At 52.0% G+C, this 57,219-nt stretch carries 60 protein-coding genes (1 of these 60 only partly in view); 19 read left to right on the top strand and 41 right to left on the bottom strand.

What is annotated here, in order from left to right:
* The 9 genes from BEB54_RS12100 to fkpA form a co-directional block, all read right to left on the bottom strand.
* Positions 1-287, bottom strand: a 287-nt coding sequence (locus BEB54_RS12100; RefSeq protein ID WP_000031683.1) for a GTP-binding protein, incomplete at its 3' end; no start/stop codon positions are given.
* 70 nt (positions 288-357) lie between these two features.
* Complete coding sequence (gene fusA / locus BEB54_RS12105; protein WP_000124703.1) at positions 358-2,472, bottom strand: elongation factor G; 2,115 nt, start codon at positions 2,470-2,472, stop codon at positions 358-360.
* 96 nt (positions 2,473-2,568) lie between these two features.
* Positions 2,569-3,039 carry a 30S ribosomal protein S7 gene (gene rpsG / locus BEB54_RS12110; protein WP_001138043.1) on the bottom strand — a complete coding sequence of 157 codons (471 nt, stop codon included), beginning with the start codon at positions 3,037-3,039 and terminating at the stop codon, positions 2,569-2,571.
* 96 nt (positions 3,040-3,135) lie between these two features.
* Complete coding sequence (rpsL, locus tag BEB54_RS12115; RefSeq protein ID WP_000246815.1) at positions 3,136-3,510, bottom strand: 30S ribosomal protein S12; 375 nt, start codon at positions 3,508-3,510, stop codon at positions 3,136-3,138.
* Between the two features lie 125 nt (positions 3,511-3,635).
* Entirely contained in the window at positions 3,636-3,923 is a 288-nt protein-coding gene (gene tusB / locus BEB54_RS12120) for a sulfurtransferase complex subunit TusB (protein WP_000903377.1), read from the bottom strand.
* A 7-nt stretch (positions 3,924-3,930) separates the two neighbouring features.
* Positions 3,931-4,290 carry a sulfurtransferase complex subunit TusC gene (gene tusC, locus BEB54_RS12125; RefSeq protein ID WP_000820714.1) on the bottom strand — a complete coding sequence of 120 codons (360 nt, stop codon included), beginning with the start codon at positions 4,288-4,290 and terminating at the stop codon, positions 3,931-3,933.
* Positions 4,290-4,676, bottom strand: coding sequence for a sulfurtransferase complex subunit TusD (gene tusD, locus BEB54_RS12130; protein WP_001209691.1), 387 nt, complete (start codon positions 4,674-4,676; stop codon positions 4,290-4,292). The genes tusC and tusD overlap by 1 nt, the downstream gene beginning before the upstream one ends.
* Positions 4,676-5,398 (bottom strand): helix-turn-helix transcriptional regulator, encoded by a 723-nt coding sequence (locus BEB54_RS12135; protein WP_000091466.1) that lies wholly within the window; start codon positions 5,396-5,398, stop codon positions 4,676-4,678. The genes tusD and BEB54_RS12135 overlap by 1 nt, the downstream gene beginning before the upstream one ends.
* A 166-nt stretch (positions 5,399-5,564) precedes the next feature.
* Entirely contained in the window at positions 5,565-6,377 is an 813-nt protein-coding gene (gene fkpA / locus BEB54_RS12140; protein ID WP_000838261.1) for an FKBP-type peptidyl-prolyl cis-trans isomerase, read from the bottom strand.
* Between the two features lie 220 nt (positions 6,378-6,597).
* Between fkpA and BEB54_RS12145 the strand changes: the two genes are divergently transcribed.
* Positions 6,598-6,816 (top strand): protein SlyX, encoded by a 219-nt coding sequence (locus BEB54_RS12145; protein WP_001153615.1) that lies wholly within the window; start codon positions 6,598-6,600, stop codon positions 6,814-6,816.
* 48 nt (positions 6,817-6,864) lie between these two features.
* Here the strand turns inward: BEB54_RS12145 and slyD are convergent, their stop codons facing one another.
* From slyD to kefG, 4 genes are all read right to left on the bottom strand, one after another.
* Entirely contained in the window at positions 6,865-7,455 is a 591-nt protein-coding gene (gene slyD, locus BEB54_RS12150) for a peptidylprolyl isomerase (protein ID WP_000861334.1), read from the bottom strand.
* A gap of 94 nt (positions 7,456-7,549) precedes the next feature.
* On the bottom strand, positions 7,550-7,750 hold the full coding sequence (locus BEB54_RS12155) for a YheV family putative zinc ribbon protein (protein WP_001007730.1): 201 nt from the start codon (positions 7,748-7,750) through the stop codon (positions 7,550-7,552).
* Between the two features lie 9 nt (positions 7,751-7,759).
* The gene (gene kefB, locus BEB54_RS12160) at positions 7,760-9,565 is read right to left on the bottom strand and encodes a glutathione-regulated potassium-efflux system protein KefB (RefSeq protein ID WP_105282205.1); all 1,806 of its coding nucleotides are present in this window, start codon (positions 9,563-9,565) and stop codon (positions 7,760-7,762) included.
* The gene (gene kefG / locus BEB54_RS12165) at positions 9,565-10,116 is read right to left on the bottom strand and encodes a glutathione-regulated potassium-efflux system ancillary protein KefG (RefSeq protein WP_123059735.1); all 552 of its coding nucleotides are present in this window, start codon (positions 10,114-10,116) and stop codon (positions 9,565-9,567) included. Before kefG ends, kefB begins: the two co-directional genes overlap by 1 nt.
* Before the next feature lie 130 nt (positions 10,117-10,246).
* Between kefG and BEB54_RS12175 the strand changes: the two genes are divergently transcribed.
* The 4 genes from BEB54_RS12175 to BEB54_RS12190 are packed head-to-tail and all read left to right on the top strand — an operon-like array spanning position 10,247 to position 14,317.
* Positions 10,247-12,160: an ABC transporter ATP-binding protein gene (locus BEB54_RS12175; protein WP_039020595.1), complete on the top strand. Its 1,914-nt coding sequence runs from the start codon at positions 10,247-10,249 to the stop codon at positions 12,158-12,160.
* Positions 12,160-13,182, top strand: coding sequence for a hydrolase (locus BEB54_RS12180; protein ID WP_039020596.1), 1,023 nt, complete (start codon positions 12,160-12,162; stop codon positions 13,180-13,182). Before BEB54_RS12175 ends, BEB54_RS12180 begins: the two co-directional genes overlap by 1 nt.
* Entirely contained in the window at positions 13,176-13,394 is a 219-nt protein-coding gene (locus BEB54_RS12185) for a YheU family protein (protein WP_000907089.1), read from the top strand. The genes BEB54_RS12180 and BEB54_RS12185 overlap by 7 nt, the downstream gene beginning before the upstream one ends.
* 53 nt (positions 13,395-13,447) lie before the next feature.
* Positions 13,448-14,317, top strand: a complete 870-nt coding sequence (locus BEB54_RS12190; RefSeq protein ID WP_032185285.1) for a phosphoribulokinase — start codon at positions 13,448-13,450, stop codon at positions 14,315-14,317.
* 54 nt (positions 14,318-14,371) lie between these two features.
* Here BEB54_RS12190 and BEB54_RS12195 read toward each other — a convergent pair whose 3' ends face one another.
* Positions 14,372-14,776: an OsmC family protein gene (locus tag BEB54_RS12195; RefSeq protein WP_001148911.1), complete on the bottom strand. Its 405-nt coding sequence runs from the start codon at positions 14,774-14,776 to the stop codon at positions 14,372-14,374.
* A gap of 302 nt (positions 14,777-15,078) precedes the next feature.
* On the opposite strand from BEB54_RS12195, the gene crp reads away from it, so the two are divergent.
* Together crp and BEB54_RS12210 are read left to right on the top strand one after the other, a co-directional pair.
* Positions 15,079-15,711 (top strand): cAMP-activated global transcriptional regulator CRP, encoded by a 633-nt coding sequence (crp, locus tag BEB54_RS12205; RefSeq protein ID WP_000242755.1) that lies wholly within the window; start codon positions 15,079-15,081, stop codon positions 15,709-15,711.
* 50 nt (positions 15,712-15,761) lie between these two features.
* Positions 15,762-17,852 (top strand): YccS/YhfK family putative transporter, encoded by a 2,091-nt coding sequence (locus BEB54_RS12210; protein ID WP_039020597.1) that lies wholly within the window; start codon positions 15,762-15,764, stop codon positions 17,850-17,852.
* 77 nt (positions 17,853-17,929) lie between these two features.
* Here the strand turns inward: BEB54_RS12210 and argD are convergent, their stop codons facing one another.
* From argD to ppiA, 5 genes are all read right to left on the bottom strand, one after another.
* On the bottom strand, positions 17,930-19,150 hold the full coding sequence (gene argD, locus BEB54_RS12215) for a bifunctional acetylornithine/succinyldiaminopimelate transaminase (protein ID WP_039020598.1): 1,221 nt from the start codon (positions 19,148-19,150) through the stop codon (positions 17,930-17,932).
* A gap of 85 nt (positions 19,151-19,235) precedes the next feature.
* Positions 19,236-19,799 carry an aminodeoxychorismate synthase component 2 gene (gene pabA / locus BEB54_RS12220; RefSeq protein ID WP_000601871.1) on the bottom strand — a complete coding sequence of 188 codons (564 nt, stop codon included), beginning with the start codon at positions 19,797-19,799 and terminating at the stop codon, positions 19,236-19,238.
* 31 nt (positions 19,800-19,830) lie between these two features.
* Complete coding sequence (locus BEB54_RS12225; protein WP_039020599.1) at positions 19,831-20,433, bottom strand: putative adenosine monophosphate-protein transferase Fic; 603 nt, start codon at positions 20,431-20,433, stop codon at positions 19,831-19,833.
* Positions 20,423-20,590, bottom strand: a complete 168-nt coding sequence (locus tag BEB54_RS12230; protein ID WP_000736860.1) for a YhfG family protein — start codon at positions 20,588-20,590, stop codon at positions 20,423-20,425. The genes BEB54_RS12225 and BEB54_RS12230 overlap by 11 nt, the downstream gene beginning before the upstream one ends.
* A gap of 104 nt (positions 20,591-20,694) precedes the next feature.
* Positions 20,695-21,267 (bottom strand): peptidylprolyl isomerase A, encoded by a 573-nt coding sequence (gene ppiA / locus BEB54_RS12235; protein ID WP_000477225.1) that lies wholly within the window; start codon positions 21,265-21,267, stop codon positions 20,695-20,697.
* 270 nt (positions 21,268-21,537) lie between these two features.
* On the opposite strand from ppiA, the gene tsgA reads away from it, so the two are divergent.
* The 6 genes from tsgA to BEB54_RS12265 all read left to right on the top strand — a co-directional run bounded on the left by tsgA (position 21,538) and on the right by BEB54_RS12265 (position 28,586).
* Positions 21,538-22,719 carry an MFS transporter TsgA gene (gene tsgA, locus BEB54_RS12240; RefSeq protein ID WP_039020600.1) on the top strand — a complete coding sequence of 394 codons (1,182 nt, stop codon included), beginning with the start codon at positions 21,538-21,540 and terminating at the stop codon, positions 22,717-22,719.
* A gap of 261 nt (positions 22,720-22,980) precedes the next feature.
* Positions 22,981-25,524: an NADPH-nitrite reductase large subunit gene (nirB, locus tag BEB54_RS12245; RefSeq protein WP_000049213.1), complete on the top strand. Its 2,544-nt coding sequence runs from the start codon at positions 22,981-22,983 to the stop codon at positions 25,522-25,524.
* Positions 25,521-25,847, top strand: coding sequence for a nitrite reductase small subunit NirD (gene nirD, locus BEB54_RS12250; RefSeq protein WP_000084764.1), 327 nt, complete (start codon positions 25,521-25,523; stop codon positions 25,845-25,847). Before nirB ends, nirD begins: the two co-directional genes overlap by 4 nt.
* A gap of 126 nt (positions 25,848-25,973) precedes the next feature.
* Positions 25,974-26,780: a nitrite transporter NirC gene (nirC, locus tag BEB54_RS12255; protein WP_000493563.1), complete on the top strand. Its 807-nt coding sequence runs from the start codon at positions 25,974-25,976 to the stop codon at positions 26,778-26,780.
* 18 nt (positions 26,781-26,798) lie between these two features.
* Positions 26,799-28,172, top strand: coding sequence for a siroheme synthase CysG (cysG, locus tag BEB54_RS12260; protein WP_039020601.1), 1,374 nt, complete (start codon positions 26,799-26,801; stop codon positions 28,170-28,172).
* 246 nt (positions 28,173-28,418) lie between these two features.
* Positions 28,419-28,586: a YhfL family protein gene (locus BEB54_RS12265; protein WP_001031834.1), complete on the top strand. Its 168-nt coding sequence runs from the start codon at positions 28,419-28,421 to the stop codon at positions 28,584-28,586.
* Positions 28,587-28,690: 104 nt separating this feature from the next.
* Here BEB54_RS12265 and BEB54_RS12270 read toward each other — a convergent pair whose 3' ends face one another.
* From BEB54_RS12270 to hofM, 20 genes are all read right to left on the bottom strand, one after another.
* Positions 28,691-29,776: an aminotransferase class I/II-fold pyridoxal phosphate-dependent enzyme gene (locus BEB54_RS12270; RefSeq protein WP_039020602.1), complete on the bottom strand. Its 1,086-nt coding sequence runs from the start codon at positions 29,774-29,776 to the stop codon at positions 28,691-28,693.
* A gap of 11 nt (positions 29,777-29,787) precedes the next feature.
* Positions 29,788-31,092 (bottom strand): YhfT family protein, encoded by a 1,305-nt coding sequence (locus BEB54_RS12275; protein ID WP_000366882.1) that lies wholly within the window; start codon positions 31,090-31,092, stop codon positions 29,788-29,790.
* 11 nt (positions 31,093-31,103) lie between these two features.
* The gene (locus BEB54_RS12280; RefSeq protein ID WP_000719728.1) at positions 31,104-31,457 is read right to left on the bottom strand and encodes a DUF2620 domain-containing protein; all 354 of its coding nucleotides are present in this window, start codon (positions 31,455-31,457) and stop codon (positions 31,104-31,106) included.
* 10 nt (positions 31,458-31,467) lie between these two features.
* The gene (locus BEB54_RS12285; protein WP_000006978.1) at positions 31,468-32,346 is read right to left on the bottom strand and encodes a phosphotriesterase-related protein; all 879 of its coding nucleotides are present in this window, start codon (positions 32,344-32,346) and stop codon (positions 31,468-31,470) included.
* The gene (locus BEB54_RS12290) at positions 32,343-33,569 is read right to left on the bottom strand and encodes a phosphopentomutase (RefSeq protein WP_039020604.1); all 1,227 of its coding nucleotides are present in this window, start codon (positions 33,567-33,569) and stop codon (positions 32,343-32,345) included. Before BEB54_RS12290 ends, BEB54_RS12285 begins: the two co-directional genes overlap by 4 nt.
* The gene (locus tag BEB54_RS12295; RefSeq protein WP_039020605.1) at positions 33,569-34,732 is read right to left on the bottom strand and encodes a YhfX family PLP-dependent enzyme; all 1,164 of its coding nucleotides are present in this window, start codon (positions 34,730-34,732) and stop codon (positions 33,569-33,571) included. The genes BEB54_RS12290 and BEB54_RS12295 overlap by 1 nt, the downstream gene beginning before the upstream one ends.
* Before the next feature lie 83 nt (positions 34,733-34,815).
* Entirely contained in the window at positions 34,816-35,178 is a 363-nt protein-coding gene (locus BEB54_RS12300; protein WP_002432776.1) for a hypothetical protein, read from the bottom strand.
* A 16-nt stretch (positions 35,179-35,194) separates the two neighbouring features.
* A complete protein-coding gene (gene yhfZ, locus BEB54_RS12305; protein ID WP_039020606.1) occupies positions 35,195-36,100 on the bottom strand; it encodes a GntR family transcriptional regulator YhfZ in 906 nt (301 codons plus the stop codon).
* A 269-nt stretch (positions 36,101-36,369) separates the two neighbouring features.
* Complete coding sequence (gene trpS / locus BEB54_RS12310) at positions 36,370-37,374, bottom strand: tryptophan--tRNA ligase (protein WP_000165543.1); 1,005 nt, start codon at positions 37,372-37,374, stop codon at positions 36,370-36,372.
* The gene (gph, locus tag BEB54_RS12315; protein ID WP_001031720.1) at positions 37,367-38,125 is read right to left on the bottom strand and encodes a phosphoglycolate phosphatase; all 759 of its coding nucleotides are present in this window, start codon (positions 38,123-38,125) and stop codon (positions 37,367-37,369) included. Before gph ends, trpS begins: the two co-directional genes overlap by 8 nt.
* Positions 38,118-38,795, bottom strand: coding sequence for a ribulose-phosphate 3-epimerase (gene rpe / locus BEB54_RS12320; protein WP_000816280.1), 678 nt, complete (start codon positions 38,793-38,795; stop codon positions 38,118-38,120). The genes gph and rpe overlap by 8 nt, the downstream gene beginning before the upstream one ends.
* A 17-nt stretch (positions 38,796-38,812) precedes the next feature.
* The gene (gene dam / locus BEB54_RS12325; protein WP_000742143.1) at positions 38,813-39,649 is read right to left on the bottom strand and encodes an adenine-specific DNA-methyltransferase; all 837 of its coding nucleotides are present in this window, start codon (positions 39,647-39,649) and stop codon (positions 38,813-38,815) included.
* Positions 39,650-39,755: 106 nt separating this feature from the next.
* Positions 39,756-41,033: a cell division protein DamX gene (damX, locus tag BEB54_RS12330; protein WP_000343231.1), complete on the bottom strand. Its 1,278-nt coding sequence runs from the start codon at positions 41,031-41,033 to the stop codon at positions 39,756-39,758.
* 91 nt (positions 41,034-41,124) lie between these two features.
* Positions 41,125-42,213: a 3-dehydroquinate synthase gene (aroB, locus tag BEB54_RS12335; protein WP_000439850.1), complete on the bottom strand. Its 1,089-nt coding sequence runs from the start codon at positions 42,211-42,213 to the stop codon at positions 41,125-41,127.
* Positions 42,214-42,269: 56 nt separating this feature from the next.
* Positions 42,270-42,791 carry a shikimate kinase AroK gene (gene aroK / locus BEB54_RS12340; RefSeq protein WP_000818618.1) on the bottom strand — a complete coding sequence of 174 codons (522 nt, stop codon included), beginning with the start codon at positions 42,789-42,791 and terminating at the stop codon, positions 42,270-42,272.
* Between the two features lie 400 nt (positions 42,792-43,191).
* Positions 43,192-44,430: a DNA uptake porin HofQ gene (hofQ, locus tag BEB54_RS12345; RefSeq protein ID WP_072039595.1), complete on the bottom strand. Its 1,239-nt coding sequence runs from the start codon at positions 44,428-44,430 to the stop codon at positions 43,192-43,194.
* Entirely contained in the window at positions 44,342-44,746 is a 405-nt protein-coding gene (gene hofP / locus BEB54_RS12350; protein ID WP_001264137.1) for a DNA utilization protein HofP, read from the bottom strand. Before hofP ends, hofQ begins: the two co-directional genes overlap by 89 nt.
* A complete protein-coding gene (gene hofO, locus BEB54_RS12355; protein WP_039020608.1) occupies positions 44,736-45,176 on the bottom strand; it encodes a DNA utilization protein HofO in 441 nt (146 codons plus the stop codon). The genes hofP and hofO overlap by 11 nt, the downstream gene beginning before the upstream one ends.
* A complete protein-coding gene (gene hofN / locus BEB54_RS12360) occupies positions 45,160-45,699 on the bottom strand; it encodes a DNA utilization protein HofN (RefSeq protein ID WP_039020609.1) in 540 nt (179 codons plus the stop codon). The genes hofO and hofN overlap by 17 nt, the downstream gene beginning before the upstream one ends.
* Positions 45,699-46,478, bottom strand: a complete 780-nt coding sequence (gene hofM / locus BEB54_RS12365) for a DNA utilization protein HofM (protein WP_001354999.1) — start codon at positions 46,476-46,478, stop codon at positions 45,699-45,701. Before hofM ends, hofN begins: the two co-directional genes overlap by 1 nt.
* Before the next feature lie 119 nt (positions 46,479-46,597).
* Between hofM and mrcA the strand changes: the two genes are divergently transcribed.
* Entirely contained in the window at positions 46,598-49,150 is a 2,553-nt protein-coding gene (gene mrcA / locus BEB54_RS12370) for a peptidoglycan glycosyltransferase/peptidoglycan DD-transpeptidase MrcA (protein ID WP_105277457.1), read from the top strand.
* Positions 49,151-49,318: 168 nt separating this feature from the next.
* Here mrcA and nudE read toward each other — a convergent pair whose 3' ends face one another.
* Positions 49,319-49,879, bottom strand: coding sequence for an ADP compounds hydrolase NudE (gene nudE / locus BEB54_RS12375; protein ID WP_000045742.1), 561 nt, complete (start codon positions 49,877-49,879; stop codon positions 49,319-49,321).
* Positions 49,880-50,198: 319 nt separating this feature from the next.
* Here nudE and igaA point away from each other — a divergent pair, with 319 nt between their 5' ends.
* From igaA to hslO, 4 genes are all read left to right on the top strand, one after another.
* Positions 50,199-52,334 (top strand): intracellular growth attenuator protein IgaA, encoded by a 2,136-nt coding sequence (gene igaA, locus BEB54_RS12380; RefSeq protein ID WP_105277456.1) that lies wholly within the window; start codon positions 50,199-50,201, stop codon positions 52,332-52,334.
* Positions 52,335-52,398: 64 nt separating this feature from the next.
* Positions 52,399-53,067 carry a GMP/IMP nucleotidase gene (gene yrfG, locus BEB54_RS12385; protein WP_001353628.1) on the top strand — a complete coding sequence of 223 codons (669 nt, stop codon included), beginning with the start codon at positions 52,399-52,401 and terminating at the stop codon, positions 53,065-53,067.
* 10 nt (positions 53,068-53,077) lie between these two features.
* On the top strand, positions 53,078-53,479 hold the full coding sequence (gene hslR, locus BEB54_RS12390; RefSeq protein ID WP_000660487.1) for a ribosome-associated heat shock protein Hsp15: 402 nt from the start codon (positions 53,078-53,080) through the stop codon (positions 53,477-53,479).
* Positions 53,480-53,503: 24 nt separating this feature from the next.
* On the top strand, positions 53,504-54,382 hold the full coding sequence (gene hslO / locus BEB54_RS12395; RefSeq protein ID WP_105277460.1) for an Hsp33 family molecular chaperone HslO: 879 nt from the start codon (positions 53,504-53,506) through the stop codon (positions 54,380-54,382).
* A 134-nt stretch (positions 54,383-54,516) separates the two neighbouring features.
* On the opposite strand, the gene BEB54_RS12400 is transcribed toward hslO, so the two are convergent.
* Positions 54,517-56,241, bottom strand: coding sequence for a DUF4153 domain-containing protein (locus tag BEB54_RS12400; RefSeq protein ID WP_105277455.1), 1,725 nt, complete (start codon positions 56,239-56,241; stop codon positions 54,517-54,519).
* 378 nt (positions 56,242-56,619) lie between these two features.
* Between BEB54_RS12400 and pckA the strand changes: the two genes are divergently transcribed.
* On the top strand, positions 56,620-57,219 hold the 5' portion of the coding sequence (gene pckA / locus BEB54_RS12410) for a phosphoenolpyruvate carboxykinase (ATP) (protein WP_001298201.1). Its footprint extends 1,023 nt past the window's final position; only the first 600 of its 1,623 coding nucleotides appear in the window; the start codon lies at positions 56,620-56,622; its stop codon lies off the right edge, out of view.

Below are 57,219 nucleotides of genomic sequence, written 5' to 3' on the forward strand. Positions count from 1 at the left end.
GCACCGGTGATCATGTTTTTAACATAGTCGGCGTGCCCCGGGCAGTCTACGTGTGCGTAGTGACGGGTCGGGGTGTCATATTCAACGTGAGAAGTGTTGATGGTGATACCACGAGCTTTTTCTTCCGGCGCGTTATCGATCTGGTCGAATGCACGAGCAGCACCGCCGTAGGTTTTAGCCAGTACGGTGGTGATTGCAGCGGTCAGAGTAGTTTTACCGTGGTCAACGTGGCCGATAGTACCAACGTTAACGTGCGGTTTTGTACGTTCAAATTTTTCTTTAGACACGGCTATATTCCTTACTATAGTGCTCTCCCCTTCAGGAGAGAGCACGGGACTTTGGTATTAACCCTTAGGCTTATTTACCACGGGCTTCAATTACGGCCTGAGCAACGTTACTCGGCGCTTCATCATACTTCAGGAATTCCATGGTGTATGATGCACGACCTTTGGTCAGAGAACGCAGCTGAGTTGCATATCCGAACATTTCAGACAGCGGTACTTCAGCGTGGATCTTAACGCCAGTAACTTCAGATTCCTGACCTTTGAGCATACCACGACGACGGCTCAAGTCACCGATAACGTCACCGGTGTTCTCTTCCGGAGTTTCTACTTCAACCTTCATGATCGGCTCAAGCAGAACTGGTTTCGCTTTCTTAAAGCCTTCTTTAAAGGCGATAGAAGCAGCCAGTTTAAACGCCAGTTCAGAGGAGTCAACGTCATGGTAAGAACCGAAGTGCAGACGAATACCCATGTCTACTACCGGGTAGCCTGCCAGCGGACCTGCTTTCAGCTGTTCCTGGATACCTTTATCAACGGCCGGGATGTATTCGCCAGGGATTACACCACCTTTAATGTCGTTGATGAACTCGTAGCCTTTCGGGTTTGAACCCGGCTCCAGCGGGTACATGTCGATAACAACATGACCATACTGACCACGACCACCAGACTGTTTCGCGTGTTTACCTTCAACATCGGTAACTTTCTGGCGGATAGTTTCACGGTAAGCAACCTGCGGTTTACCTACGTTCGCTTCAACGTTGAATTCACGCTTCATACGGTCAACGATGATGTCGAGGTGCAGTTCGCCCATACCCGCGATGATGGTCTGGTTAGATTCTTCGTCAGTCCATACACGGAAAGACGGGTCTTCTTTAGCCAGACGGCCCAGAGCCAGACCCATTTTTTCCTGGTCAGCTTTGGTTTTCGGTTCAACTGCGATGGAGATTACCGGCTCAGGGAATTCCATACGTTCCAGAATGATCGGCGCATCCGGGTCACACAGAGTGTCACCAGTGGTTACGTCTTTCAGACCGATAGCAGCAGCGATGTCGCCCGCGCGAACTTCTTTGATCTCTTCACGTTTGTTAGCGTGCATCTGAACGATACGACCGAAACGCTCACGTGCAGCTTTCACGGAGTTCAGTACGGTATCACCAGAGTTAACCACACCGGAGTAAACACGGAAGAAGGTCAGGTTACCAACAAACGGGTCGGTAGCGATTTTGAACGCCAGAGCAGAGAACGGCTCGTCATCACTTGCGTGACGTTCAGCCGGAGTATCTTTACCGTCGTCCAGGATACCGTTGATCGCAGGTACGTCAACCGGGGATGGCAGGTAATCAATTACCGCATCCAGCATCGCCTGAACACCTTTGTTCTTGAACGCAGAACCACAGGTTACCAGGATGATTTCGTTGTTCAGAACGCGCTGACGCAGAGCACCTTTAATCTCTTCTTCAGTCAGTTCTTCACCACCCAGGTATTTTTCCATCAGCTCTTCAGAAGCTTCAGCTGCGGATTCGATCAGGTTCTGGTGCCATTCGTTAGCCAGTTCAACCATGTCTGCCGGGATATCTTCGTATTCGAAGGTTACGCCCTGGTCAGCGTCGTTCCAGTTGATAGCTTTCATTTTCACCAGGTCAACAACACCGGTGAAATGTTCTTCAGCACCAATCGCCAGCTGCAGCGGAACCGGGTTCGCGCCCAGACGGGTTTTGATCTGGTTAACAACTTTCAGGAAGTTCGCACCCATGCGGTCCATTTTGTTAACGAACGCAATGCGCGGAACTTTATATTTGTTTGCCTGACGCCATACGGTTTCAGACTGCGGCTGAACACCACCAACTGCGCAGTAAACCATTACCGCACCATCGAGAACACGCATGGAACGTTCTACTTCGATTGTGAAGTCAACGTGCCCCGGGGTGTCGATGATGTTGATGCGATGCGGCTCATACTGCTTAGCCATACCAGACCAGAATGCAGTAGTCGCAGCGGAAGTGATGGTAATACCACGTTCCTGCTCCTGCTCCATCCAGTCCATGGTTGCAGCGCCGTCATGAACTTCACCGATTTTATGGTTTACACCGGTGTAGAACAGAATACGTTCGGTAGTAGTGGTTTTACCGGCGTCGATGTGCGCACTGATACCGATGTTACGGTAGCGTGCGATGGGTGTTGTACGAGCCATTTGTTTCCTCGTTTATCTTTTAGGCGTTCAATTTAAGTAGCCCAAAGCGGGCTGCTTACTGGAAGCGCCCGCCTGGTGACTAAAACTCCGAAGGGATTACCAACGGTAGTGTGCGAACGCCTTGTTGGCTTCGGCCATACGGTGAACGTCTTCACGTTTCTTAACTGCAGTACCTTTGTTTTCTGCAGCATCAGAAAGTTCGTTCGCCAGGCGCAGAGCCATGGATTTATCACCGCGTTTACGAGCAGCTTCAACGATCCAACGCATTGCCAGAGCATTACGACGAACCGGACGGACTTCAACTGGTACCTGATAAGTAGAACCACCAACGCGGCGAGACTTAACTTCTACAGTCGGGCGCACGTTTTCGAGAGCTACTTCGAATGCTTCCAGTTCAGATTTACCAGAACGCTGAGCCAGGGTCTCCAGCGCGCTGTATACGATAGATTCGGCAGTAGATTTTTTACCATCTACCATCAGGATATTTACAAATTTAGCCAGCAGTTCTGATCCGAACTTCGGATCCGGCAGAATTTTACGCTGACCAATGACGCGACGACGTGGCATGGAAATACTCCGTTGTTAATTCAGGATTGTCCAAAACTCTACGAGTTTAGTTTGACATTTAAGTTAAAACGTTTGGCCTTACTTAACGGAGAACCATTAAGCCTTAGGACGCTTCACGCCATACTTGGAACGAGCCTGCTTACGGTCTTTAACGCCGGAGCAGTCAAGCGCACCACGTACGGTGTGGTAACGAACACCCGGGAGGTCTTTAACACGACCACCACGGATCAGGATCACGGAGTGCTCCTGCAGGTTGTGACCTTCACCACCGATGTAGGAAGTCACTTCGAAACCGTTAGTCAGACGAACACGGCATACTTTACGCAGCGCGGAGTTCGGTTTTTTAGGAGTGGTAGTATATACACGAGTACATACGCCACGTTTTTGCGGGCATGCTTCCAGCGCAGGCACGTTGCTTTTCGCAACTTTGCGAGCACGTGGTTTGCGTACCAGCTGGTTAACTGTTGCCATTAAATAGCTCCTGGTTTTAGCTTTTGCTTCGTAAACACGTAATAAAACGTCCTCACACAATATGAGGACGCCGAATTTTAGGGCGATGCCGAAAAGGTGTCAAGAAATATACAACGATCCCGCCATCACCAGGCCATCTGGCTGGAGTGCTTAACCGTAAGTCTGACGAAATCAGTATAGTCAATGGGAATGATGTCGTTCGAAATTTGACCAGTCAAACCGCGGGCAATAAGGTCTTCGTTCAGGGCATAGACCTTAATGGGGGCATTACGCAGACTTTCAAGGTAGCGGTTACCGTCAACTGCGGCAGTTACACCATCTTGCAATAATAGCAGTTCGTCGCCTTCACTGAGTAGACGCAACAGCGCAGCAAAATCCGTCAGCCAGGGTGAACGATGTAATGTGTGCAGCATAAACGCCTCAAAACCTCAAAATAACATCGTAGTTGGCGAGTTCGCGGCGTAAGGCATCTGCTTCGAGCGGCGTGGCTTCGACAACAAAGGGGGTCTGCGGATCTAACCCGCGTTCGCGCAGTGAAGCCGCACAAACCCAGCACTGTTCAATGTCGTACAGACCCAACAATTTAAAAGTGGCAATGTAATCACGCGCCAGCACTGCATCGGGCTTTTGTCCTGGCAACAGCTGAAAAACGCCATCAGCAATAAAGAAGACAGCCAGATCGTCAGTTAATGCGGAAGTTGCCAGTAAAGCATCTAAACCTTCCCGGCCTGCAGCGGTACCATGAGGCGCAGTAGAAAAAACAAACGCAATTCGTTTCATCAGAACTGTACCACTCTGTCACAGGTCAGCGAGGCTTCCGCCAGCGCGCCAAGTCCACTTAAGGTAAATCCCGGCTGAAGGTTTGACGAGGCCAATCGCAGCCTTCCTGCTTCAGTTTCATCGACGATACCGCGGCGTAACGCTGCCGCTACGCAGATATTCAGCGCCACACCATGTTGCGCATTCAGTTGTTGCCAGCCGCGCACAAGGTCAAATTCGTCGCTTGCCGGTGAGGTCAATTGGTTAGCGTTATAGACCCCTTCCCGATAGAAAAAGACGCTGCTTAGTTCATGGCCTTCTGCTATCAGCGCCTGCGCAAACTGAAAAGCACTACTCGCCTGTTGCGTACCGTATGCTGGTCCGGTCACCACGATGGCAAAACGCATTACTTATCTTGCCCCTGGAAATCACCGCTCTTGAACTGGCGGATGTAGAGATAGACAGTGTGTTTGGAGATGTTCAGGCGGTCAGCAACCTGGTTGATCGCATCTTTAATATCGAAGATCCCTTTCTCGTAGAGATTTAGCACGATCTGACGATTTTTGGCGTTATTAGAAACATTGCGATCGGCATTCACTTCTTCGATGGTGAACTCCAGCGTTTGGGTAACCAGATCTTCAACAGAAGAGGCAAAGTTGACGCTTGAACCGACATCCGGGGTTTCTGGCGGCACAAAAGTGCTCATAATCTGCGAGAAGGGAACATCAAGATTCATATTGATGCACAGCAGACCAATTACACGCTGTTCGCGGTTACGAATCGCGATAGTCAGGGACTTCATTAATACGCCGCTTTTGGCGCGAGTAAAGTAGCATTTAGAAACGCTGCTATCCGCTCCCGTCATATCGTGCAGCATACGTAGCGCCAGGTCGGTAATTGGCGAACCAATCTTCCGGCCTGTATGTTCACCGTTAGCAATGCGAATGGCTGAACATTTTAGATCCTGCAAAGAGTGCAAAACGATTTCACAGTGGGAGCCAATAAGCATCGCTAACCCGTCCACCACCGCTTCGTAGGATTTCAGAATATCAAAATCGGTCTGGTCGAAAGGACGTTGATCCAGTAAATCCAACTCACTGGTTTCGTTGGTTAAAAGCGACCTGGACATGAAAAAAAACACTCCTTTTCAGGAGCCTGTCGTTAACTTTTCAGGGCAGGCTCATTAATGATGCGGGTAACTAAATTAATACAGCGGAGGTTCCGCTTTCCAGCACTAATTATATCCGGCCTGTAATAAAAAAACCGCCGCCTGGTCAGGCGGCGGTTCTTAATGCTTATTTTTTAGCAGAATCTGCGGCTTTCGCATCAGCTTCCGGCTTTGCATCAGCCTTCGGCGCTGGTTTCACATCCAGCAGCTCTACGTCAAACACCAGGGTAGAATTCGGTGGGATCCCCGGAACACCCGCTTTGCCGTAAGCCAGTTCTGGTGGAATAACCAGTTTGATCTTACCGCCTTTCTTGATGTTCTTCAGACCTTCTGTCCAACCCGGAATAACACCGTCCAGACGGAAAGAGAGCGGTTCACCACGGGTGTAAGAGTTGTCGAACTCTTTACCGTCGATCAGCGTACCCTTGTAGTTCACGACAACAGTATCGCTGTCTTTCGGTGCTTCGCCTTTACCGGCTTCTACTACCTGATAAACCAGACCAGTTGAAGAGGTTTTCACACCTTTCTCTTTGGCAAATTTCTCGCGGTACTCTTTACCTTTCGCTTCGTTATCTGCCGCGTCTTTTTCCATCTTCGCCTGAGCAGAAGACTTCACGCGAGCTTCGAATGCTTGCAGTGTCTGTTCGATCTCTTGGTCGGAGAGTTTGCTCTTATCAGCAAATGCATCCTGAACACCCGCAATCAGCTGATCTTTATCCAGTTTGATGCCAAGTTTTTCTTGTTCTTTAAGAGAGTTTTCCATGTAACGACCCAGCGAAGCACCCAGTGCATAAGCTGATTTCTGATCGTCATTTTTGAACGCTGCTTTGCTGTCAGCAGTTGTAGCAGGTTTTGCAGCTTCAGCAGCAAAAGTGATCGGTGCATGCAGGGCAACGGCCATTGTGGTCGCCAGCAGCGTTACTTTAAACAGTGATTTCATCCATATCTCCAGGATCGGGGCATCTCACCCCAGGGTTAACTATTATCAGAAGGGTACTATAAAGCGTTGTCGAACAAATCTACATACAGACACGCCCTATTATCATCTATTTTCAGACTCTTTTTGTTTAAATTAGTTTCGATGACCGCGAAATGAGTGCTGTCTCGGGCAGCAAAGTTAAGTAGAATCCGCGGCGACCATTCGACAAAAGAGGTGAATCATGCAGGATTTATCATTGGAAGCACGCCTGGCAGAGCTGGAGAGCCGACTGGCTTTTCAGGAAATCACCATTGAAGAACTGAACGTCACGGTGACCGCTCATGAAATGGAGATGGCGAAACTGCGCGATCATCTGCGTCTGCTGACCGAGAAGCTAAAAGCCAGCCAGCCGTCGAACATCGCGTCGCAGGCTGAAGAAACGCCACCGCCACATTATTGAGGCGTAAAAAAAGCGGGGATTCCCCGCTTTTTTGTCACTTTTTCGGTATTAGTGGCAACCGCAACCGCCGTTACCTTTACCGCCGCAGCAGCCTTCGCCACCGTGCTCATGACCGTGATCGTGGCCATGACCACCGCAGCAACCGTCGTGGTCGTGATCGTGGTGATGATCGTGCGCACCGTGAACGTGGCCATGAGCCAGTTCTTCTTCGGTCGCTTCGCGAATCGCCACAACTTCAACGTTGAATTTCAGGTTCTGACCGGCCAGCATGTGGTTACCATCAACCACGACGTGATCGTCTTCAACCGCAGTGATTTCAACCGGTACCGGACCCTGGTCGGTTTCAGCCAGGAAACGCATACCTACCTGCAGTTCATCAACGCCCATAAATACATCTTTAGGAACGCGCTGCACCAGGTTTTCGTCGTATTGACCATAAGCGTCGTTCGCGCCAACAGCGACATCAAATTTGTCGCCAACTTCGTGACCTTCCAGCGCCGTTTCCAGGCCAGAGATCAGGGAACCGTGACCATGCAGGTAGTCCAGCGGCGCACTCACCGGAGACTCATCAACCAACACACCGTCTTCTGTACGTACCTGATAGGCCAGGCTGACCACCAGGTCTTTTGCTACTTTCATGATATCTCCTGAGCATGGGAAGAATAGTGGCGCAGATTGTAGCGGAATTCTGCAGCCGTGTACTCACTAGCTTAAAAAATCTCGGCGCATATCGCTAGTCCGGATGAAAAATCCCGATCACTTGCTCATCTTTGCGAACGTGATCGCGGGCTTCTTTGTCTGCTTCTCGCATTTGATGTCCGCACTTAACACATTCAACAATATCAATATTATTTTCGCGCCACATCGCCATTGAATCCTGCGCCTGACAGGCCGGGCATTTTGCGCCCGCAATAAAACGTTTTCGGATTGCCATCGTTATCCTCTACTCAAATTCATCCCAGCCATCCAGCTGGCGTCGTTCTTGTTGCATTTCACGCTGGAAGATCTCTTCCAGTTCGCGTCGGGCTTCCCTGGCGCGAGAAATTTGTACGGTATCGGCATGCATCGGTATGAGCTCCCGCAACATTCGCATATCCAGGCGACGAAAATGCAATTGTGCCCGCTGTGCCTGATGCGGATGCATGCCAAGCGTGACCAGCGTTTTGCGCCCCAGCTCTAACGCACTGGAGAATGTCTCACGAGAAAACTGCGTCACCCCTGCCTGTAATAATTCATGCGCTTCCACACGTCCGCGCGCTCGCGCAAGAATATGCAAATGCGGGAAGTGTTGCTGGCAAATCTCCACCAGCTTCATGGTGTCTTCCGGTTCGTTACAGGTAATGACGATTGACTCTGCGGCCTCTGCACCCGCAGAACGTAAAAGATCTACCTGCGTGGCGTCGCCGTAATAAACTTTGTAGCCATATTTGCGCATCAGGTTAACAGCACTGATATCCCGCTCCAGCACAGTAATGCGCATTTTATTTGCCATCAGCAAACGACCAATCACCTGACCAAAACGTCCGAAGCCCACGACAATCACCTGCGGTTTATCATCGTTGACCCACGGTTTTTCGTCTTCTTCTTCCGGTCCGTTAAACTGACGGGACAGCCATTTATCCACCAACTTCATCAGCAGCGGTGTGGTCATCATGGAAAGCGTGACCGTCACCAGCAACAGCGCCATCTGGTCGCCCTGGAATAAGCGTTGTGAAGAAGCGGTAGAAAAGAGGACAAAGGCAAACTCACCGCCCTGACTCAACACGCCAGCAAACTGCATCCGCTCTGAGCTACGCACGCCATACAGCCGCGCCAGCAAATACAGCACGAGAATTTTCACCGCCACCAGCACAATCACGCTTATCACTACCCACAACAGATGGGTATAAAGCACTCCGAGGTTGAGCGACATGCCGACAGAGATAAAAAACAGTCCGAGCAGCAAGCCTTTGAACGGATCGATAGCCGTTTCCAGCTCATGGCGATATTCACTTTCCGCCAGCAGCACGCCCGCAATAAACGTACCGAGCGCCATCGACAACCCCAGCGCATCCATAAACAATGCGGAACCCAACACCAGCAGCAGTGTCGCGGCGGTGAACACTTCCCTCACACCAGAAGCAGCAATAAAACGGAATACCGGACGCAGTAAATAGCGCCCCCCAATCAGCATGCCGACAAACGCCAGCACCTTCATGCCGATCTTCATCCAGTCGAAATGTTCGTCTGCCGAACCCGCCAGCAGCGGTACTAACGCCAGCGCGGGGATCACCGCCAGATCCTGAAACAGCAAAACCGAAAAACCTAGCTGTCCAGATTCGCTGCGATTCATCCCTTTCTCACGCATCAGTTGCAACGCCATTGCAGTGGAAGACATCGCAAGGCCAATGCCACCGACCACCGCCGCCTGCCAGGCGAAATCCGTCAGCATCAATAATCCCGCCAGCAACGCCGCGCTTAACAGCACCTGTGCCGCGCCTACGCCAAAAATCGAACGGCGCAGTTGCCAAAGCTTGGAGGGATTCAACTCAAGGCCGATGATAAACATCAGGAATACCACGCCGAGTTCCGAAAAGTGGAGGATCTCATCGACGTCGCTAATAAACCCCAGCCCCCACGGGCCAATTGCAATCCCTGCCAGCAAATATCCCAACACTGCACCAATACCCAGCCGCGATGCCAGCGGCACCGCAGCCACCGCCGCGAAGAGAAACAGCACTCCCGCGAGTAAAAAATCGGAACCTTCCATCAGCGGCCTCCTGGAGACAGCGGATTTGCCAGCCAGTCACCGTAGGCTCTGGCGTGACCCGCCAGCTCCTGTGCGCTTTGCCGTCTCGCCCAGTAAATAATGATGGGACTTAGCCAATGCATCCGGCACATGCCCGCCGCCAGCTCAAAGGGGCGCAGAACATCGCTCATCGGGTAGCGATTCAATGCGTCATAACGGTAAGCACTTTCCGGCTCGCCGGTGGTAATCACGCTACGCCAGTACTTTCCCGCCAGTTGGTTTCCTCCCGGCCCGCTGGCAAAACCACGGCTTAATACCCGGTCCAGCCACTCTTTCAGTAGTGCCGGGCAGCTATAGGTATAAAGAGGGTGCTGAAAGACAATCACCTCGTGCTCGCGCAGTAATGCCTGCTCACGGGGGATATCAATAAAAAAATCGGGGTAGTGCGCGTAAAGGTCGTGCACGGTAACATTGCTGAGCTGCGTGGCCGGTTTAAGCAGTACCCGGTTTGCCACCGAGTCCTGAGATTCCGGATGGGCATACAGCAGCAAAACTTTCGCTGGCTGAGACATCATCCCCCTCCCGGTATGGTTTTTGTGTATAGTCGCTGTTTTGGGCTACCATTGCGCCCGGTGCGGCAGCTCGCCCATACATTACATTATCATAATGATAAGTTAACATAGTCTGAACATACGGCGCCTTATGATTGTTTTCTCCTCGTTACAAATTCGTCGCGGCGTGCGCGTCCTGCTGGATAATGCCACCGCCACCATCAACCCCGGGCAGAAAGTCGGCCTGGTGGGTAAAAACGGCTGTGGTAAATCTACCCTGCTGGCATTGCTGAAAAATGAAATCAGCGCCGACGGCGGCAGCTACACCTTTCCAGGAAGCTGGCAACTGGCGTGGGTGAATCAGGAAACACCAGCGCTACCGCAAGCGGCGCTGGAATATGTCATTGACGGCGACCGTGAATATCGTCAACTGGAAGCGCAGCTACACGACGCCAACGAACGTAACGACGGGCACGCCATTGCGACCATTCATGGCAAGCTGGATGCTATTGACGCATGGAGCATTCGCTCCCGCGCCGCCAGCCTGCTGCACGGCCTCGGTTTCAGCAATGAACAACTGGAGCGCCCGGTAAGTGATTTCTCCGGTGGCTGGCGTATGCGTCTTAACCTCGCCCAGGCGCTGATTTGCCGTTCAGACTTGCTGCTGCTCGACGAACCAACTAACCACCTCGATCTCGATGCTGTTATCTGGCTGGAAAAATGGCTGAAGAGCTATCAGGGCACGCTGATCCTGATCTCCCACGACCGCGACTTCCTCGATCCGATCGTTGATAAAATTATTCATATCGAACAACAAAACATGTTCGAGTACACCGGCAACTACAGCTCGTTTGAAGTGCAGCGTGCTACCCGTCTGGCACAGCAACAGGCGATGTATGAAAGCCAGCAAGAGCGCGTGGCACATCTGCAAAGTTATATCGACCGTTTCCGTGCCAAAGCCACCAAAGCGAAGCAGGCCCAGAGCCGTATTAAGATGCTCGAGCGTATGGAGTTGATTGCCCCAGCGCACGTCGACAACCCGTTCCGTTTTAGCTTCCGCGCGCCGGAAAGCCTGCCTAATCCGTTGTTGAAAATGGAAAAGGTCAGCGCAGGTTATGGCGATCGCATTATTCTCGACTCGATTAAACTGAATCTGGTGCCGGGTTCGCGCATTGGTCTGTTAGGCCGCAATGGCGCGGGTAAATCGACATTAATCAAACTGTTAGCCGGAGAGCTTGCGCCAGTCAGCGGTGAAATTGGCCTGGCGAAAGGGATCAAACTCGGTTACTTCGCCCAGCATCAACTGGAATATCTACGCGCCGACGAATCGCCTATTCAACATCTGGCACGTTTAGCACCGCAGGAACTAGAACAAAAACTGCGTGATTACCTCGGCGGCTTTGGTTTCCAGGGCGATAAAGTGACGGAAGAAACGCGCCGTTTCTCCGGTGGGGAAAAAGCCCGCCTGGTGCTGGCATTAATCGTCTGGCAGCGTCCGAATCTACTGCTGCTCGACGAACCGACTAACCACCTTGACCTCGACATGCGCCAGGCACTGACTGAAGCGTTGATCGAGTTTGAAGGCGCATTGGTTGTCGTTTCGCACGACCGCCATTTGTTGCGTTCCACCACTGACGATCTCTATCTGGTTCACGATCGTAAAGTCGAACCGTTCGACGGCGATCTGGAAGATTATCAACAGTGGTTGAGCGACGTTCAAAAGCAGGAAAACCAGACAGACGACGCGCCAAAAGAGAACGCGAACAGCGCCCAGGCACGTAAAGACCAGAAGCGTCGGGAAGCGGAGCTGCGTGCGCAAACCCAGCCACTGCGTAAAGCAATCGCCCGTCTGGAAAAAGAGATGGAGAAGCTGAACGCGCAACTGGCGCAGGCGGAAGAGAAACTCAGCGACAGCGAACTGTACGATCAAAGCCGTAAAGCGGAGTTGACCGCCTGCCTGCAACAGCAAGCCAGCGCCAAATCCGGCCTGGAAGAGTGCGAAATGGCGTGGCTGGAAGCCCAGGAGCAGCTTGAGCAGATGCTGCTGGAAGGCCAAAGCAACTGATGGCGCAGATAACGACGACCGATGCCAATGAATTCAGCAACAGTGCTGAATTCACCCCTATGCGCGGCTTTAGCAATTGTCATCTGCAAACCATGCTGCCGCGTCTGTTTCGTCGCAAGGTGAAATTCACCCCGCACTGGCAGCGACTGGAGTTGCCCGACGGCGATTTTGTCGATCTCGCATGGAGTGAAGACCCTGCCCAGGCGAACCATAAACCGCGTTTAGTGGTGTTTCACGGGCTGGAGGGCAGCCTCAATAGCCCTTACGCCCACGGTCTGGTCGAGGCGGCGCAAAAACGCGGCTGGCTGGGCGTGGTGATGCATTTTCGCGGATGCAGCGGTGAACCAAACCGTATGCACCGCATTTACCATTCGGGCGAAACCGAAGACGCCAGCTGGTTTTTACGCTGGCTGCAGCGCGAATTTGGACATGCGCCAACGGCTGCCGTCGGCTATTCGCTCGGCGGTAATATGCTCGCCTGTTTGCTGGCAAAAGAAGGTAATAACCTCCCGATTGATGCAGCGGTAATTGTCTCCGCGCCATTTATGCTGGAAGCCTGTAGTTATCATATGGAAAAGGGCTTTTCCCGCGTTTATCAGCGTTACTTGCTGAACCTGTTAAAAGCCAATGCTGCGCGCAAACTGGCAGCCTATCCCGGTACGCTGCCGATTAATCTCGCACAGTTAAAATCGGTACGTCGCATCCGTGATTTTGACGATCTGATCACCGCCAGAATTCATGGCTACGCTGACGCTATCGACTATTATCGTCAGTGTAGCGCCATGCCGATGCTGAACCAGATCGCCAAACCGACACTGATTATTCACGCCAAAGACGATCCGTTTATGGATCATCAGGTGATCCCGAAACCGGAAAATCTCCCCCCGCAGGTGGAGTATCAACTGACTGAACATGGTGGTCATGTTGGCTTTCTTGGCGGTACATTACTTCATCCGCAAATGTGGCTGGAGTCACGCATTCCTGACTGGTTAACAACGTATCTGGAGGCGAAATCATGTTGATTCCGTGGCAAGAACTCTCCCCCGAAACGCTGGAAAATTTAATTGAAAGTTTTGTGTTACGCGAAGGCACCGATTATGGTGAACATGAGCGTACACTTGAACAGAAAGTCGCCGACGTCAAACGCCAGCTACAGTGCGGAGAAGCGGTGCTGGTATGGTCGGAGCTGCACGAAACGGTCAATATCATGCCGCGCAGTCAGTTTCGCGAATAACCTGCAGCCGTCGGCGGACGAGATAATAATGATAGCTAAGTCATGGAGTTACTATGTCTGCCAAACATCCGGTCATTGCGGTAACAGGATCCAGCGGCGCGGGGACCACCACCACCAGTCTCGCGTTTCGTAAAATATTCGCGCAGTTAAATCTGCATGCAGCTGAGGTGGAAGGCGACAGTTTTCACCGTTACACGCGCCCGGAAATGGACATGGCGATCCGCAAGGCGCGTGATGCCGGGCGGCATATCAGCTACTTTGGCCCCGAAGCGAACGACTTCGGCCTGCTGGAACAAACCTTCATTGAATACGGTCAGAGCGGCAAAGGAAAATCACGCAAATATCTGCATACGTACGACGAAGCGGTACCGTGGAATCAGGTGCCGGGAACATTCACCCCATGGCAACCTTTACCGGAACCCACTGATGTACTGTTTTATGAAGGGCTACACGGCGGCGTGGTCACACCACATCATAACGTTGCGCAACATGTGGATTTACTGGTTGGCGTGGTGCCTATCGTTAACCTGGAGTGGATTCAAAAACTGATCCGCGACACCAGCGAGCGCGGGCACTCACGAGAAGCAGTGATGGACTCAGTAGTGCGCTCAATGGAAGACTATATCAACTACATCACACCGCAGTTTTCCCGCACCCATCTTAACTTCCAGCGCGTCCCCACCGTTGACACCTCAAACCCGTTCGCGGCAAAAGCTATCCCGTCGCTGGATGAAAGCTTTGTGGTGATCCATTTTCGTAATCTGGAAGGGATCGATTTCCCCTGGCTGCTTGCGATGTTGCAGGGCTCATTCATTTCCCACATCAATACATTAGTGGTGCCGGGCGGTAAAATGGGTCTGGCAATGGAGTTAATTATGCTGCCACTGGTGCAACGATTGATGGAAGGAAAGAAAATCGAGTAACTCTGCTAATATGCCGGATAAACAATTATCCGGCATCGTACTCCTGACATCAAATCACGCGGCAACCACTTCATACGAGTGAGTAATATTCACCGCTTTTTCCAGCATCAACGCCACTGAACAATATTTCTCGGCAGAGAGATCTACCGCACGCGAAACCGCTGCGTCTTTCAGGTCGCGACCGGTGACGATAAAATGCAGATTAATGTGCGTAAACAGGCGTGGTGCCTCTTCGCGGCGTTCAGAGGTCAATTTTACTTCACAATCGACCACATCCTGACGCCCCTTTTGCAGGATAGAAACCACATCGATGGCGCTACAGCCCCCCGCCGCCATCAACACCATTTCCATCGGACTTGGCGCTTTATCGCCTGAGTTGCCATCCATTAAAATCTGGTGACCAGAGGCGGATTCGCCCAGAAAAGTTAACCCTTCGACCCACTTCACTCGCGCTTGCATTTTTGCTACTCCACTGCGTCAATTTTCCTGACAGAGTACGCGTACTAACCAAATCGCGCAACGGAAGGCGACCTGGGTCATGCTGAAGCGAGACACCAGGAGACACAAAGCGAAAGCTATGCTAAAACAGTCAGGATGCTACAGTAATACATTGATGTACTGCATGTATGCAAAGGACGTCACATTACCGTGCAGTACAGTTGATAGCCCCTTCCCAGGTAGCGGGAAGCACAATTTCGGCAATCCAGAGACAGCGGCGTTTTCTGGCTCTGGAGAAAGCTTATAACAGAGGATAACCGCGCATGGTGCTTGGCAAACCGCAAACAGACCCGACTCTCGAATGGTTCTTGTCTCATTGCCACATTCATAAGTACCCATCCAAGAGCACGCTTATTCACCAGGGTGAAAAAGCGGAAACGCTGTACTACATCGTTAAAGGCTCTGTGGCAGTGCTGATCAAAGATGAAGAGGGTAAAGAAATGATCCTCTCCTATCTGAATCAGGGTGATTTTATTGGCGAACTGGGCCTGTTTGAAGAAGGCCAGGAACGTAGCGCATGGGTACGTGCGAAAACCGCCTGTGAAGTGGCTGAAATTTCATACAAAAAATTTCGCCAATTGATTCAGGTAAACCCGGACATTCTGATGCGTCTTTCTGCACAGATGGCGCGTCGTTTGCAAGTCACTTCAGAGAAAGTGGGCAACCTGGCGTTCCTCGACGTGACGGGCCGCATTGCACAGACTCTGCTGAACCTGGCAAAACAACCGGATGCCATGACTCACCCGGACGGTATGCAAATCAAAATTACCCGTCAGGAAATCGGTCAGATTGTCGGCTGTTCTCGTGAAACCGTGGGGCGCATTCTGAAGATGCTGGAAGATCAGAACCTGATCTCCGCACACGGTAAAACCATCGTCGTTTACGGCACTCGTTAATCCCGTCGGAGTGGCGCGTTACTGAGTAGCGCGCCATTTTGTTTCCCCCGATGTGGCGCAGACTGATTTATCACCCCGATATCAACTATGCACTACGACAAACGCTGGTGCTATGTTTGCCCGTGGCCGTTGGGTTAATGCTTGGCGAATTACGATTCGGTCTGCTCTTCTCCCTCGTTCCAGCCTGTTGCAATATTGCGGGCCTTGATACGCCTCATAAACGTTTTTTCAAACGCTTAATCATTGGTGCGTCACTGTTTGCCACCTGTAGCTTGCTGACACAGCTACTACTGGCAAAAGATGTTCCCCTGCCCTTTTTGCTGACCGGATTAACGCTGGTGCTTGGTGTCACTGCTGAGCTGGGGCCATTGCACGCAAAATTGCTTCCCGCATCGCTGCTCGCCGCCATTTTTACCCTCAGTCTGGCGGGATACATGCCGGTCTGGGAACCGTTGCTCATCTATGCGCTGGGCACTCTCTGGTACGGATTGTTTAACTGGTTTTGGTTCTGGATCTGGCGCGAACAACCGCTACGCGAGTCACTAAGCTTGCTGTACCGTGAACTGGCGGATTATTGCGAAACCAAATACAGCCTGCTTACCCAGCACACCGATCCTGAAAAAGCATTGCCGCCGCTGCTGGTGCGCCAGCAAAAAGCGGTCGATTTAATTACTCAGTGCTATCAGCAAATGCATATGCTTTCCGCGCAAAATAATACTGACTACAAGCGGATGCTGCGTATTTTCCAGGAGGCGCTGGATTTACAGGAACATATTTCGGTCAGCTTGCATCAGCCGGAAGAGGTGCAAAAGCTGGTCGAGCGTAGCCATGCGGAAGAAGTTATCCGCTGGAATGCGCAAACTGTCGCCACTCGCCTGCGCGTGCTGGCTGATGACATTCTTTACCATCGCCTGCCGACGCGCTTTACAATGGAAAAACAAATTGGCGCGCTGGAAAAAATCGCCCGCCAGCATCCGGATAATCCGGTTGGGCAATTCTGCTATTGGCACTTCAGCCGCATCGCTCGTGTACTACGCACCCAAAAACCGCTCTATGCCCGTGATTTACTGGCCGATAAACAGCGGCGAATGCCGTTACTGCCGGCGCTAAAAAGTTATCTGTCACTGAAATCTCCGGCGCTACGCAATGCTGGACGACTGAGTGTGATGTTAAGTGTTGCCAGCCTGATGGGTACCGCGCTGCATCTGCCGAAGTCGTACTGGATCCTGATGACGGTATTGCTGGTGACGCAAAATGGTTACGGCGCGACTCGCCTGCGAATTGTGAATCGTTCTGTGGGAACCGTGGTCGGGTTAATCATTGCGGGCGTTGCCCTGCACTTTAAAATTCCCGAAGGTTATACCCTGACGTTGATGCTGATTACCACCCTCGCCAGCTACCTGATATTGCGCAAAAACTACGGCTGGGCGACGGTCGGTTTTACCATTACCGCAGTATATACCCTGCAACTGTTGTGGCTGAACGGTGAGCAGTACATTCTTCCGCGTCTTATCGACACCATTATTGGTTGTTTGATTGCTTTCGGCGGAACTGTCTGGCTGTGGCCGCAGTGGCAGAGCGGGTTATTGCGTAAAAACGCCCATGACGCTTTAGAAGCCTATCAGGAAGCGATTCGTTTGATTCTGAGCGAGGATCCGCAACCTACGCCACTGGCCTGGCAGCGAATGCGGGTAAATCAAGCGCATAACACTCTGTATAACTCATTGAATCAGGCGATGCAGGAACCGGCGTTCAACAGCCATTATCTGGCAGATATGAAACTGTGGGTAACACACAGCCAATTTATTGTTGAGCATATTAATGCTATGACCACGCTGGCGCGGGAACACCGGGCATTGCCACCTGAACTGGCACAAGAGTATTTACAGTCTTGTGAAATCGCCATTCAGCGTTGTCAGCAGCGACTGGAGTATGACGAACCGGGGAGTTCTGGCGATGCCAATATCATGGATGCGCCGGAGATGCAGCCGCACGAAGGTGCGGCAGGTACGCTGGAGCAGCATTTACAACGGGTTATTGGTCATCTGAACACCATGCACACCATTTCGTCGATGGCATGGCGGCAGCGACCGCATCATGGGATTTGGCTGAGTCGCAAGTTGCGGGATTCGAAGGCGTAATACAGGCTAAACCATCGGATAAGGCGTTCACGCCGCATCCGATATCTTTTGCCTGATGCGACGCTGACGCGTCTTATTTACGCCCCAATCACCTTCGCCACCGCGTGGGCGAAACGATGCATCCCTTCATCGATATCCGCATCTTCCACCACCAGCGACGGCGCAAAACGCATCACATCAGGCCCGGCATTCAGCACCATTACGCCTTCCTCGGCACCCGCATACAGGAAATCACGCGCCCGACCTTTGTACTGTGGTTTCAGCTCTGCGCCAATCAACAGCCCCATACCGCGAATATCGCTAAACACATCGTACTGCTGATCGATCTTCTGCAAATGGTCCACAAAACGCTGGCGTTTCGCGTGAATGCCTTCCAGCACTTCAGGGGTATTGATGATATCAAACGCCGCGCCAGCTACTGCACAGGCCAGTGGATTACCGCCGTAGGTGGAACCGTGAGAACCAGGATGAAACGCAGAAGCAATCTCCGCCGTAGTCAGCATGGCGCTAATCGGGAAGCCGCCGCCTAACGCTTTGGCGGAGGTCAGAATATCCGGCGTCACGCCGAAATGCATGTAAGCAAACAGATCGCCGGTCCGCCCCATCCCGCACTGCACTTCATCAAACACCAATAATGCCTGATGTTGATCGCACAGCTCGCGCAAGCCCTGCAAAAACTCTGGCGTCGCTGCCGTCACGCCGCCCTCGCCCTGAATCGGCTCAACCACCACCGCGCAGGTGTGATCATCCATCACCGCTTTCACTGCGTGGAGATCATTAAAGGGAACGTGGATGATGTCTGCCGGTTTTGGCCCAAAGCCGTCGGAATATTTTGGCTGCCCGCCCACCGAGACGGTAAACAGCGAACGACCATGAAAAGCGTTATGGAAGGCAATAATTTTGGTTTTGAACGGGCTATGACGCACACAGGCGTAATGGCGTGCCAGTTTAAAGGCAGTTTCGTTAGCTTCCGTGCCGGAGTTCATAAACACCACGCGTTCGGCAAACGTTGCCTCAATCAGTTTACGACCAAGACGCAGCGCCGGTTCATTGGTAAAAACGTTACTGATATGCCACAGAGTTTCGCCCTGGGTTTTTAACGCGTTCACCAGCGCAGGATGGCAATGGCCCAACGCCGTAACTGCAATGCCACCCGCGAAATCGACATACTCCTTGCCCTGTTGATCCCAGATTCGGCTGCCCAGACCTTTTACCGGAATAAACTCTGCCGGAGCATAAATCGGCAGGATCACTTCATCGAAAGTCGCGCGTGTAATTGCTGTTTGTTCAGTTGCCATCTCATGATCACCCTGTTACGCATAAACCAATGTGAAATTATAATCACAAAATATGCATAAAAAATCACTAAATGGCAATCAGAAATCAGCGCTCCAGGAAATTAGCCAGCAGTTGATGCCCTTGTTCGCTGAGAATACTTTCTGGATGGAACTGCACGCCTTCCAGATCCCACTGGCGATGACGAATCCCCATAATCTCGCGGGTTTCGCTCCAGGCCGTCACTTCAAAGCACTCCGGTAATGAGTCAGGCTCCACCACCAGCGAATGGTAGCGTGTCACGGTGAGTGGATTTGCCAGCCCCTTAAATACGCCCTCACCGTTATGTGTGATCGGCGAGGTTTTGCCGTGCATCACCTTTGCGGCGCGCACAACTTTGCCACCAAAAGCCTGCGCCATTGCCTGATGACCGAGGCAGACGCCAAGAATCGGCAAACTGCCGGCGTAGTGGCGAATAACGTCAAGGGAGATCCCTGCATCGTCCGGCGTACAGGGTCCAGGTGAGATAACAATTTTCTGCGGTTTGAGTGTGTCGATATCCGCCAACGTTAACGCATCGTTGCGCTTAACCAACACGTCGGCCCCCAGTTCACAAAAGTACTGGTAGAGGTTCCAGGTGAAAGAATCGTAGTTATCAATAAGCAGGATCATGGCGGCTCCGGTACGAAAGAACCGCGCTATTTTACTCAGATTCCCCGGCTTCGCTTACCACTTTGCTAAATATCGTCTGCAGCGCAGTGAGATCCCCCATTGCCCCACTCTGATTTGCCTGATTCCAGGCCTCTTTTTCGATACCCTGCCAGCTCAGTTGATAACCAGCATGAATCGCCAGTTGCTCGAAGAAGATACGCTGTGCCAGACCACTTCCCGCACGGAAGGGATGCAGGACGTTAATTTCACAATAGTAGTGTGCCAGCCGCTCGACGAACTTCGCTTTCTCCAGGCCAACCAGATACCCTTCTTCCTCCAGATCCTGCATCAGGGCATTGCCCTCTTTTTCGATATAAGCAAAGTGGCAGAACGGCGTATCACCCTGATAAATATCAACTTCACGCAGTTGCCCCGCCCAGTCGAAAATATCCTGATACAGCTGGCGATGGATAGTGCGCAAATGCGGTAAACCGCGCACCAGCGGACCAAGCTCAATGGTCGCAGCACGCAGCGCCGTCATTTCGTAAGCGGCCTGTTCCAGCCGCTGTTGCTGGCGGATGTTCAGCCGGTTACGCATGATATCAAGGCCAGGATAAAGATACGGATCGCGCCCTTCGCCGAATTTATCGCTCATAGTGCCTCCTCAGCTCTTCAAGGCGCGCTAAAGCCTCTGCGGCAGTAAGAGTAACTAAAGGCATCTCGACGCCTTCAAGACGGCGACTGGCCTGGAAATTACGATTACGCTGAAGCTCCCAGAGACGGGACTTTTGCTTATCGGTGAGTTTCTTCACTTGATGCCTCCCTGAACGTGTCCATTTGCCACAAGTATAAGCGGCAAATCCGGGTTACGCCGGGAGAGCAGAAGCGCGGGCAAGATTGCCCGCGCGAGAAATCATTACGGCAGGACTTTAGCGGAAAGGATAACTACCGGTTTTGACGGCACATTCTGGTACGGACCAACATCATGAGTCGGCACCTGGGAAATCTTATCGGCAACGTCCATGCCTTTCACCACTTTACCAAATACCGCGTAACCGAAATCACGCTGACCATGGTCAAGGAAGGCGTTATCGGCAACGTTGATAAAGAACTGGCTGGTGGCGCTGTCTTTGTCAGCGGTACGCGCCATCGCGATGGTGCCACGCGTGTTGCGCAGGCCGTTATCGGCTTCATTTTTGATTGGCGGGTTTGGTTTTTTCTGCTGCATCTGCTCGGTGAAACCGCCGCCCTGAATCATAAAGCCAGGAATGACGCGGTGAAAGGTTGTGTTGTTATAAAAACCGCTGTTCACATAATCGACAAAGTTTTGCACAGATACTGGCGCTTTTTGTTTATCCAGCTCCAGTTCGATGTTACCAGCTGAGGTTGTCAACAATACGTGCGGGTCCCCTTTCGCTGCCATTGCTGCGGGAGAAAGAGCAGAAAGAGCGAAAACAGCAGCCATCGCCGCCAGGGTCGATTTGAACATGAGATTTCCTTAACAAACAGAGCAGAAAAAAAGCAAGTGAAGAGATTCTAAATAGCCTTCAAGAACAAGGCCATCCCTTTACCTAATTTTACGTATCTGAAATATATGTAACCTGACGATCACTTTTTATTCCGTGATCAAAATCACCTCTTAAAATGCAATTTAGCAACCGATTGCAATAAAATATTTAAACAGATCACAAAATCACCTAAAATCGCCCGCTCGCGGCATATCCCGCTATGCCATTTTATTTTTGAACGCAGGCCAATCATGACTAACAGCAATCGCATCAAGCTCACATGGATTAGCTTTCTCTCCTACGCACTGACGGGTGCGTTGGTTATTGTCACCGGGATGGTGATGGGAAATATCGCCGATTATTTCAATCTGCCTGTTTCCAGTATGAGTAACACCTTCACCTTCCTCAATGCTGGCATTTTAATCTCTATCTTCCTCAATGCCTGGCTGATGGAAATCGTCCCGTTAAAAACGCAGTTACGTTTTGGCTTTCTCCTGATGATGCTGGCGGTTGCTGGTTTGATGTTTAGCCACAGCCTGGCGCTTTTCTCGGCAGCGATGTTCATTCTCGGGGTGGTCAGCGGTATCACTATGTCGATTGGTACATTCCTGATAACACAAATGTATGAAGGGCGTCAGCGCGGTTCTCGCCTGTTATTTACCGACTCCTTCTTCAGTATGGCAGGGATGATTTTCCCAATGATCGCCGCGTTTCTGCTGGCGCGCAGCATTGAGTGGTACTGGGTTTATGCCTGCATCGGGCTGGTTTACGTCGCTATTTTTATTCTGACCTTCGGCTGTGAGTTTCCGGCACTGGGCAAACATGCGCCAAAAACGGACGCTCCGGTAGCGAAAGAAAAATGGGGCATCGGCGTACTGTTTCTCTCAATTGCAGCGCTGTGCTACATCCTCGGTCAGTTAGGTTTTATCTCCTGGGTGCCGGAGTATGCCAAAGGCCTGGGCATGAGCCTGAACGACGCTGGCACGCTGGTGAGTAACTTCTGGATGTCATATATGGTCGGCATGTGGGCGTTCAGCTTTATTCTTCGCTTCTTTGATTTGCAACGTATCCTGACCGTACTGGCTGGTCTGGCTGCGATTCTGATGTACGTCTTTAACACCGGAACACCGGCACATATGGCGTGGTCAATTCTCGCCCTGGGCTTCTTCTCCAGCGCGATCTATACCACCATCATCACCCTGGGTTCACAGCAAACCAAAGTACCGTCACCAAAACTGGTTAACTTTGTCCTGACCTGCGGGACCATCGGTACCATGCTGACCTTTGTCGTTACCGGCCCGATTGTTGAACATAGCGGTCCAAAGGCGGCGCTGCTGACGGCAAACGGTCTGTACGCTGTCGTCTTTGTGATGTGCTTCCTGTTAGGTTTCGTCAGCCGTCACCGTCAGCATAACACCCTGACCTCTCATTAATTGCTCATGCCGGGCGGCGCTATCGTCGTCCGGCCTTTTCCTCACTTACCCCGCTACGTACGTCTATTTCTATAAACCCTTTCATTTTGTCTATTTTTTGCACACGAATGAAATATCAGACAATTCCGTGACTTAAGAAAATTTATACAAATCAGCAATATACCTCTTAAGGAGTATATAAAGGTGAATTTGATTTACATCAATAAGCGGGGTTGCTGAATCGTTAAGGTAGGCGGTAATAGAAAAGAAATCGAGGCAAAAATGAGCAAAGTCAGACTCGCAATTATCGGTAACGGTATGGTCGGCCATCGCTTTATCGAAGATCTTCTTGATAAATCTGATGCGGCCAACTTTGATATTACCGTTTTCTGTGAAGAACCGCGCATCGCTTATGACCGCGTACACCTCTCGTCTTACTTCTCTCACCACACCGCCGAAGAGCTGTCGCTGGTGCGCGAAGGCTTTTACGAAAAACACGGTATTAAAGTTCTGGTCGGCGAACGCGCTATCACCATCAACCGTCAGGAGAAGGTGATTCACTCCAGCGCCGGACGTACCGTTTTTTATGACAAGCTGATCATGGCGACCGGTTCCTATCCGTGGATCCCGCCAATCAAAGGTTCTGATACTCAGGACTGCTTTGTCTATCGCACCATTGAAGACCTCAACGCCATTGAATCCTGCGCCCGTCGCAGTAAGCGCGGTGCCGTTGTTGGCGGCGGCCTGTTAGGTCTGGAAGCCGCTGGCGCGCTGAAAAACTTAGGCATTGAAACCCACGTTATCGAATTTGCCCCTATGCTGATGGCGGAACAGCTTGATCAGATGGGCGGCGAGCAATTGCGTCGCAAAATCGAAAGCATGGGTGTACGCGTTCACACCAGCAAAAACACTCTTGAGATTGTGCAGGAAGGTGTCGAAGCGCGTAAAACCATGCGTTTTGCCGACGGCAGCGAACTGGAAGTCGACTTTATCGTCTTCTCTACCGGTATCCGTCCGCGCGATAAGCTGGCAACCCAGTGTGGTCTGGACGTTGCTCCTCGTGGGGGTATCGTCATTAATGATTCCTGCCAGACTTCCGATCCAGATATCTACGCCATCGGTGAATGCGCAAGCTGGAACAACCGTGTATTTGGTCTGGTAGCACCTGGCTACAAAATGGCGCAGGTCGCCGTTGACCATATTCTCGGTAGCGAAAACGCCTTTGAAGGTGCTGACCTTAGCGCCAAGCTGAAACTGCTGGGCGTAGACGTAGGCGGTATTGGCGATGCTCACGGTCGCACGCCTGGCGCACGTAGCTACGTTTACCTCGACGAAAGTAAAGAGATCTACAAACGCCTGATTGTCAGCGAAGACAACAAAACCCTGCTCGGTGCAGTACTGGTGGGTGATACCAGCGACTACGGTAACCTGCTGCAACTGGTGCTGAACGCAATCGAGCTGCCGGAAAACCCGGATTCTCTGATTCTGCCGGCGCACTCAGGTAGCGGCAAGCCGTCTATCGGTGTTGATAAACTGCCGGACAGCGCGCAAATCTGCTCCTGCTTTGACGTCACCAAAGGCGATCTGATTGCTGCCATCAACAAAGGCTGCCACACCGTTGCGGCGCTGAAAGCCGAAACCAAAGCGGGTACTGGCTGCGGTGGCTGTATCCCGCTGGTCACTCAGGTACTGAACGCGGAACTGGCAAAACAGGGTATCGAAGTTAACAATAACCTGTGCGAACACTTTGCTTATTCACGTCAGGAACTGTTCCATTTGATCCGCGTTGAAGGCATTAAAACCTTCGAAGAACTGCTGGCGAAACACGGTAAAGGCTACGGTTGTGAGGTTTGTAAACCAACCGTCGGTTCACTGCTGGCCTCCTGCTGGAACGAATACATTCTGAAGCCGGAACATACTCCGCTACAGGATTCTAACGACAACTTCCTCGCTAACATCCAGAAAGACGGCACCTACTCGGTGATCCCGCGTTCTCCGGGTGGTGAAATCACCCCAGAAGGACTGATGGCAGTGGGTCGTATCGCGCGTGAATTTAATCTCTACACCAAAATCACCGGCTCCCAGCGTCTGGCGATGTTTGGCGCACAGAAAGACGATCTGCCGGAGATCTGGCGTCAGCTGATTGAAGCAGGTTTCGAAACCGGTCATGCCTATGCGAAAGCACTGCGTATGGCGAAAACCTGCGTGGGTAGCACCTGGTGCCGCTACGGCGTTGGCGACAGCGTCGGCCTCGGCGTGGAACTGGAAAACCGCTACAAAGGCATCCGTACGCCGCACAAAATGAAGTTCGGTGTCTCCGGCTGTACCCGTGAATGTTCAGAAGCGCAAGGTAAAGATGTGGGTATTATCGCCACTGAAAAAGGCTGGAACCTGTATGTGTGCGGTAACGGCGGCATGAAACCGCGTCATGCGGATCTGCTGGCAGCGGATATCGATCGCGAAACGCTGATCAAATATCTTGACCGCTTCATGATGTTCTACATCCGTACTGCCGACAAACTGACGCGTACCGCACCGTGGTTAGAAAACCTCGAAGGCGGCATTGATTACCTGAAAGCGGTGATCATTGACGACAAACTGGGGCTGAACGCACATCTGGAAGAAGAGATGGCGCGCCTGCGTGAAGCGGTAGTGTGTGAGTGGACTGAAACGGTCAATACACCGTCTGCGCAGACTCGCTTCAAACACTTCATCAACAGCGATAAGCGTGACCCGAACGTGCAGATGGTGCCAGAGCGCGAACAGCACCGTCCGGCAACGCCGTATGAACGTATCCCGGTAACTCTAGTGGAGGACAACGCATGAGCCAGTGGAAAGACATCTGCAAAATTGATGACATCCTGCCTGAAACCGGCGTCTGCGCGCTGTTAGGTGACGAGCAGGTAGCGATTTTCCGCCCGTATCACAGCGACCAGGTGTTTGCGATCAGCAACATCGATCCGTTCTTCGAATCCAGCGTGCTGTCACGCGGGCTGATTGCGGAACACCAGGGCGAGCTGTGGGTCGCCAGTCCGCTGAAAAAACAGCGTTTTCGCTTAAGCGACGGTTTATGCATGGAAGATGAACAGTTTTCCGTCAAGCATTACGAGGCACGAGTGAAAGACGGCGTGGTACAGCTACGCGGTTAATTGTTTTAACGGGAGGCGCAATGCCTCCCCTTTTTGCATTGTCCTGTAATGACCTTAAGTATATTGCAGGACATTTTTTAAACTTTTTGTTTTATTTTTTGTTTTTATTTTTTAAAGGATAATCAAATGTTTACAGACACTATTAATAAGTGTGCGGCTAACGCTGCGCGCATTGCACGCCTGTCGGCAAATAACCCGCTCGGCTTCTGGGTAAGCTCCGCGATGGCGGGCGCGTATGTGGGGCTGGGGATCATCCTGATTTTCACGCTCGGTAATTTGCTCGATCCGTCCGTACGTCCTCTGGTGATGGGCGCGACCTTTGGTATCGCCTTAACGCTGGTGATTATCGCCGGTTCTGAACTGTTCACCGGGCACACCATGTTCCTCACCTTTGGGGTGAAAGCGGGCACCATTAGCCACGGGCAAATGTGGGCAATCCTGCCGCAAACATGGCTGGGTAACCTGGTCGGTTCCGTCTTTGTTGCCATGCTTTATAGCTGGGGCGGTGGTAGCCTTTTGCCAGTAGATACCAGTATTGTTCACTCCGTCGCGCTGGCTAAAACCACCGCACCGGCAATGGTACTGTTCTTCAAAGGCGCATTGTGTAACTGGCTGGTTTGTCTGGCAATCTGGATGGCACTGCGTACTGAAGGCGCGGCGAAATTTATCGCAATCTGGTGGTGTCTGCTGGCGTTTATTGCGTCCGGTTACGAGCACTCCATCGCTAACATGACGCTGTTCGCGCTCTCATGGTTCGGCAACCACAGCGAAGCCTACACGCTGGCGGGTATTGGTCATAACCTGCTGTGGGTGACGCTGGGTAATACTTTATCGGGTGCCGTATTCATGGGATTGGGTTATTGGTATGCTACGCCGAAAGCTAATCGTCCGGTTGCGGACAAATTTAATCAAACTGAAACGGCTGCCGGTTAATTATTAAGGGGTTTTTACGTGGATCATTTGCCTATATTTTGCCAATTACGCGACCGCGACTGTTTGATTGTCGGCGGTGGTGATGTCGCGGAACGCAAAGCAAGGTTGCTGTTAGACGCAGGTGCTCGCTTAATGGTGAATGCATTAGCGTTTATTCCACAGTTCACCGCATGGGCAGATGCAGGCATGTTAACCCTCGTCGAAGGGCCATTTGATGAAAGCCTTCTCGACACCTGCTGGCTGGCAATTGCGGCGACGGATGATGACGCGCTTAATCAGCGCGTCAGCGAAGCCGCTGAAGCTCGTCGCATCTTCTGTAACGTGGTCGATGCGCCGAAAGCCGCCAGCTTTATTATGCCGTCGATTATTGACCGCTCACCGCTCATGGTCGCGGTCTCCTCTGGCGGCACCTCTCCGGTTCTGGCGCGCCTGTTGCGCGAAAAACTTGAATCACTGCTGCCGCTGCATCTCGGTCAGGTGGCAAAATATGCAGGGCAGTTACGCGGTCGGGTCAAACAACAGTTCGCCACGATGGGTGAACGTCGCCGTTTCTGGGAAAAACTGTTCGTTAATGATCGCCTGGCGCAGTCGCTGGCGAACAATGATCAGAAAGCCATTACCGAAACGACCGAACAGTTAATCAATGAACCGCTCGATCATCGCGGTGAAGTGGTGCTGGTTGGCGCAGGTCCGGGCGATGCCGGTCTGCTGACGCTGAAAGGTCTGCAACAAATTCAGCAGGCAGATGTGGTGGTCTACGACCGTCTGGTTTCAGACGATATTATGAATCTGGTACGCCGCGATGCTGATCGCGTTTTCGTCGGCAAACGCGCGGGATACCACTGCGTACCGCAGGAAGAGATTAACCAGATCCTGCTGCGGGAAGCGCAAAAAGGCAAACGCGTGGTGCGGCTGAAAGGCGGCGATCCGTTTATTTTTGGCCGTGGTGGCGAAGAGCTGGAAACACTGTGCAATGCAGGCATTCCGTTCTCGGTGGTTCCAGGTATTACCGCAGCTTCTGGTTGCTCTGCCTATTCGGGTATTCCGCTCACGCATCGCGATTATGCTCAGAGCGTGCGCTTAATCACCGGACACTTAAAAACCGGTGGCGAGCTGGACTGGGAAAACCTGGCAGCCGAAAAACAGACGCTGGTGTTCTATATGGGGCTTAATCAGGCCGCGACCATTCAGCAAAAACTGATTGAACACGGAATGCCTTGCGAAATGCCGGTGGCGATTGTCGAAAACGGTACGGCGGTAACGCAACGCGTGATTGACGGTACACTCTCGCAGCTGGGCGAGCTGGCGCAGCAAATGAACAGTCCCTCATTAATTATTATTGGTCGGGTCGTTGGCCTGCGCGATAAATTGAACTGGTTCTCTAACCATTAATTTTACCCGGGCCAGATAATTCTGGCCCTCTTTATCACTCTTTTTATATATTCAGCAAATAAAGCATACCCTCTTAATAAATATCATTTGCTAATGGATTATATTCACCGTTACAGCGACTTACAAAATTAAGTCATTCACTCACTGACGCCAATTAAATATTCCTGTATCGTTCTTTATGAGCAGTCCGCTTATATTCATATAATCAATGAATATTAATTAATATATAATACATAGGGAATGTAAATGAACAAATTTATTAAAGTTGCACTGGTAGGTGCAGTACTGGCTACGTTAACTGCATGTACTGGTCATATTGAAAACCGTGATAAGAACTGCTCTTACGACTACCTGCTGCACCCGGCAATTTCTATTTCTAAAATCATTGGCGGTTGCGGTCCTACTGCACAGTAAGTCTCTGACAGAAATCGGCTAACACCGATTTAATGAGCTAACGCCCTCTGAATTTTCCGAGGGCGTATTTTTCTCCATCCTCTGCGAAAACATCGTTCCCAGAATTAAACGCTGGCAATACTCTCGCGCAAAATCCGCAATACCGTCTCATCACCGCTGCGATTCGGGTTAATGCGAATTGCACAATGTTCTAATTGCGGATTCGCCTGACGAAACGTTCCGGAAAGTCGATAAAAGAGCGGCGGGATTTCATATTTCGACTCTGCACCCACCGGGTAAGGCAAGGCACCGCGCTTTTGCGCCTCTTCCAGCACTCTGGCGGCAATCGGCTGATGAAACTCGACAATCAACACCTTCGACTGCGCATTAGCAATAACGGCGCTTTTAACTTCCGCCACCGCGCCACCGTTGAGCAAGGCCAGCAACCGTTCAGATACCCCCGCCTGCACCGCGTGCATCACTGGCGCAAACACCAGACCACGCAATACTTCCAGCGCCTGTGCGCCCTGGATCTGACTGCCGCCGGAATAGAGCGTGGCGCGGATCCGGTTAATAACATCGGCATCACCTACCACTGCGCCAACACCCTCTGGTCCAAACAGCTTGAAACAGGAGAATGTCGAAACATTCGCGCCGCATTCGCAGCCAATTCGAGCCACCTTCATCACCGCATAATTGTCATCGGTTAACGCAGGAACGCCAGCCGAACGCAATGTTGCCAGCACATCTGCCAGCACATAGCTGTCCTGCGGCTGTTGGCGCGTATGCTGCACCAGCGCGGCATCTGGTTGTTGCTCGTCGACGACCTGCTTCAGTGCCGACAGGTCATTAAAATCAGCAGTGATAAGCGTCAGCCCCATCTGCGCAATAATGACCTGAGTCGTCGGGTAAACCGGCGCGTCATGCACCAGAAGACGCTGCCCCGGTTTGAGCAAAGCTGCCAGCGCCGCACGAATCGCTCCAGTACCTGCGCCCTGTACCAGCGCCGCCGCTGGCGCATGAAACGCATCAGCCAGCACCTGCTCCACACGCTGAGTAATGCGCGGTTGATTCAGCCCCGGCGTTAAGCCTAAATCCCCGCGGGTAAGAAACTCCGCGCCGGGAAAATGGCGGCAAATCGTATCCACCAACGCAAACTGCTTTTGCTGCGCTTCAATAAGCGTCAGGCTTTGCAAAGGAAACATCTTCATAGGTGCCTTCCTTAAGCCGGAACGAACAGACCAAGCCAGTAAAGAACATTCAGCAGGATGCCGGTGATCATTACGGCTACGACCGGTGCCGCCATTTTCTGTACCGGACGGCCCAGGGATTCGTTGAGGAAGTAAATGGCAACCGCGATGGAGAATCCGGTATAGCCCGCCATTTTAATTGCTGCGAAAATAGAACCGACCAGCAGAGCCACTTCCATCAGCATATTCATGGCGTTACGGATGTTATCCGACGCATTACGTACCGATGGGTAGCGTCCCAGCCATTTGCCGATCGAACGAAGTAACAGGACTTCTGCCGAAATAACCACTGCGCCTAATACCGCCGCAACCATCGGATTCGGCGAGAGATAGCCCACCGCATAAACAAAGGTAAAGCCCGCAACGGCATACACACCTGTTGCTAACGCGGTGGTGGCAATCAACGGCACAAAGCCCAGCCCGCGCATAAATTCCGCCAGCGCCGCCTGGTTGATCAGCGTTTGTGATTGTTCCGGCGTTACACCTGCGGAATATGCTTTCTCCAGGGTGAAGATCGACACTTCACTACCAGCAAAAATCTTCATGCTGGCAACGGCGGCAATCAGCGCCCCTACGATGGCGATATAGGGTAAATTTTTGATAATCCTCGACGTACGTTCTTCAAACACCGACATACCGCTGGCATCGATGTCATTTTCATCACGATGACGCAGGTCGTGAGTTATCGCGATCCCCAGCAGCATCACCATGCCAATAAAGATTTCGATGGATTCCGGATTGAGATGCGGGAAATAGCGCACTACCACCACACGGGTCATCAACACTACCACGGCGGCGATCAGACTTTGCTTCCAGCCAAACTGGTAGAAAATCGCCACCAACGGGAACAGTGCAAAAGCTGAAACCACTGGCGAGCTTAATTCCCCCAGACTACCTAATACATCCACCGGTAGCGCGGTCAGCAGCTGGTTTACCGGCAGCAGGCAGGTGAGGATCAGTACGCCCCAGAGTGCACCAAGGCCAAACGCCATCAGGCTGTTTATCGCCAGGACACCGAGGATATCGGTAGGAAGAAAGAGTAACCATGCGTTGAGCAACCCGGTTTTCAGGGTAAAAGAGATCCCCACCGAGGCCACAAAACCAATGCTCAGACCAAAAGCGATACTCCCCGCCTCGCGACGGTTCATATAGCCTTCAATCAGTTGCGGCAGGATCGGGCGGATACCGTCATGAAAAACAGCCGCCGAGCGATGCGCCAGAAGCGATGTCATACCCGTCAGGCACGCCACCACGATAATCTGAATATACAGATCCATAGTCGTGCCTTTTATTTCAGATGGTTAATCAGCATCGGAATCGCATGTTCGACATGCTCAACGGAAAGCCCAAACGCCACTTTCCCTTCGGCGATCATTTTGGCGATATGCTCGTCTTTCGCTTTAATGCCCGGCTTGGCAATGGTGCAACTTTTGTTATAGCCAATCACCGCGATGGCAATCGACAATGCTGCGCCCGCACCGGTATTACACGCGCCGATGTAGTAATCCAGTTGCCCGGATTTCACCTTCATCGCCGCTTCCATGTCGTTATGAATGAAAACTTCAAAACAGCCAGGAGCCGTCGCTTCAATGGTTTTTTTAATCTGCTCACGCTGTAAGCCTGCAACACCAATCTTTTTCATGAGTCTGTCCTTATTGGAAAAATTGAGAGGGAGTTTCACGTAACATCACATCCACATCGGCCTGACTGAATCCTGACTGGCGCAATTGCGGAATAAAGGTGGTTAATAAATAGTCATAGCCATAACCACCGTTGGCTTTTAAATGGGAGCGGCGCGTAATATCCATCGACAGCATGACGCGGTTCAGCAAACCACGGTCACGTAGCGCGTGGAGCATCGCAATGCGCTTTTCGTCCGGGTAGTAACTGTTCTTGCCGATGGTGTCGAACTGCACATACGCGCCGAGATCGATCATCTTCAAAATGTTGTCGAGGTTGTCTTTCAGATCGCAGTGACCAACGGTGACGCGCGAAAGATCAACTCCGTGGGCTTGCAGCAGAGCCAATTGCTCCAGCCCCATCGTGCTGAACGACGTATGCGTGGAGATCGGGCGTCCGGTCTGGTTATGTGCCAGCGCGGCGGCAATAAATACCTTCTCTTCCAGCGGCGTAATCTTTCCTTCGCTGGAGCCGATCTCCGCGATGATCCCGGCTTTCAGCTCCGTGCCATCGATACCCTGTTCAATTTCATCGACCATCTCCTGCGCCAGTTCCTGCACGCTGCGGGTCGCCACATGTTGCGGGAAAAACGCGTCCTGGTAATAACCGGTGCAGGCCACCACGTTGATCCCGGTTTCGCGCATTACATCGAGCATAAATTGCGCATTGCGCCCCATATAACGGTTGGTCATCTCAATCACATTACGCACGCCCTGGGCCATCAGGTCGTTCATCTCCTGGCAAATGAACGCATACTGATCAAGGCGGCAGTCCACGTTGTTTTTAAAGCCGGAGAGATCAATATGCAGATGCTCATGGGCCAGGGTGTAGCCCGTTGGATCAAAACTCATAGGGTGTCTCCTGCAAACCGGAGGAAGGAAAGAAAAGAGCGACCATTTTGTGGCGGTGGCGCACGGAAAAATTCACACACGGTAGCCCCCACATCAGAAAGCGTGGGGCGCACACCGAGCTGCGTGGCAGCCAGCCCTTGCTGATAAACCAGCACCGGCACCACTTCGCGGGTATGGTGGCTATGACCAATAGTCGGGTCGTTACCGTGATCCGCCATCACGACCAGGTAATCATCTGGCTGCATCGCCTCAACAAGCCGGGCAAGGTTACGGTCAACGACCTGCAAACGTTCGGCATAACGTGCGACGTCTTCTGCGTGACCAGCGAGGTCGGTTTCCTGGATATTGGTGCAAATAAACGCCGTCGGATGCGTGTTAAATTCGTCGAGGGTGATATCCATAATCTGCTGGCTATCCACCAGATTTTGCCAGCTCACGCCATAAGGATTGCTGACGATATCTGCCACCTTACCCACCAGCACCGTCGGTACGCCCACTTGATGCAGTTGGTGCGGCACCTGCACTTTTTCATCGACGCCGTAGCCCATATGTACGACCTGGAAGCCATTGTCATAAGCGCCAGAACGCGGCGCATTTATGCCAATAAAGCGCCCTTCTTTACTTTCAGCCGCATCGAGAATGCGCTGGCTGTCGGTTAACAGGCCGCCAAATGTAATGACCCGACCGACCTGGACCTGCTCACGCACGATACGACCAATTTTGATTGCGTCGTCAAAAGAGATCGCAGAGAGATTGGCGGTGATGTTATAGACCTGGCCTAAATCCGCCTCGAGGTTATCGCCAATGGCAACCGCCTGATTGACCCACAGAAATTGCAACTCTTCGCCACGGCGCTCAACCCACCAGCCAGCGGTGACTAATGCCTGCTCAACACGGTCAATCACATCGCGAAAGGGCATCCGCAGCGGCGGTAACGGGCGCGTGCCTAAAATTTCCTGATGCCCCATAAAGGTGTCGCCACCTTCATGTTGCAACTCTGCCACGCCCCAGGTTGCGGAGTCTGACGGCTGCATATCGCCTGGCGCATAACCTAATGCGTTGATTAGCCCCATGTTCTCCAGCGTTGGTAGCTGCAAATGCGGCAACTGGCTCAGGATGTGACCACAGGTATTCGCCCCGGCATCCTGCGGACGCACCAACGTGACATCTTTCATTGCCCCTACGCCAAAGCTATCAATCACTAACACCACAAATCGCGCCATTACGCCTCCAGAGAGCTTCCAAGACTGTCATAACGACCAACGATTTCCGGTTCGCCACGGTGAATACCGGACACCAGCACCACATCGCTACGGGTGACAAAAATCTGCGTGCGAAAACAGAGCACCACTGCACTGCTCACCGGATACTCGCCTGCCAGCGGCAGGGTGTAGTCGATACTGCTGTCATCCACAGTTTTGATATTGGTTTCAGTAATCTTTTGATTTTCTGGCGTAAACACCAGCGCATGTTGCGCGTGACCACGACGGTAATAGCCACCGCCATAGCAATAACTGTCGCCACGGAAGTGATGGGAAATTTCACTTAACCAAAGCATGGCGATACGTTCAGGCTGGTCGCCCTGCTGGTTTGCCGGAATCGTCCCCGTCAGTGCATGGCCGGGTTCGGCATGAGTCACACCGTATTCCGCCAGTAATGGCAGCGAAGTGCAGCTGGTCGCTGAAGGCGCGTTTAATTGCTCAAGTACAACTCCAGACGTCAGAAGTTGGTTACGAGCATTGACCAGCGTCTGGAGGTTCGGTGTTGGCAAAACTTTCCCGGCAGCCTCATCCCATAGCAGGCAAGGGAAATGGGTTAATCCGGCTAAATGTAACCCCGGTAGTTTCTGGATTTCAGCAACCACCTCATGCAGCGAATGCTGTGCAAAACCGCTCTCCTGCCCCGGATAAAGAAAATCATCGTCGCTATAAACTTTGAGCAGCACAGGCTGGACCCGCCCGGCCGTCACCGCTGCCGCAGAAACTTCCCGCGCTTTATCGAGGGTAAACACGGTGATGACGTCGGTGCCCTGTTCAACAGCTTCAGAAACCTGATGACAAGGGATTTGTACCAGATGCCCCTGATGCGCCACCGGCAAACCGGCGCGGCGCATGATTCGTGCCTCTTTGTAATCCACCGCCACAATGCCGCTGTAGCCCAGCGCCAGCAGTTTTTCTGCCAGCCACGGATTACGACCGAACTGTTTGGTCATCAGATACAGTTCAATACCGTAAAGCCGCGCCGTCTCAATCAGCCGCTTACCGTTTTCCAGTATCTGATCCACGTCGATTACCCAACTGTCCGGGGCGATCTTGCCCTGTTGCCACAATCTTAGTGCGGAGGAAATCAGTGCCGGGTTCTGGCGTTTCAATGCTTCTACAAACATCTTGTTGCCTCGTTTCTGTTCCTTGAATTAAATATTCATTTTTTTGAATATTTAGGTTGTGCGACATGGATTTGTCGGGAGCCTCAAACCTCTTCGTTAGCAGCCATCCATAATCCATAAAGGTTGGCCAGCAAATAGCCTTCTTCACACGGGTTAACTTCCAGTGCGAATTCCTTCAACAACACCTGATGCAATTGTAAAATGGCTGACCAGTGGCTGGATTGCGCCAGCTCTGCCAGCAATTCGTTATCCAGCGGCTCTATTTCTTCACCACGGCGACTGCGCATCAGTGCGCTCGCCATATGTGTCATCGCCATCATTCCTTGCTCGCTGCGTACCGGTAGATGACACTCTGTTTCCAGTACGTTGACGACCTGCATCATGCCTTTGCAGATGTCCTTATCAATAACGCCTGCCTCACAAAGCAGGTTGAGTCTGGTTTCCATTTCAGATGCCTTTCGTTTAATAACTGGGTTCCTGTTCCCCACTGACTACTCGCTGTTGATGAGCAAGCAGGACGTGTTTATCTACAACCGTACGTAGTAGTTGTTGCATTGGGTAATCATCGGCACGCGTTAGTATCACGGCTTCAGTAGCCTGTAAAAATCGCGGATCGTTCGTCAGTGGCATCGCTTCTAATCCCAGCATGGCCAGTTCGCTCTCCGCTACCACGTTCCAGATCACCGCATCGACATCGCCTTTAACAATGCGTTGTAAACTCTCGTGATATGAGAGATCGACACGTTCTACATCGCTACTGCCAAAAAAGACATCGGTCATAATTTTCTGATCCGCCGAACGGTTATCCAGCCCCACGCGTTTCACCTTTGCAGACTCCCCTTTACGGCAAATCAACTGATGCTCACCAACGTAGGTATGCGGCCCCAACTCCAGCGCGAGGCATAAGCCTTTTTGTGTGAGATAACTTTCCGCCGCCAGTCGGGAAACCACCGCCATGTCATACACGCCATTAAGCAGACACTCCACGCGAATATCCGCGCCGCGCATATGCGCATAGTAAAAAGGAATGCCATCAAACTGGGCTTTCAGCCCGCTTGCTAAACCTTCGTACAAGCGGGTATAGGGCAAAGGCATGGCACACACAACGTTGTTGATATCCACATGACTCAGCAGTGCTTTGTTATCCATTTCCACCAGATAACTGCCATTGCGCCCGCGGCGTTCAATTCGTATCGCACCGCTTGATTCCAGCGTTTTCAACGCGGCCTGCGTCAGGCCAACGGATGAATGGCATTCAGTTGCCAGTTCATCTATGGTTTTCAGTCGATTACCGCATTTTTCACCCAACAAATAACGGGCCAGTGTCGTGATGACGACGCCTTCTTTTTTGATAAACGTTCGACGCATAGTAAATTTTCATTAAATTGAATATTTATATATTCAGGAATTCGAAGATAAGGCGCAACAGCGAGATGTGGAAACGGCGAGGCGCTTCACATTTTTTCGGATTATTGCAAATAGGAGGATAAAAAACCGGGTTTCCCCGGTTTCAGAGTGATGACGAATTGATTTATTCGACAATGCGAGCAGAGGGTAATTCGCACTGGCGCTTGCCTGCTCCCCTCACCCTAACCCTCTCCCCAAAGGGGCGAGGGGACTGTCCGAGCGTTTTGATATTACGGCTTCGCCACAAATCCAATCGCTTCGTACACCGCTTTTAGCGTACGGGAAGCGTGTGCGCTGGCTTTTTCTGCGCCGTCTTTCATCACCTGTTGCAGGAAGGCTTCGTCGTTGCGGAAACGGTGATAACGTTCCTGCAATTCAGTCAGCATACCAGAAACGGCATCAGCCACTTCGCCTTTCAGATGACCATACATCTTGCCTTCGAACTGTTTTTCCAGTTCCGGGATGCTCTGGCCAGTTACCGCAGAAAGGATATCCAGCAGGTTGGAAACGCCCGCTTTATTCTGCACGTCGTAACGAACTACCGGCGGCTCGTCGGAGTCAGTGACCGCGCGTTTGATTTTCTTAACTACCGATTTCGGATCTTCCAGCAGGCCGATAACGTTATTGCGGTTATCGTCAGACTTGGACATCTTCTTGGTCGGCTCCAGCAGAGACATTACGCGCGCGCCAGATTTCGGAATAAACGGCTCCGGTACTTTAAAAATATCGCCATACAGCGCGTTGAAACGCTGGGCGATATCGCGGCTCAGTTCCAGGTGCTGTTTCTGGTCTTCACCCACCGGCACCAGGTTGGTTTGATACAGTAGGATATCCGCCGCCATCAGCACCGGATAGTCAAACAGACCCGCGTTGATGTTCTCGGCATAACGCGCAGATTTATCTTTAAACTGGGTCATACGGCTCAGTTCGCCGAAGTAGGTATAGCAGTTCAGTGCCCAGCCTAACTGCGCATGTTCCGGCACGTGGGACTGAACAAAAATGGTGCTTTTCTCAGGATCGATACCACAAGCCAGATACAAGGCCAGCGTATCCAGCGTCGCTTTACGCAGCTTCTGTGCATCCTGGCGCACGGTGATCGCGTGTTGGTCAACGATACAGTAAATGCAATGGTAGTCATCCTGCATGTTTACCCACTGACGCAGCGCACCCATGTAGTTACCAATGGTCAATTCACCTGAGGGCTGTGCGCCACTAAAAACGATGGGCTTAGTCATTTTTCGATTCCTGATTTTCGCTATGCGGAAGCCCTAGTGCGGGCAGAAGGTCATTGATAGACTGATAAATTACATCAGGCTGGCTAAGATCGATAGCCTCGCCGTAGTTATATCCATAGGTTAAACCAACAGAAGGGCAACCTGCCGCTTTTGCTGCCTGAATATCATTGCGTGAGTCGCCAACAAACAGCATCTGTTGTGGGGCAATGCCCATCCGCTCAGCCACCAGTAACAGTGGGTCCGGATGCGGTTTTTTGTTTTGCACATCATCGCCGCCAATGACCACGCTAAAGTATTTTGCGATATCTAAGGCTTCGAGCAGTGGCGCGACGAACGGCGTCGGTTTGTTGGTGACCAGACCTAGCGGCAGGCCTTTTGCCTGCAATGCGCCCAGCGTATCGGCAACGTGCGGGAACAAAAACGTCCCCTCTTCGGCAACCTCGCCATAGTAGCGATCAAACAGTTTACGCAGAATACGTACCTGTTCTTCTGCCGGAATGTCGTCATCAACGGGCGGTTTACCCATTGTTTTACGCAGAGTCGCACGTTCCTGACGCGCCCAGGTCAATGCACGCTCCATCAGAACATCTGCGCCATTACCAATCCAGGTAATAACACGCTCTTCACCTGCGACGGGCAACTCCAGCGCATACAGCGCCATATCTACCGCAGCAGCCAGACCAGGAGCACTGTCGACCAGCGTACCATCGAGATCAAAAGCGACGCCGCGAATATCTTCAAACTTATTCATGACTTACCTTTGCCAGTTCACTGCGCATTTCATCAATGACCTTTTTGTAGTCTGGCTGATCGAAAATGGCCGAACCAGCGACGAACATATCGGCACCTGCCGCAGCGATTTCGCCAATGTTGTTCACCTTCACGCCGCCGTCCACTTCCAGTCGAATGTCGAAGCCAGACTCGTCGATACGACGACGTACTTCGCGCAGTTTATCCAGTGTTTGAGGAATGAAAGACTGACCGCCGAAACCAGGGTTGACGGACATCAGTAGGATCACATCCAGCTTATCCATCACGTAATCCAGATAGCTCAGCGGTGTCGCCGGGTTAAATACCAGCCCCGCTTTACAGCCATTTTCTTTAATCAGTTGCAGCGTGCGGTCAACATGCTCGGAGGCTTCTGGATGAAAAGTTATGATGCTGGCACCAGCGGCAGCGAAATCTGGCACAATGCGATCGACCGGTTTCACCATCAGATGCACATCAATAGGGGCAGTAATGCCATAATTACGCAGAGATTTCAGCACCATCGGCCCAATCGTCAGATTGGGAACATAGTGGTTATCCATGACGTCAAAATGCACGACATCAGCGCCAGCTGCCAGGGCTTTTGCGGTATCTTCACCCAGGCGGGCAAAATCAGCCGACAGAATTGAGGGGGCAATCAAATACTGTTTCATCCGCTTCTCCTTGAGAATTATTTTTTCGCGGGTGAAACGACTCCTGGTTTGTACAAAGCCAGCAGTTCGTCCACCTTTTTACGTGTGCCGCCGTTGCTGCTTATACTGCGTCGAACTTTGACGACATGCAATTTTGCGCGCTGATACCACTCACGCGTTAACATCGTATCGTGATTGGAGATCAGCACTGGAATATGGCGCTCAACCAGACCTTCGGCGATCTCCGCCAGATGCGCTTGTTGTTCAAGCGTAAAACTGTTTGTGTGATACGCCGTAAAGTTGGCGGTCGCAGACAGCGGCGCATAAGGCGGATCGCAATAGACGACGGATGCATCATCTGCGCGCGCCATGCTATCGGCGTAAGACTCACAATAGAAAAAGGCATTCTGCGCTTTTTCAGCGAAGTGATACAACTCTGCTTCCGGGAAATAGGGTTTTTTGTAGCGGCCAAACGGCACGTTAAACTCACCGCGCAGATTGTAACGACACAGGCCGTTGTAACCGTAGCGGTTCAAATATAAAAACAGTACCGCCCGACGGAACGGATCCTGGCTTTTGTTGAACTCTTCGCGGAACTGATAGTAAACCTCGGCGCAATTTGTTTCGGGAACAAACAGCTCGCGTGCGGCCTGTACGTACTCATCAGTACGCATCTTCACAATGTTATAGAGACTGATCAGGTCGCTATTGATATCGGCAAGGATATAACGAGAAAAGTCGGTGTTGAGAAACACCGACCCGGCACCTACAAAAGGCTCAACCAGACATTCGCCCTTGGGCAAATGCCGTTTAATATCATCAAGCAGGGGATACTTGCCCCCTGCCCACTTCAAAAAAGCGCGATTTTTCTTCATGCTGACTAACTAATTACACCTTCTCCGGCTGTGGAGAAAGCTCCGACAGCATCCAGCGCTTCAGGCAACTCCCGCGATGATAAACCATTGCGGGAGATAACCTTGATTACTTCAGATCGGCCTGTACCTGACGCAGCGGTTTCGCCCACGGGTTTTTGGCCTGGACATCTGCTGGCAATGTAGATACCGCTTTTTTCGCCTCTTCTTTCGAAGCGTACACGCCAGAAACCAGGACATACCACGGCTGACCATTACGCGTCGTTTCATAGACAACGTAGTTTTTCAGATTCTCTTTCTTCGCCCAACCGTTCAGGTTGTCGTAGTTAGAGGAACTGCTCAGCTGCAGAGTGTAATGGCTGGACGGTGCCGATTTCAACGAACCAACATTACCTGCGGTCTTCCCTCCAGCGGCTGGTGTTGCCGTGGTTTGCGCCGGGGATGCCGTCTGTACTGGAGCCGTAGTTGCGGTCTCTTTTGGTGCTGGCGTAGAGGTCGCAGCCGGTGCCTTCGTGCTCGCCACAGGAGCAGCTGGTTCAGTACGCTTCGGCGTCTGTGCTACCGGCTTCGGTTCCGTTTTCACGGTTGCTTGCGGTTTTTTCGGTTCAATCACCGCCTGCTGGCGAGCTGGACGCGTAGTGGCCGGACGTTCAGCGGTTTGCGTTTTCGCCGTGTCACGCGATGCATTGCCATTGCGAACAGGCGCGACCGTCGCGGGTTCAGTCGGCAACGTGGAATTGACCGCCACATTATTCAACTGTTGCTGATTTTGTGGCTGGGTCAGCGCATTGTTCAGGTCACCCTGCACTTCAACACGTTGTTGACCATCCGTTGCCGCCGGGGTTTGCCCTTGAGTCGGCGTAGAAGAGATCGGCGGCAGAGAAACATCCTGCTGAGTATTTTCCGCAGACGTGGTTCCCGGCGCTGGCTGCACGCCATTCGCCTGATCGGTCGCATTGCCAGCAAGATCAATACTCTTCTCGCCAGACGCGGTTTGATCGCTGGAAGAGGTCGAGGGGGCTTTTAGCGCAGAACCGATACCGATGATCAACAGCAGGAGAACCAGAATGCCGACGCCCATCATCATATACTGACGAGAAGCGGGTTTACTGGCTGCTTTTTTGCGCTTACGCGGACGACGCTCTACGCGCTCTTCATCCACGGTTTCATCTTCGGATTCGTCAATTTCTTCTTCGATTTCCGGTTCCTCATTGCGCTCTTTTTGCGCACGAGTCGGACGGCGATCGTCAGTGTCATCAAGTTCAATATCATCAAAATTGATCTGCGGTTCGCCACGTTCAGTACGCTCAGAAGATTGACGAGAACGACCAGTACGACGATCGCTGGGATCGGGTTTCAGCTCGTCTTCTGGTTTGAATTCATCCATTTAACACCCCACTAAAAGGTTAATGCTTACCACGTTGCAATTAACCTGAAGCTAATAGACCGCTTGATAAGCGGCCTGACCTTTCTTGTTGTTACGCTGATTGACAATCGGCAATGGCGTTAAGAACAAGCTCGTGCGAAACGCCGCTGCGAACTTCACTCTTACCAATTGCCAACGGAAGAATTAAGCGCATCTCTCCCGCAAGGACTTTCTTGTCACGCAGCATATGCGGTAAATACGCCTGCGCGGACATTTCGCGCGGCCCATTGACCGGTAACCCAGCCCGCGTGAGCAGGGTTATAATACGCTGCGTTTCGGCAGAACTGAACTGCCCGAGACGTTCCGACGTCCGCGCCGCCATCACCATACCCGCAGCAACCGCTTCACCATGTAACCAATTGCCATACCCCATTTCAGCTTCAATGGCATGACCAAAGGTGTGTCCCAGATTCAGTAAAGCACGTAACCCGGTTTCGCGCTCGTCGGCAGCGACAACTTCTGCCTTCAGTTCACAACAACGGCGAATACAGTACGCCATTGCCGGACCGTCCAGACGCAACAACGCATCCAGATTCTCTTCCAGCCAGTTGAAAAACGCACCGTCAAGAATAATGCCGTATTTGATGACTTCTGCCAGCCCCGACGCTAACTCACGCGGGGGAAGCGTTTTCAGACAGTCGAGATCCACCACCACTGAAGCAGGCTGGTAGAACGCGCCAATCATGTTTTTACCGAGGGGATGGTTGACCGCGGTTTTGCCGCCAACGGAGGAATCGACCTGCGACAGTAACGTCGTCGGGACTTGAATGAAACGTACACCACGCTGATAACTCGCCGCCGCGAAGCCGGTCAGATCGCCCACTACGCCGCCGCCAAGCGCCACCAGCGTAGTATCGCGACCATGAGGCTTTTGTAACAATGCCGTAAAGACGGTATCGAGTACAGCCAGGCTTTTATACTGCTCGCCGTCAGGGAGGATAACGCTATCGACGTTAACACCCGCCTGTTCAAGTACGCCGCGGACCTTATCGAGATACAGAGGAGCCAGGGTTTCGTTGGTGACCAACATAACCTGCTCGCCCGATTTCAGCGGTAAGAATGAAGCTGGTTCATTAAACAAACCAGATGCGATGGTAATTGGGTAACTACGTTCCCCGAGAGTAACGACAATCCTCTCCATAACGCGACATCCACCTTAATTACTGTACCCGCAGACGAGTGTATATAAAGCCAGAATTAGTTGCTTTCCAGCATGTGAATAATCTGGTTTGCGACCACTTTAGCGCTTTGATCATCAGTACGAATGGTCACGTCGGCAATCTCTTCATACAGCGGATTGCGTTCATTGGCCAACGCTTCCAGAACTTCACGCGGCGGTGTTTCAACGTGCAGCAACGGGCGTTTTTTATCACGCTGCGTGCGTGCAAGTTGCTTTTCGATGGTCGTTTCAAGATAAACGACAACGCCACGAGCGGAAAGACGGTTACGCGTTTCGCGGGATTTCACAGAGCCGCCGCCAGTAGCCAGCACAATACCCTGTTTCTCGGTCAACTCATTGATGACCTTTTCTTCGCGATCGCGGAAGCCTTCTTCGCCTTCTAAATCGAAAACCCAGCCCACATCAGCTCCGGTTCGTTTCTCAATCTCTTGATCGGAATCGTAAAATTCCATATTGAGTTGTTGAGCTAACTGGCGCCCAATAGTGCTTTTTCCGGCACCCATAGGCCCAACCAGAAAGATATTGCGTTTCTCTGCCATTTTTTCGGTACTACTAAGACTATTCGTTAATGATAAACCCGCTTCGCTCAGAGAGCGCCGCAGGACATGAACTGAAACCTCATAAGATATTGCGAGAGTCAGACTGAAAATTATCTCAATACTCCAGCGGGTTTGGCAACTGAATAAATCACCCATCCCTCTGCATATCTGGTCGCTGCAAGCGCGCTGCCTTGCTACCACCGCTCTGGCGATAAATCACCGGGTAAGATTAGCGTAAAAAAGACAACAAAATGCCGCCTGAATGATAAATCATCATCATGGAACGCAGGCAGCGAAGAGCACCAACTCTCAAATCGGTACTCCTTGTATGCTAAATACCTGCGCGCGTCAAATAGATGAAACACGTTCAGCGTAAAAACATTACCGCTTTTACGGCTGTTTACTCACTGGAAACCAGTCGTGGCGTGATAAACACCACTAACTCGCGTCGTTCATCTTCTTTTCCGTCATGACGAAATAATTGCCCGAACCAGGGAATGTCGCCAAGCAACGGTACGCTATCCTGACCCGATTTATTTTTACGGGTAAAAATGCCACCCAGCGCCAACGTTTCTCCGCTTTTGACCTCGACCTGCGTTTCGATCTCCTGCTTATCAATCGCCAGCACTTCGCCATCGGCCTGCTGTAGCACCTGCCCCGGAACGTTCTGGCTGATGTGTAATTTCAGCCGGATGCGACCTTTTTGTAACACCGTGGGCGTAACTTCCATCCCCAGGACGGCCTCTTTAAATTCCACCGACGTCGCGCCACTTTCCCCGCTGGAAACCTGATATGGAATTTCGCTCCCCTGTTTAATGCTGGCAGGCTGAAGATGTGAGGCCAGCAGACGCGGACTGGCGATAATATCCAGCTGCTGTTTTTGTTCGAGCGCGGAAAGCTCAAGATCCAGTAAACGTCCGTTGATGCGTCCAATGTTAAAACCGACATGCGTTGTCGCCGTCGCTACGGAGAGGTCGCTGTCAAGCGTGGTGACTTGCCCAACGCCACCAGCTTGTTGCGCATCAGCCAACGTCCATTTCACGCCTAACTCACGCAAACTTTTTTCATTAATGGTGACAATATGCGCCGACAGCTCAACCTGCCCGACCGGCAGATCCATTTGCGCTACCCACTGTTCAAGCGCGCTTAACGCCGCTTTGTTATCTCGCAGCAAAAGGCGATTGGTGCGTTTATCGACGGTCATACTCCCTTTGGCACTCAGTAGCTTCTCCCCCGCTTTCGCCAGTTCTCCCGCGTCGGCGTATTGCAGGGTTATACTGCGATTTTCCAGCGGCAGATTTGCCTGCGCCCGCGCCTGCTCCGCCTCCTGACGGGCGATATTGTCATTCTGCCAGGCAACGGAATGCACCGAGAGAATGTTGCCCTCCTGACGCGTTATCAGTCCGGCGCTTTTCACTACAGTTTGTAGTGCTTGCTTCCAGGGAACATCTGTTAGATGTAACGACACCGTACCGCTGACGTCTGGCGACACCACCAGGTTCAACTTCTCCTGTTCAGCCAGCGCCTGCAACACCTGAGCTACCGGAACGTCATCCACCATCAGCGTCACTTTTTGCGGCTTTGCCGCCTGTACGCCGGGTATCAGCATCAACAGTAGTGCGGCTATCCATTGCTTCATTTGTATCTCCTTGCCGTTGCCACAACCAGTGTGGCGGTTCGCAGTTTGTCCCGGTTCCCAGCGTTAGTGCGTCTGGTGTTAGCTGTAAGATCGTCCAGCCGTTTTCCAGCACATCGTTTTGCTGCACCCGTCGCCATTTTTTTTGCCCATCTTTTATTACACCGATGATGCGCTCGCCTCGCCCTACCATCCCCTGATAGCGCCACTGGCTAAGTTCGCTAATCCGGCATAGATCTTCCGGCGGTTTAAAAGGGTCACGCATACCGGTTAAAAGGCACAATGCAATACCTGCCAACAACCAGCGTTTAACCCTCATGCGGCGTCTCCAGTTGTAGCGTGAACAAAAGGTCATCACCTTCCACGCTTAACGAAAAACGGCTCACGCTGACGTTGCGCTCTGCCAGCCGTGTAAATGCCGACGGCACTGCTTCCCACAGCGTTTTCAACGCCAACTCACCTCCCTGCGCGGATGGATGCCAGTAAACCAGTTGCGCGTCGGATAACTGAAAATCCAGTGGCGAAAAGGGCTGCGTTTTTTCCTCGCTGAAGGGAGTGGTGTTTACCAGGCGATACAGTGCGGCCCACTGCTGGTAATGACTTGCCCGTAGTCGAATTAATGCGTCGCTCTCTTCCTGGTGTGTCGATGACAGAAAAATGAGCGTAACTAACATCATCAACCAGAATGCCCAGCAAAGCTGGCGGAGGCGGGGTGATGTGGCGAACCACCAGTCAAAGAGCATGTCCATCGCTAACCTTCCTTGTTAACTGATACTCAAATTGCCAGCGTCCCTGCGCATCCTGCTGCGTGGCCCCCCGCTGATTGAGATGAAAAGAAGCATCCTGGCGGAGTGACGTTTCCAGCGCGTTTAACGCGGTAATGCTTGTTGTTAGCCCCTTGATCTCCAGCGTTCCCTGCTGCCAGCTTATCGTTGTCAGCCAGGCGTGCTCGGGTAAAAGCGCCGCCAGTGCTTCCAGCGCAGATTGCCAGTCACGGGTAAATTGTCGCTGGCGCTGCCTTTGCAAACGCTGCTCACGAATTTGTTGGCGCTCCAGCAAACGTGGTTTCGTTATTTGTAAGCTGTGGGCGAGTTGTTGTTCCGCCTGAAGCAAAACGGCATCTACGCGAGCTTCGGCGTTGCTTGTCAGACGCAATATTAGCGTTATCCCGACGGTCAGCAGCAGAGGCGCAACGAACATCAGCAACCAGAAACGAAGAAAAGCGGTCCGGCGTTGCTGTCGCCAGGGCAAAAAATTAATTGGCGGGTTCATCAGTACGCCTTCCCTAGCGCCAGCCCCAGCGCGATGGCAAAGTCTCCACCTGGCGGCGGTAGCGGCGGCTGACGAACAGAAACCGCCTCCCAGGGGTCAAATCCGCCTTCGCCACATAGCGCGACGCTTTCGGGATCAACGGATAACGCTGCCGCCAGCTCCTTCGCGCTAGTCATCCCCACCGCCAGTTTGCGCCCCCAGCTATAGCGCGTCGCCCACAGCCACTGTTCGTTATCACGCCAGGCCAGACATTGCTGATGAGAAGGTAAAAAAGGCAGGAATCGCTGTAATGCACTGGCATCCGGGGTGATCGCACTAACATGAACACGCAACCTTTCTGCCAGAGTAAGCAGCGTTGCCAGCTCTTTGCTTTGCGCGGCAGTCACGTTATAGGCGGGACTGAGTGAGTCTTCGCTGTAATCGAAGCGCAGGGAGTCCGGATCCATATCCAGCTCGCGGGCCATCGTCCCGGACAGCCAGGCCGTTTGCTCCCGCTCACCAAGGGACATCGACGGGCGCGGAAATGACCGCTGTAATGTGCGACTGGCGGGAAACGCCAACATAATGTGATGACGCTGCGGCAGTTCGCGACTCCACGGTAACAACGTTTTAGCCAGCCGCTGTGCATCGACAATCCGCCCATCTTTGATTATGTCGTTCGCCAGCGGCAACCGCCACCAGCGTTGCAAAAAGCATTCTTTTGCGCCCCGCACGATCGCAACCGCCACCGCTTCTTGCTGTTGTAAATGCAAACCAATTTGCCAGATCTTAAATGCCATCGTGATGATCTCCTTATCACCCGTCACTCTGACGGGTATATCAATGCGTCTGGCTTGCCTTTATACTACCGCGCGTTTGTTTATAAACTGCCCAAATGAAACTAAATGGGAAATTTCCAGTGAAGTTCGTAAAGTATTTTTTGATCCTTGCAGTCTGTTGCATTCTGCTGGGAGCAGGCTCGATTTATGGCCTATACCGCTACATCGAGCCACAACTGCCGGATGTGGCGACATTAAAAGATGTTCGCCTGCAAATTCCGATGCAGATTTACAGCGCCGATGGCGAGCTGATTGCTCAATACGGTGAGAAACGTCGTATTCCGGTTACGTTGGATCAAATCCCGCCGGAGATGGTGAAAGCCTTTATCGCGACGGAAGACAGCCGCTTCTACGAGCATCACGGCGTTGACCCGGTGGGGATCTTCCGTGCGGCAAGTGTGGCGCTGTTCTCCGGCCACGCGTCACAAGGGGCGAGTACCATTACCCAGCAGCTGGCGAGAAACTTCTTCCTCAGTCCAGAACGCACGCTGATGCGTAAGATTAAGGAAGTCTTCCTCGCGATTCGCATTGAACAGTTGCTGACGAAAGACGAGATCCTCGAGCTTTATCTGAACAAGATTTACCTCGGTTACCGCGCCTATGGTGTCGGTGCTGCGGCACAAGTCTATTTCGGTAAAACGGTCGACCAACTGACGCTGAACGAAATGGCGGTGATAGCCGGGCTGCCGAAAGCGCCTTCCACCTTTAATCCGCTCTACTCAATGGATCGTGCCGTCGCGCGGCGTAACGTCGTACTGTCGCGGATGCTGGATGAAGGGTATATCACCCAACAACAGTTCGATCAGACACGCACTGAGGCGATTAACGCTAACTATCACGCGCCGGAGATTGCTTTCTCTGCGCCGTACCTGAGCGAAATGGTGCGCCAGGAGATGTATAACCGTTATGGCGAAAGTGCCTATGAAGACGGTTATCGCATTTACACCACCATCACCCGCAAAGTACAGCAGGCCGCACAGCAGGCAGTACGTAATAACGTGCTGGACTACGACATGCGCCACGGCTATCGCGGCCCGGCAAATGTGCTGTGGAGAGTGGGCGAATCGGCGTGGGATAACAACAAGATTACCGATACGCTGAAGGCGCTGCCGACCTATGGTCCGCTGCTGCCTGCCGCAGTCACCAGCGCCAATCCTCAGGAAGCGACGGCGATGCTGGCGGACGGGTCGACCGTCGCATTGAGTATGGAAGGCGTTCGCTGGGCGCGTCCTTACCGTTCGGATACTCAGCAGGGACCGACGCCGCGTAAAGTGACCGATGTTCTGCAAACGGGTCAGCAAATCTGGGTTCGTCAGGTTGGCGATGCATGGTGGCTGGCACAAGTGCCGGAAGTGAACTCGGCGCTGGTGTCGATCAATCCGCAAAACGGTGCCGTTATGGCGCTGGTCGGTGGCTTTGATTTCAATCAGAGCAAGTTTAACCGCGCCACCCAGGCACTGCGTCAGGTAGGTTCCAACATCAAACCGTTCCTCTACACCGCGGCGATGGATAAAGGTCTGACGCTGGCAAGTATGTTGAACGATGTGCCAATTTCCCGCTGGGATGCAGGTGCCGGTTCTGACTGGCAGCCGAAGAACTCACCACCACAGTATGCCGGTCCAATTCGCTTACGTCAGGGACTGGGCCAGTCGAAAAACGTGGTGATGGTACGCGCAATGCGGGCGATGGGCGTCGACTACGCTGCAGAATATCTGCAACGCTTCGGCTTCCCGGCGCAAAACATTGTCCACACCGAATCGCTGGCGCTGGGTTCAGCGTCCTTCACCCCAATGCAGGTGGCGCGCGGCTACGCGGTAATGGCGAACGGCGGCTTCCTGGTGGACCCGTGGTTTATCAGCAAAATTGAAAACGATCAGGGCGGCGTGATTTTCGAAGCGAAACCGAAAGTAGCCTGCCCGGAATGCGATATTCCGGTGATTTACGGTGATACGCAGAAATCGAACGTGCTGGAAAATAACGATGTTGAAGATGTCGCTATCTCCCGCGAGCAGCAGAATGTTTCTGTACCAATGCCGCAGCTGGAGCAGGCGAATCAGGCGTTAGTCGCGAAGACTGGCGCGCAGGAGTACGCACCGCACGTCATCAACACTCCGCTGGCATTCCTGATTAAGAGTGCTTTGAACACCAATATCTTTGGTGAGCCAGGCTGGCAGGGTACCGGCTGGCGTGCAGGTCGTGATTTGCAGCGTCGCGATATCGGCGGGAAAACCGGTACCACTAACAGTTCGAAAGATGCGTGGTTTTCGGGTTACGGTCCGGGCGTTGTGACCTCGGTCTGGATTGGCTTTGATGATCACCGCCGTAATCTCGGTCATACAACGGCTTCCGGAGCGATTAAAGATCAGATCTCAGGTTACGAAGGCGGTGCCAAGAGTGCCCAGCCTGCATGGGACGCTTATATGAAAGCCGTTCTTGAAGGCGTGCCGGAACAGCCACTGACGCCGCCGCCGGGTATTGTGACGGTGAATATCGATCGCAGCACCGGGCAGTTAGCTAATGGTGGCAACAGCCGCGAAGAGTATTTCATCGAAGGTACACAGCCGACACAACAGGCGGTGCACGAGGTGGGAACGACCATTATCGATAATGGCGAGGCACAGGAATTGTTCTGATTAAAAAGGCGCTTCGGCGCCTTTTTCTGTTTGCTGACAAAGTGTCACTTTATTTATACCGGATACGGCGTGAACACGTTATCCGTCTGAAAATATCGAGAAAAATCAATATATTGCAGGAGCCGCGCAGGCCTGATAAGCATTGTGCATCAGGCAAACTTCACGCATTTACACTCGCCCCTGCTCCTTCAACCACTCGCGCACGAGGAACAGTGCGCTGACATTACGTGCTTCGTTGAAGTCAGGATCTTCCAGCAAATCCATCATATGCGCCAGCGGCCAGCGCACCTGTGGTAGCGGCTCTGGCTCATCGCCTTCCAGCGATTCCGGGTAGAGATCTTGCGCTACCACGATATTCATTTTGCTGGAAAAGTAAGACGGTGCCATGCTGAGCTTCTTCAAAAAAGTCAGATCGTTCGCACCAAATCCAACCTCTTCTTTTAGCTCGCGGTTAGCGGCTTCGTAGACGCTTTCACCCGGATCAATTAATCCTTTCGAAAAACCTAATTCGTAGGATTCCGTTCCCACTGCGTATTCGCGGATCAGGATCAGGTGATCGTCCACAATCGGCACAATCATCACCGCTTCCCGGTTGGTTGGACGCATTCGTTCATAAACACGCCGCACGCCATTGCTGAACTCCAGATCCACGCTTTCGACGGTAAACAGTCGTGAACGGGCTACAGTTTCAACATTCAGAATGGTGGGTTTTTGTAATGATTTGCTCATCGTGGGATCTATGCTGTGAAATCAGCGGTTATTGTGCGATATCGGACACGCTTTCGGCAATGTGAATTGCATGTTATTTACATTTATGTAACTTATTAAATAATCATCCTCAAATCAAATTAAAAGTCAATAGGTTGAAATAACTCCAGGAATTTGCTGATATTCCGCCTTCAGAGGGTTTGCTATGATCAGCGGTTACTGTGATGTGCTTAATGATGCTCAAGTTAAACTCCACGCTTGCCGATAGCCAACCGCAGAATCATGTATTGTGTCCGGTGCGACTGACCACGCCTGACAGACTAAGTAAGATGGGGAAAGCATGAGCACCATTGTGATTTTTTTAGCTGCTTTGCTGGCCTGCTCACTACTTGCGGGATGGCTGATAAAAGTGCGATCCAGACGGCGTCAACTGCCCTGGACCAACGCTTTCGCAGACGCGCAAACGCGCAAACTCACACCTGAAGAACGTAGCGCCGTTGAAAATTATCTTGAGAGCCTGACACAGGTGTTACAAGTGCCTGGCCCAACGGGAGCGAGTGCGGCCCCGATCTCTCTGGCGCTGAATGCCGAAAGCAACAACGTCATGATGCTGACACACGCTATCACGCGTTACGGCATCTCTACCGACGATCCGAATAAATGGCGTTACTACCTCGATTCGGTAGAAGTCCACCTGCCCCCTTTCTGGGAGCAGTACATCAACGATGAGAATACCGTTGAACTGATTCATACCGATTCGCTGCCGCTGGTTATTTCACTCAACGGTCATACGCTGCAGGAGTACATGCAGGAAACTCGCGGCTATGCCTTGCAACCTGTTCCGTCAACACAGGCGTCTATTCGCGGGGAAGAGAGTGAGCAAATCGAGCTACTCAATATTCGCAAAGAAACGCACGAAGAGTATGCGCTAAGTCGTCCGCGCGGGCTGCGCGAAGCGTTGCTGATTGTCGCCTCCTTCCTGATGTTCTTTTTCTGCCTGATTACCCCGGATGTATTTGTTTCGTGGCTGGCAGGCGGCGCGTTACTGCTGCTGGGCGCAGGACTGTGGGGGCTATTCGCGCCCCCGGCAAAATCCTCCCTGCGGGAAATTCATTGTCTGCGCGGTACACCGCGTCGTTGGGGATTGTTTGGCGAAAACGATCAGGAGCAGATCAACAATATTTCACTCGGTATTATCGACCTGGTCTATCCCGCACACTGGCAGCCCTACATTGCTCAGGATCTCGGCCAACAAACCGATATCGATATCTATCTCGACCGCCACGTAGTGCGTCAAGGGCGATATCTTTCGCTGCATGATGAAGTAAAAAACTTTCCGTTACAGCACTGGCTGCGCAGTACGATTATCGCTGCGGGCTCGCTACTGGTGCTGTTTATGCTGTTATTCTGGATCCCGCTGGATATGCCGCTGAAATTCACCCTCTCGTGGATGAAAGGAGCGCAGACCATTGAAGCCACCAGCGTGAAACAACTGGCTGACGCTGGCGTGCGGGTTGGCGATACATTGCGTATTAGCGGTACGGGAATGTGTAATATTCGCACTTCCGGTACCTGGAGCGCGAAAACCAACTCACCTTTTTTACCGTTTGACTGCTCGCAGATCATATGGAATGACGCCCGCTCATTGCCATTACCAGAATCTGAACTGGTCAACAAAGCGACGGCATTGACCGAAGCAGTTAATCGCCAGCTGCACCCTAAACCGGAAGATGAATCTCGCGTCAGCGCCTCATTACGTTCAGCAATTCAAAAATCCGGCATGGTATTGCTTGATGATTTTGGCGATATCGTACTGAAGACAGCGGATCTTTGTTCTGCCAAAGATGACTGTGTGCGACTGAAAAATGCGCTGGTCAATCTCGGCAACAGTAAAGACTGGGACGCGCTGGTAAAACGCGCCAACGCCGGGAAACTCGATGGCGTGAATGTGTTATTACGCCCGGTGAGTGCGGAATCGCTGGATAACCTGGTGGCAACTTCCACCGCGCCGTTTATCACGCATGAAACGGCGCGAGCGGCACAATCACTAAACAGTCCGGCCCCCGGCGGATTCCTGATTGTCAGCGACGAAGGCAGCGATTTTGTTGATCAGCCCTGGCCTTCGGCATCACTTTACGACTACCCGCCGCAAGAACAGTGGAACGCTTTCCAGAAACTGGCGCAAATGTTAATGCATACGCCGTTTAACGCCGAAGGCATCGTCACAAAAATCTTCACCGACGCCAATGGTACGCAGCATATAGGCCTTCATCCGATCCCGGATCGTTCCGGCCTGTGGCGCTATCTCAGCACCACACTGCTGCTACTGACGATGCTGGGCAGCACTATCTATAATGGCGTACAGGCATGGCGTCGTTACCAGCGTCATCGCACTCGCATGATGGAGATTCAGGCCTATTATGAAAGCTGCCTGAATCCGCAACTGATCACGCCTTCAGAAAGCCTTATTGAATAACACGTTTGCGCGGCAGGTTATGCTACCCTGTCGCGCAAATTGCTTCACTCTGGAGATTTCCCTCATGCATATCAACATTGCCTGGCAGGACGTAGATACCGTTCTGCTGGATATGGACGGCACGTTGCTCGACCTCGCCTTCGATAACTATTTCTGGCAAAAGCTGGTGCCTGAAACATGGGGGGCGAAAAACGGGGTCACACCACAGGAAGCGATGGACTATATGCGCCAGCAATATCACGACGTGCAGCATACGCTAAACTGGTACTGTCTTGATTACTGGAGTGAGCAACTGGGTCTGGATATCTGTGCGATGACCACCGAGATGGGACCGCGTGCCGTACTGCGTGAAGATACCATTCCGTTTCTTGAGGCACTGAAAGCCAGTGGTAAGCAACGAATTTTGCTCACTAATGCTCATCCGCATAACCTGGCGGTAAAACTTGAGCATACCGGTCTGGACGCACACCTTGATTTATTACTTTCCACCCACACATTTGGTTATCCGAAAGAGGATCAGCGGTTATGGCATGCGGTGGCCGAAGCTACGGGTCTGAAAGCTGAAAGAACGCTGTTTATTGATGACAGCGAAGCGATTCTCGATGCTGCCGCACAATTTGGTATTCGTTACTGCCTCGGCGTGACTAATCCTGACTCCGGGATTGCCGAGAAACAGTATCAGCACCATCCGTCACTGAATGACTACCGCCGCCTGATCCCCTCGCTAATGTGAAGGAGACGCCATGAAAGAAAAACCTGCTGTTGAGGTTCGACTGGATAAATGGCTATGGGCCGCCCGTTTTTATAAAACCCGCGCGCTGGCCCGCGAAATGATCGAAGGCGGTAAGGTGCACTACAACGGGCAGCGCAGCAAGCCAAGCAAAATCGTCGAGCTGAATGCCACGCTCACTCTGCGCCAGGGAAATGACGAACGAACGGTGATTGTAAAGGCGATTACTGAACAGCGTCGCCCCGCCAGCGAGGCAGTCTTGCTGTATGAAGAGACTGCGGAAAGTGTAGAGAAACGCGAAAAAATGGCGCTGGCACGTAAACTTAATGCCTTAACCATGCCGCATCCGGACCGACGCCCGGACAAAAAAGAGCGCCGCGACCTGTTACGATTTAAACACGGCGACAGTGAATAACTGTCACCTGCAAGAGAGATGATTATGCCGCAACATGACCAATTACATCGCTATCTGTTTGAAAACTTTGCCGTTCGCGGCGAACTGGTAACCGTTTCGGAAACCCTGCAACAGATCCTTGAGAATCACGATTATCCGCAGCCCGTTAAAAACGTGCTGGCAGAACTGCTGGTTGCGACCAGCCTGTTAACCGCTACGCTAAAATTTGATGGTGATATCACCGTACAGCTGCAAGGCGACGGCCCGATGAGTCTGGCGGTCATCAACGGAAACAACAAACAGCAGATGCGCGGTGTGGCGCGCGTGCAGGGCGAAATTCCAGAAAATGCCGACCTGAAAACGCTGGTCGGCAATGGTTACGTAGTGATCACCATTACTCCGAGCGAAGGCGAACGCTATCAGGGCGTGGTGGGTCTGGAAGGTGATACCCTGGCGGCCTGCCTGGAAGATTACTTTATGCGTTCTGAACAGCTGCCGACACGCCTGTTTATTCGCACCGGCGACGTAGACGGTAAATCGGCTGCAGGCGGTATGTTATTGCAGGTAATGCCTGCGCAAAATGCCCAGCAGGACGACTTTGACCACCTGGCGACGCTAACCGAAACCATCAAAACTGAAGAACTGCTGACCTTACCGGCAAACGAAGTGTTGTGGCGTTTGTATCACGAAGAAGAAGTGACGGTTTACGATCCGCAGGATGTGGAGTTCAAATGCACCTGTTCGCGTGAACGTTGCGCCGACGCGCTAAAAACACTGCCGGATGAAGAAGTGGATAGCATTCTGGCGGAAGAAGGCGAAATTGACATGCATTGTGATTACTGCGGTAACCACTATCTGTTCAATGCGATGGATATTGCTGAAATCCGCAACAACGCGTCTCCGGCAGATCCGCAAGTTCATTAATGAGTATGTCCGGCAGAGAGTGCTCTGCCGGATTTTACGACGTAATGGCCTGATGCGCTGCGCTTACCAGGCCTACGCAATAATTCACAAGTTATTGTTGGTAAGATAAAGCGTCGTATCCGATAAAAGCATTGTCATTTGCTTAAGTTTATTTCTAGCGTTTCACCATCTACCGTCAGATCGCGCCACGCTTTCGGCCTCGTCCCCAGCTTTCCATCCTTCGCAGCTGTGAGTAATTTTTCTTTCGTTATTTCGTTCGGAAGTAAACTCATATCAAGCGCGTCCCATTCTTTTCTATCTGAGTCAAAGCCATAGACAATGACTCTGTCATCATTAAAAGCAAACAGGATCCGCTCCGCCTGACCATCACTATTCAGATCTTGCTCGACCAGTACGCAGGCGTCTTTTTCAATACAGGTCATCACGTTATAGCGATCCTGGATTAAGGCCGACCAGAATGCCGTATCCGGTTTGCCAGAGCCTGGGGCAATTAACACATTTTCGGCTAATACTTTTTCCGATACCTGTTCCTGAATATGTTGCTCTCCATCTAACGTCATCAGCAGATCCCGTGCGCGTTTCGGGTCTTTCATATACTCGGCATCGCTTTTCAGCGACTCAAGCGCCGCACGTCCATAGCGACCGTTCTGTTCGAGCATGTAGAGACTTACCTGATCTGGCGTGTTCTTGCCGCTCTGATAACGTGCCATATGACTGTTCACACTAATGCGCATACTATCCAGCACCGGCGAATTAAGAAGCACCAGTATTACCAACACCAATAACGAAACCGCAAGGTTCACTTTGCCCTGAAGAACAAGAGGGGTTTGCCCTTTACGCCAGATGATACTGACAAAATACCCCAGCGACCATACCAGTAACACCAGCACCGCCAGCGCACCCTGCAAGCGGTCGACAGTCCAGCCGTACTGAGCGACCCGCAGCCATAACGCCCAGGCGGCGACGAACACATACAGCGGAGCAACCAGCAGAGCGGTTTTAATCAGGCAACGCAACGGCCCCGTCCAGGGAAGTGACGCTTTTTGCGGATAGCGGACAATAGCCATTAAAATCAATTGCAAAAAGGCCAGCGTCAACAGCAACCCGGCGGCGGAGATGTGGCGAGAAATCGCGCTCAGGCCCGTAAACGGCAGGGTGATGATAAACATAAGGGTTAGCAATGATACTAACGGCAGCAACCCCGTGGCGATTAACGTGAACAACTTTTGAATAGAGTCGATTAAACGTGACTGTGTACGCGCGAGGATCACCGTCAGTGCGGTAACCAGACCTAACGTGAGATAAATAAACCAGTCGGTTGCAAAAAAGAGCGTTTTGAAAAACGTGATGCCAACAAGTTTAAACAACTCGCCCCACAGTAAAAGTACCAGCCACGTCAGGCCATTGGCGAGAAAAATCACCAGTAATATAAGTACGTTATGCCATACTGACTGGTAAAAATAGCGATAGCGGCTACTGTCATTGCGGATGCGAAGGCTTTGTTGTATCCACGGTAGCAACAACATTGCCATCAGCAGCAGATAGCAACCAAAATCCCAAAGCGCCTTTTCAGCTATCCAGGGGTTCATGCCATCAGTTTGCCACTTCAGCCAGCCGCTCATTCCCAGCGTGGCAATAAACACCAGCGCCAGCCATCCCCAAAGGCGCTTCTGTTTAAAGGAGATCACGGAGAAGAGTAAAACGGATGAAAACGCGACGGTCGCAGGCACGCCATAAACAATCCAACTGTGATTTTTTCCGGCAAGCCAGGCGATCAGTAGGTAGCAAACCAGACCCTGAAGTAATCCGGTAGCAATCATCCCCCAGCGTGTTGCGGGTGAAAGTTCAACGTTGTCCATGTTAGTTATCCAGAATCAAAAAGTGGGTTAATTATCGCATCCGGGCCGTAGTATTTTGCTTTTTTCAGAAAATAATCAAAAAAAGTTAGCGTGGTGAATCGATACTTTACTGATTGAATTTGCATCAATTTCATTCAGGAATGCGATTCCACTCACAATATTCCCGCCATATAAACCAAGATTTAACCTTTTAAGAACATTTTCCACACCTAAAATGCTATTTCTGCGATAATAGCAACCGTTTCGTGACAGGAATCACGGAGTTTTTTGTCAAATATGAATTTCTCCAGATACGTAAATCTATGAGCCTTGTCGCGGTTAACACCCCCAAAAAGACTTTACTATTCAGGCAATACATATTGGCTAAGGAGCAGTGAAATGCGCGTTAACAATGGTTTGACCCCGCAAGAACTCGAGGCTTATGGTATCAGTGACGTACATGATATCGTTTACAACCCAAGCTACGACCTGCTGTATCAGGAAGAGCTCGATCCGAGCCTGACAGGTTATGAGCGCGGGGTGTTAACTAATCTGGGTGCCGTTGCCGTCGATACCGGTATATTCACCGGTCGCTCACCAAAAGATAAATATATCGTCCGTGACGATACCACTCGCGATACCTTCTGGTGGGCTGATAAAGGCAAAGGTAAGAACGACAACAAACCTCTCTCTCCGGAAACCTGGCAGCATCTGAAGGGCCTGGTGACCAAACAGCTTTCCGGTAAACGTCTGTTCGTTGTCGACGCTTTCTGTGGTGCGAACCCAGACACGCGTCTTTCCGTCCGTTTCATCACCGAAGTGGCCTGGCAGGCGCATTTTGTCAAAAACATGTTTATTCGCCCGAGCGATGAAGAGCTGGCTGGTTTTAAACCTGACTTTATCGTTATGAACGGCGCAAAATGCACTAACCCCCAGTGGAAAGAGCAGGGGCTGAACTCTGAAAACTTCGTGGCGTTTAACCTGACCGAGCGTATGCAG

Origin of the sequence: Escherichia sp. MOD1-EC6021 (assembly GCF_002965245.1) — a bacterium.
Classification (GTDB): Bacteria; Pseudomonadota; Gammaproteobacteria; order Enterobacterales; family Enterobacteriaceae; genus Escherichia; species Escherichia coli_F.

Coding starts and splice junctions, on each gene's coding strand:
- fusA (WP_000124703.1), bottom strand. CDS start 2,472: ATGGCTCGTACAACACCCATCGCACGCTACCGTAACATCGGTATCAGT.
- rpsG (WP_001138043.1), bottom strand. CDS start 3,039: ATGCCACGTCGTCGCGTCATTGGTCAGCGTAAAATTCTGCCGGATCCG.
- rpsL (WP_000246815.1), bottom strand. CDS start 3,510: ATGGCAACAGTTAACCAGCTGGTACGCAAACCACGTGCTCGCAAAGTT.
- tusB (WP_000903377.1), bottom strand. CDS start 3,923: ATGCTGCACACATTACATCGTTCACCCTGGCTGACGGATTTTGCTGCG.
- tusC (WP_000820714.1), bottom strand. CDS start 4,290: ATGAAACGAATTGCGTTTGTTTTTTCTACTGCGCCTCATGGTACCGCT.
- tusD (WP_001209691.1), bottom strand. CDS start 4,676: ATGCGTTTTGCCATCGTGGTGACCGGACCAGCATACGGTACGCAACAG.
- BEB54_RS12135 (WP_000091466.1), bottom strand. CDS start 5,398: ATGTCCAGGTCGCTTTTAACCAACGAAACCAGTGAGTTGGATTTACTG.
- fkpA (WP_000838261.1), bottom strand. CDS start 6,377: ATGAAATCACTGTTTAAAGTAACGCTGCTGGCGACCACAATGGCCGTT.
- BEB54_RS12145 (WP_001153615.1), top strand. CDS start 6,598: ATGCAGGATTTATCATTGGAAGCACGCCTGGCAGAGCTGGAGAGCCGA.
- slyD (WP_000861334.1), bottom strand. CDS start 7,455: ATGAAAGTAGCAAAAGACCTGGTGGTCAGCCTGGCCTATCAGGTACGT.
- BEB54_RS12155 (WP_001007730.1), bottom strand. CDS start 7,750: ATGGCAATCCGAAAACGTTTTATTGCGGGCGCAAAATGCCCGGCCTGT.
- kefB (WP_105282205.1), bottom strand. CDS start 9,565: ATGGAAGGTTCCGATTTTTTACTCGCGGGAGTGCTGTTTCTCTTCGCG.
- kefG (WP_123059735.1), bottom strand. CDS start 10,116: ATGTCTCAGCCAGCGAAAGTTTTGCTGCTGTATGCCCATCCGGAATCT.
- BEB54_RS12175 (WP_039020595.1), top strand. CDS start 10,247: ATGATTGTTTTCTCCTCGTTACAAATTCGTCGCGGCGTGCGCGTCCTG.
- BEB54_RS12180 (WP_039020596.1), top strand. CDS start 12,160: ATGGCGCAGATAACGACGACCGATGCCAATGAATTCAGCAACAGTGCT.
- BEB54_RS12185 (WP_000907089.1), top strand. CDS start 13,176: ATGTTGATTCCGTGGCAAGAACTCTCCCCCGAAACGCTGGAAAATTTA.
- BEB54_RS12190 (WP_032185285.1), top strand. CDS start 13,448: ATGTCTGCCAAACATCCGGTCATTGCGGTAACAGGATCCAGCGGCGCG.
- BEB54_RS12195 (WP_001148911.1), bottom strand. CDS start 14,776: ATGCAAGCGCGAGTGAAGTGGGTCGAAGGGTTAACTTTTCTGGGCGAA.
- crp (WP_000242755.1), top strand. CDS start 15,079: ATGGTGCTTGGCAAACCGCAAACAGACCCGACTCTCGAATGGTTCTTG.
- BEB54_RS12210 (WP_039020597.1), top strand. CDS start 15,762: ATGTGGCGCAGACTGATTTATCACCCCGATATCAACTATGCACTACGA.
- argD (WP_039020598.1), bottom strand. CDS start 19,150: ATGGCAACTGAACAAACAGCAATTACACGCGCGACTTTCGATGAAGTG.
- pabA (WP_000601871.1), bottom strand. CDS start 19,799: ATGATCCTGCTTATTGATAACTACGATTCTTTCACCTGGAACCTCTAC.
- BEB54_RS12225 (WP_039020599.1), bottom strand. CDS start 20,433: ATGAGCGATAAATTCGGCGAAGGGCGCGATCCGTATCTTTATCCTGGC.
- ppiA (WP_000477225.1), bottom strand. CDS start 21,267: ATGTTCAAATCGACCCTGGCGGCGATGGCTGCTGTTTTCGCTCTTTCT.
- tsgA (WP_039020600.1), top strand. CDS start 21,538: ATGACTAACAGCAATCGCATCAAGCTCACATGGATTAGCTTTCTCTCC.
- nirB (WP_000049213.1), top strand. CDS start 22,981: ATGAGCAAAGTCAGACTCGCAATTATCGGTAACGGTATGGTCGGCCAT.
- nirD (WP_000084764.1), top strand. CDS start 25,521: ATGAGCCAGTGGAAAGACATCTGCAAAATTGATGACATCCTGCCTGAA.
- nirC (WP_000493563.1), top strand. CDS start 25,974: ATGTTTACAGACACTATTAATAAGTGTGCGGCTAACGCTGCGCGCATT.
- BEB54_RS12265 (WP_001031834.1), top strand. CDS start 28,419: ATGAACAAATTTATTAAAGTTGCACTGGTAGGTGCAGTACTGGCTACG.
- BEB54_RS12270 (WP_039020602.1), bottom strand. CDS start 29,776: ATGAAGATGTTTCCTTTGCAAAGCCTGACGCTTATTGAAGCGCAGCAA.
- BEB54_RS12275 (WP_000366882.1), bottom strand. CDS start 31,092: ATGGATCTGTATATTCAGATTATCGTGGTGGCGTGCCTGACGGGTATG.
- BEB54_RS12280 (WP_000719728.1), bottom strand. CDS start 31,457: ATGAAAAAGATTGGTGTTGCAGGCTTACAGCGTGAGCAGATTAAAAAA.
- BEB54_RS12285 (WP_000006978.1), bottom strand. CDS start 32,346: ATGAGTTTTGATCCAACGGGCTACACCCTGGCCCATGAGCATCTGCAT.
- BEB54_RS12290 (WP_039020604.1), bottom strand. CDS start 33,569: ATGGCGCGATTTGTGGTGTTAGTGATTGATAGCTTTGGCGTAGGGGCA.
- BEB54_RS12295 (WP_039020605.1), bottom strand. CDS start 34,732: ATGTTTGTAGAAGCATTGAAACGCCAGAACCCGGCACTGATTTCCTCC.
- BEB54_RS12300 (WP_002432776.1), bottom strand. CDS start 35,178: ATGGAAACCAGACTCAACCTGCTTTGTGAGGCAGGCGTTATTGATAAG.
- yhfZ (WP_039020606.1), bottom strand. CDS start 36,100: ATGCGTCGAACGTTTATCAAAAAAGAAGGCGTCGTCATCACGACACTG.
- trpS (WP_000165543.1), bottom strand. CDS start 37,374: ATGACTAAGCCCATCGTTTTTAGTGGCGCACAGCCCTCAGGTGAATTG.
- gph (WP_001031720.1), bottom strand. CDS start 38,125: ATGAATAAGTTTGAAGATATTCGCGGCGTCGCTTTTGATCTCGATGGT.
- rpe (WP_000816280.1), bottom strand. CDS start 38,795: ATGAAACAGTATTTGATTGCCCCCTCAATTCTGTCGGCTGATTTTGCC.
- dam (WP_000742143.1), bottom strand. CDS start 39,649: ATGAAGAAAAATCGCGCTTTTTTGAAGTGGGCAGGGGGCAAGTATCCC.
- damX (WP_000343231.1), bottom strand. CDS start 41,033: ATGGATGAATTCAAACCAGAAGACGAGCTGAAACCCGATCCCAGCGAT.
- aroB (WP_000439850.1), bottom strand. CDS start 42,213: ATGGAGAGGATTGTCGTTACTCTCGGGGAACGTAGTTACCCAATTACC.
- aroK (WP_000818618.1), bottom strand. CDS start 42,791: ATGGCAGAGAAACGCAATATCTTTCTGGTTGGGCCTATGGGTGCCGGA.
- hofQ (WP_072039595.1), bottom strand. CDS start 44,430: ATGAAGCAATGGATAGCCGCACTACTGTTGATGCTGATACCCGGCGTA.
- hofP (WP_001264137.1), bottom strand. CDS start 44,746: ATGAGGGTTAAACGCTGGTTGTTGGCAGGTATTGCATTGTGCCTTTTA.
- hofO (WP_039020608.1), bottom strand. CDS start 45,176: ATGGACATGCTCTTTGACTGGTGGTTCGCCACATCACCCCGCCTCCGC.
- hofN (WP_039020609.1), bottom strand. CDS start 45,699: ATGAACCCGCCAATTAATTTTTTGCCCTGGCGACAGCAACGCCGGACC.
- hofM (WP_001354999.1), bottom strand. CDS start 46,478: ATGGCATTTAAGATCTGGCAAATTGGTTTGCATTTACAACAGCAAGAA.
- nudE (WP_000045742.1), bottom strand. CDS start 49,879: ATGAGCAAATCATTACAAAAACCCACCATTCTGAATGTTGAAACTGTA.
- igaA (WP_105277456.1), top strand. CDS start 50,199: ATGAGCACCATTGTGATTTTTTTAGCTGCTTTGCTGGCCTGCTCACTA.
- yrfG (WP_001353628.1), top strand. CDS start 52,399: ATGCATATCAACATTGCCTGGCAGGACGTAGATACCGTTCTGCTGGAT.
- hslR (WP_000660487.1), top strand. CDS start 53,078: ATGAAAGAAAAACCTGCTGTTGAGGTTCGACTGGATAAATGGCTATGG.
- hslO (WP_105277460.1), top strand. CDS start 53,504: ATGCCGCAACATGACCAATTACATCGCTATCTGTTTGAAAACTTTGCC.
- BEB54_RS12400 (WP_105277455.1), bottom strand. CDS start 56,241: ATGGACAACGTTGAACTTTCACCCGCAACACGCTGGGGGATGATTGCT.